A 55319-nucleotide genomic window follows, 5' to 3' on the forward strand; every position below is an offset into this window, starting at 1 on the left:
GCTCGCAATGGTCGCAACCATTCGAAAGCTCATGACAATCCTCAATGCAATCGCCCGATCACAGGCAGCCCTCTCTCAATGACTCCACGGTTGCTCGACCCGAGGATCCATCGCCCCCGAGGCAGGCCACGGCCGGAGCCGCGGCCCCGCCCATCAGCCCCCGAAACCGAACAGGTTGCCGAAGAAATCGACGCCGCGGTCGTTGTAGCTGACAGCGCCCTGCCTGTTGCCGGGACCGACGACGATGACCTTGGTGCCGACGCCGGCGCGGGCGTAGAGATGCTCCACGTCGTGGTTCATCATGCGGATGCAGCCGGACGACAGGTTGAGGCCGATCGACCAGGGCTGGTTCGTGCCATGGATGCGGAAGGCCGTGTCGTGGCCGCCCTTGTTGTAGAGATAGAGCGCGCGCGCGCCGAGCGGATTGTCCTCGCCGCCGGGCTGGAAGGTCGGCAGGATATGGCCCTTCTTGGCCTCGCGGCGGCGCATTTCGGCCGGCGGCGTCCAGCCGGGCCATTCGGCCTTGCGGCCGACCTTCACCACGCCCGACCAGCCGAAGCCCTCGCGCCCGACGCCGATGCCGTAGCGCGTCGCCCGGTTCTTGCCCTCGACGAAGTAGAGGAACTTGTTGTTGGTATCGACGATGATCGTACCCGGCGCCTGGTCGGTGACGAAGCGCACCTTGGTGCGCTTGAACTTGGCCGCGACCTGCTTCTTGCTCAGCGGCTGGGCGACGAGCGTCACGGCCGGGGCGGTCTCGATCCGCTCGCCCTGCCGCGCGGCGGGAAAGGCGTTCGCCGACGTCGCCGGCAAGGTCCCGGTGACGGCGACGGCCGCCGCCAGCAGGATCGGTGCGTATTTCCGCATTGGTATATCCCTCTCACTTCCTGAATGTGGCGAGGCTAGCCAAGTTTTGACCGATTTCAAGTCGCCTCGCGCAATCGATGACGCGCACGGGCGGGGTTTTCTTCGGAACGTTGCTTGCAAAAGCGCTGTAAAACGCAACCGTCCCCCCGCAGGCGGACTGCGGGGGACGGCCGCTATACCAGGCTGTGCGCAGTGCTTTGCGGCCTCAGATCACGATGACCCTCGTGCCGACATTCACGCGGTCGTAAAGGTCGATGACATCCTCGTTGCGCATGCGGATGCAGCCGGAGGAAACGGCATAGCCGATCGTCCATGGCGCATTGGTGCCGTGGATGCGGTAGAGCGTCGAGCCGAGATACATGGCGCGCGAGCCGAGCGGGTTGGCCGGCCCGCCGTCCATGGAGGCGGGCAGGTAGTGGCCTCTGGCGGCCTCGCGCTCGATCATCTCCTTCGGCGGCGTCCAGGTCGGCCATTCGGCCTTGCGGGTGATCTTGTGCGTGCCGGCCCACTCGAAGCCCGGCTTGCCGACGCCCACGCCGTAGCGCCGCGCCTTGCCGTCGCCGAGGACGAGGTAGAGGAAACGGTTGTTGGTGTCGATGACGATCGTGCCCGCCTTGTACTGGCTGTCATAGGCGACGGTCTGCGGCAGGTACATGGGATCGAACTTCGAGCGCACGGCGGTGCGTGCCTGGCCCGTCGCCGAGACCTGCTCGACGCGCGCCACGCCGTCGCGGCGGATGACGCGGCGCTGGACCGCCTGCTGGCGCTGGATGACGCGCCGGGTGGCGACGGCCGGCTGCACGCCTTCGCCGGTGAGCTGCATCACCCAGGGGGCGGTGAGGTCGGGGCTGACGATGACGGGCGGGCGGCTCATGTACCGGTCGCCCGCATGGGCAAGGCCGGGGGCGGCAAGAAGGGCCGCGGCAAGGAGAATGCGTATCGACATCGGACGTACTCGCTACTGATCGTCGCCGGGAATGCGCCGCGAAAAAATTGGAAGACGGCGCTGGTTCGCCTCGAATGCTTGCACCCTTCGATGAAGCGAAAGGTAAACGCCGGTTCATTCGATATGTGCGATGCGGATAAACCTTCGGGTAGGGTTATTGCCCGCTTTCCAAATGTGGTTGACGAGTGGTAAAGCGGAACAAACGGGAAACGGAGGCGGCAATGACGGAACGGGGACTTCTGCAGGGCACGGACGGAAACATGCGCTGCGCCTGGCACGGCAATCTGGACGACTACCGCCGCTACCATGACGAGGAATGGGGCTATCCCGTCACCAGCGACCATCGGCTCTTCGAGAAGATCTGCCTCGAAGGCTTCCAGTCGGGCCTTTCCTGGCTCACCATCCTGAGGAAGCGGGAAGCCTTCCGCGCCGCCTTCGCCGGCTTCGATTTCGACAGGGTGGCGGCCTTCGGCGACGAAGATATCGCCCGCTGCCTTGCCGATGCCGGCATCGTGCGCCACCGCGGCAAGATCGTCTCGACCGTCAACAACGCCCGCCGCGCGCAGGCGCTGCGCGACGAGTTCGGCTCGCTCGCCCGCTATTTCTGGAGCTTCGAGCCGAAGCCGGAGGAGCGGCCCGCCCGCGTCGACTGGGAGACCATCGCCGCCAATCCCACGACGCCCACCTCCGTGCGCCTGTCGAAGGACCTGAAGAAGCGCGGCTGGACCTTCGTCGGGCCCACAACCGTCTACGCCTTCATGCAGGCGATGGGCCTCGTCAACGACCATGTGGAGGGCTGCTTCTGCCGGCAGGCCGTCGAAGAGCGGCGCAAGGGGTTCGAACGGCCATAATTTGCGTCTTGTCAGGTAAATAAGGGTTTGTTTTTCAAGCGAATCATGTAGCCTAAGGTTGAGCGGCAAATTCATGTAATGCGAGTTTCGGGGTCAGCGTGCGCTTTGGCGCGCGTGCCGCTTTGTGCTGAATGATTTGGCATGTGGGGGAAACATGGCGCCAAACGCATCTGCAACCGTCGATATGCGTCTCGAACGCTGGGCCTGCGGCAAGGCCGAGGAAATCATGCTGCGCGAGGGCTTCCGCCTGATCCGCTCCGCCCGCAGCGGCACCCAATCCGAAATCCGCGAGACGAGCCTCTTGATGGCCCGCGCCATCGCCGCCTCGCTGCTCGAGGCCTCGTCTGCCCACCATACGCCGGCGGAGTAGGGGCGTCACAGTTGTGCCGTGGGGCGTGGATCCCCGGGTCAAGCCCCACGGCACGCCGCCCGATAAAAAGAGGCCCGCCGTCCGGCAGGCCCCTCCGCCATCACCTGGCGTTCGTCTCCAGCCATTCCTTCATCATGGCGATCTCGCCCTCCTGCGCGGTGACGATGTCCTTCGCCAGCTTGCGGATGGCCGGGTCCTTGCCGTGTTCGAGCTCGACCTTGGCCATGTCGATGGCGCCCTGGTGGTGGGCGATCATGCCGCGGACGAAATCCACGTCGGCATTGCCGGTGAACTCGATCTCCATGCCTTCGTGCATCCTGGCATTCGCGGCGAGAAAAGCCTTGGTCGAGGCACTCTGGTCGTCTGTGGAGGTTCCCATCTCCATGCCCTGATGGGCGGTGTTGCCGGCGTTTTCGGCGGCGGCGGGAAGGGCGAAGGCGAGCGCGAGGGCCGCGCCGAGAAGCATGTTCTTTGCGTTCATTGTCGTTTCCAGTTCTGAAAATACGGGTTGTCGGCCGGGCGCGGGGTGCCCGGATGGTCACGCGCTTTTCAGGACCGGGGAGGGGGATCGAGCGGGAAGGGGCCGAGGCCAGCAAGCCGCGGCGTTGCCGCCGGGACGCGGCCCGAAATGTCGAGGCGGCGGTAAAGCGGCGCCGGCCGCTCGGCCTCGATGGCGAAACAGGCCGAGCACGCGACCGGATGGGCGGCCGCCTTGCCCTTGTGCCCGGTCGCCGCGCCGTCGTCGCCGGCCATCGGGTGCATCGCATGCATGCCGGCCTTCGAGGCGGCATGGAGCGTCGCCGCGACCACCGGCACCCAGCCGGAGACCATGGCGCCCAGGATGGCGAGGACGAAGAGGACCTGTCTCATGCAGGCAGAGATAGGGGCTGCCTTCGCAAAAGAAAAGGACCGCTCAGTTCACCATGCCGTGACGGCCGGACGCGGTTTCGAGACAGAGGCGGGCGATGGCGAAGGTGCCGAAAAGCACGCCGCCCGCCATGCCCTCCAGGTCCGACCGGCCGAAGCAGAAGACGGGGCGGTAGAGCCCGGGGCCGGGGCGGATCGCGGTGGCGAAGCTGAAGGTGGTGGAAACGGTCGACGCCTCCTCCAGCGCCAGCAGCACCTTCTGCCAGTCGGCCGGCTCGTAGAACTGGATGAGGTCCATGATGCCGCAGCGCGTGCCGGAAAGATCGTGCAGGGCCGCGGTCTCCGGGCCGAGATGCACGAGCCCCGTCGCAAGCTCCGCCCGCCATTCCTCGCAGACGAAGGCCGTCTCCAGCTCGTCGGCGTCGATGCCGATGAGATCGGCCACGGAGGCGGGGCGCGGGGAGAGCATGATCGGTTTCGATGCCATTCGATCGGTCCGGAAGGTGGCGGCGCCCAGGAACGCCCGGCCATGTCGGCAGGGGACCCGGAGCGGTTTGCCGCCGCCCGCTGGGCAAAACGCCTTGCCAAACGGACGGGATGGACGTTTACCTTTTCTCAAGGGTAACCGACATCGCCCGCCGCCGGAAGCGGGGCAACTGGTCGTTTACTCGACTGGACGGCGCGTTTTCCAAAAATTCCCCGAAGGGTTGAATGCCCGATTTCGTTCTCCATACCGGCCACGACCTGGTCGATCAGTTGCAGGCCTATCGCCGCAAGACGGGGCTGACGCAGGACGATATCGCCTGGAAGCTCGGCTTCTCCGCCACCACCGTCTCGCGCTGGGAGCGCGGCATCGCCGTGCCGGACCTGCGGGCGACCGGCGCCATCGTCGATTTCCTGCGCCGGGCCGATGCGCAGACCGAGCGGCGCCTGCTCGCCTCGATCCTCGCCTCGCGGGAAAGCCGCAATCTCTGGGAGGGCCGCGACATCCGCTACCTCGGCGGCTCGCAGCAGGAATACCGCGAGAGCCCGCAAATGCGCGCCGTGGTGGGCACCAGCATCCGCCGCTATCTCACCGGCCATTACCGCGCCTGCGTCGAGGACCGGGCGCTGGTCGCAAGCCTTTATGCCCGCGAGATCGCCGGCATCGAGATCTATGGCGGCCCGGCGCTCTCGGTGACGTCCATCCCGGAAGGCTACGTGCAGTTGAAGCGCCTTTCCTTCCAGTCGGAGATGCGCGGCATCATCCGGGGCGACACCCATTCGACCCTCATTCCGAAGGCGCAGGCGCCCACCGCCTCTGCCGTCATCGTGCATAGCTGGGATACGCTCTCGCGCCGTCCGTGACCGGCGGGCTTTTGCGCCCTTGCCGCTGCCCGCCCAATCCGCTAGGGAAACCGGCAACGGAAATACGGAATTTCGGGTATCCCGATGAGCGAAAAGCAGAAAAAACCGCAGAAGCTGAAAGCCCGCCTGCCGCGCGGCTTCGTCGACCGGGACGCCGCGGATATCCGCGCCGTGAACGAGATGACCGCGAAGATCCGCGCGGTCTACGAGCATTACGGCTTCGATCCGGTGGAAACGCCGCTCTTCGAATATACCGACGCGCTCGGCAAGTTCCTGCCCGATGCCGACCGGCCGAACGAGGGCGTCTTCTCGCTGCAGGACGACGACGACCAGTGGATGTCGCTCCGCTACGACCTGACGGCGCCGCTCGCCCGCCATGTCGCGGAGAACTTCAACGAGATCCAGCTTCCCTACCGCACCTATCGCGCCGGCTACGTCTTCCGCAACGAGAAGCCGGGCCCGGGCCGCTTCCGCCAGTTCATGCAGTTCGACGCCGATACGGTCGGCGCGGCGGGCGTGCAGGCGGATGCCGAGATGTGCATGATGATGGCCGACACGATGGAAGCCCTCGGCATCGCCCGCGGCGACTACGTCATCCGCGTCAACAACCGCAAGGTCCTCGACGGCGTGCTGGAGGCGATCGGCCTCGGCGGCGACGACAAGGCAGGCGCCCGCCTCACCGTGCTGCGCGCCATCGACAAGCTCGACAAGTTCGGCCCCGAGGGTGTCAGGCTCCTGCTCGGTGCGGGCCGCAAGGACGAATCCGGCGACTTCACCAAGGGCGCGGGCCTCAATGAAGAGCAGATCGGCAAGGTGCTCTTCTTCGTCGGCATCAGGGATTATTTCGAGAGCGCCGCCGACCTCGCCAGGCTGGTCGAAGGCACGGCGAGGGGCGGCGAGGGCGTCGACGAGCTGAACCAGATCGGCCATCTCGTCACGTCGGCCGGCTACGGGCCGGACCGCATCAAGATCGACCCCTCCGTCGTGCGCGGCCTCGAATATTACACCGGCCCGGTCTTCGAGGCCGAGCTGCAGTTCGCCGTCACCAACGAGAAGGGCGAGAAGGTCGTCTTCGGCTCGGTCGGCGGCGGCGGGCGGTATGACGGGCTCGTCTCGCGCTTCATGGGCCAGCCGGTGCCGGCCACGGGCTTTTCCATCGGCGTCTCGCGCCTGATGACGGCGCTGAAGAACCTCGGCAAGCTCGGGCAGGAGGAGGTCGTCGCCCCCGTGCTCGTCACCGTCATGGACGGCGATATCGAGAGCATGGGCCGCTACCAGCGCTTCACGCAGGAGCTGCGCGCCGCCGGCATCCGCGCCGAGATGTACCAGGGCAACTGGAAGAAATTCGGCAACCAGCTCAAATATGCCGACCGCCGCGGCGCCCCCGTCGCCATCATCCAGGGCGGCGACGAGCGGGCCGAAGGCCTCGTGCAGATCAAGGACCTCATCGAGGGCAAGCGCCTTTCCGGCGAGATCGAGGACAACGCCTCCTGGCGCGAGGCCCGCGTGGCACAGGTCTCCGTGCCGGAGGCCGAGCTCGTCGCCAGGGTTCGCGAGATCCTCGACGCGCAGGCCGAAGACCGGGCGCGGGCTGGCTGACGGCAATGATGATCGCTTTGCCGGAACACCCCCCTCTGCCCTGCCGGGCATCTCCCCCACAAGGGGGGAGATCGGCAGGAAGCGAGAACCGCGCTCGGCGCGCGGCGTTGGAGACGGGCGAGACAGCGCGGCAATTCGATCTCCCCCCTTGTGGGGGAGATGCCCGGCAGGGCAGAGGGGGGTACTTCACGCCATGCCCCTGAGCAACCTCCCCGCCTTCGCCCCCGATCTCGTCGCCGATCTCGAACGCCTCGGCACCGAGCGCGTCGACACGCCGGTCATCCAGCCGGCCGAGCCCTTCCTCGACATGGCGGGCGAGGACCTTCGCCGGCGCATCTTCCTGACGGAGAGCGAGACGGGCAAGAGCCTGTGCCTGCGCCCGGAATTCACCATTCCCGTCTGCCTGCGCCATATCGAGACGGCGATGGGCACACCGCGGCGTTATGCCTATCTCGGCGAGGTCTTCCGCCAGCGCCGCGAGGGCGCCAACGAATTCTACCAGGCCGGCATCGAGGATCTGGGCGAGACCGACGTCGCCCGCGCCGATGCGCGCGCCGTGCGCGATGCCATGACCGTGCTGGAGAACCGCCTGCCGGGCGTGACGCTCTCCGTCGTCCTCGGCGACCAGTCGGTCTTCGAGGCGGTGGTGGCGGCCTGCGGCCTGCCGGCCGGCTGGCAGAAGCGGCTGGTCCATGCCTTCGGCAACCAGGCACAGCTCCAGAGGCTGATGGCCGACCTTTCCAGCCCCGCGCCCGCCGGCGTCTTCGGCCCCGAGGTCGAGCGCCTCGCCATCCTCGGCAAGCTCGACGACGAGGCGGCGCTGATCGCCCATATCGACGAGACGATGGAGGCGACCGGCTATTCCACCAATGCCAGCCGCAGCCCGGCCGACATCGCCCGGCGCCTGCGCGAGAAGATGGAGCTCGCCAACACGCGGCTCGACGCCCGCACGCTGGCGCTGCTCAGGGAATTCCTCGCGCTGGAACTCTCCCTTGCCGAGGCCCCCGCCGCGCTCGCCGCCTTCGCGGACAAGGCCGGCCTTGCGCTCGGCGAGGCGCTTGCCCGCTTCGAGCGGCGCGTTTCGGCGCTGCGCGAAGCCGGCGCCGATCCGGCGCGCATCGCCTACCGCGCCGCCTTCGGCCGCCCGCTCGACTACTATACCGGCCTCGTCTTCGAGATCGCGCCGGCCGGCTCGGCGCTGGTGCTGGCCGGCGGCGGGCGCTACGACCGGCTCCTGACGCTGCTCGGCGCGAGGGAGCGCATCCCGGCGGTCGGCTTCTCGCTCTGGCTCGACCGTATCCAGAGCCTGACGGAGGCCGCGGCATGACGATCACCATCGGCCTTCCCTCCAAGGGGCGCATGAAGGAAGACAGTTCCGCCGTGCTTGCCCGCGCCGGCTTCACCGTCACGGCAGTCGGCAACGACCGTTCCTATCGCGGCCGCGTCGAGGGGCGCGACGACATCGAGATCGCCTTCCTCTCCGCCTCGGAAATCTCCCGCGAGATCGCGGCCGGCACCGTCGATTTCGGCGTGACGGGCGAGGACCTCGTGCGCGAGGGGCTGGCGGAGGCCGACGCCCGCGTCGAATTCAGTGCCCGCCTCGGCTTCGGCCATGCGGACGTCGTCGTCGCAGCGCCGGAAATCTGGCTCGACGTCGACACCATGGCCGACCTCGGCGACGTCGCAGCCGATTTCCGCGCGCGCCACGGCCGCAGGCTGACCATCGCCACGAAATACTGGCGGCTGACCCAGCAGTTCTTCTCCGGCAACCACGGCATCCAGCTCTACCGCATCGTCGAAAGCCTCGGGGCCACGGAAGGCGCGCCGGCCTCCGGTTCCGCCGACATCATCGTCGATATCACCTCGACCGGCTCGACCCTCGTCGCCAACCACCTGAAAATCCTCGCCGACGGCGTGATCCTGAAATCCGAAGCCTGCCTCGTGCGCGCCCGCAAGCCGGAGCATGAGGGGGATGCGGTGGTGGCGGAAATCGTGGAGCGGGTGCGCGGGGTGGTTTGAGGAGCCAGTGCCGCGTGGCACCCCCCTCTGCCCTGCCGGGCATCTCCCCACAAGGGGGGAGATTGGATGGGGCCCGGTTTCGCCCATCTCTAACGCTGCAATTTGAGCAAGATTTTTCCGACTTGCCAATCTCCCCCCTTGTGGGGGAGATGGCCGGCAGGCCAGAGGGGGGTGTCCCCAGCCTCCATCGCAAATTTCTCAAGCCTCCACCCTGACATCCCCCACCGACCTGTCCTATCTATGGGCTCCCACCAAGGAGTCGTCCATGACCGATCTGTCGTCCTTCCCCGTCACCAAGAAATGGCCCGCGAAAAACCCTGACATCATCCAACTCTATTCGCTGCCGACGCCGAACGGCGTGAAGGTGTCGATCGCGCTGGAGGAGCTTGGCCTTGCCTATGAGGCGCACCGCATCGAGTTCGGCGCCGAGGGCGTGAAGTCGCCGGAATTCGTCTCGCTCAACCCGAACGGCCGCATTCCCGCGCTCATCGATCCGAACGGGCCGGACGGCAAGCCGATCGGCCTCTTCGAATCGGGCGCGATCCTCGTCTACCTCGCGGAGAAGACGGGCAAGCTGCTGCCGGCCGATGTGGCGGGCCGCTACGAGACGCTGTGCTGGGTGATGTTCCAGATGGGCGGCATCGGGCCGATGTTCGGCCAGTTCGGCCATTTCTTCAAATATGCCGCCGACAAGGTCGCCAACAATTCCTACCCCATGGAGCGCTATCGGGACGAATCGAAGCGCCTGCTTTCCGTGCTGGAAGAGCGCCTGAAGACCCGTAAGTGGCTGATGGGCGAGGACTACACCATCGCCGATATCGCGACCTTTCCGTGGGTGCGCGGCGCGGACGTCTTCTACGGCGGGCGCGAGGCGCTCGACTATGCGTCCTTCCCGGCCGTCATGGCCTGGCTGGAGCGCTGCCTTGCCCGCCCGGCCTCCGCAAAGGGCCTGGAGATTCCGGCATAGGGCTGACGCAAACGAAGAAACCGGCGGCGCGGCGGCCCGTTGACGCCGCCCGCCGCGGCACGCTACCTCTTGGGCAGGACGATAGAGGGATGGAGCCATCGTGACGGGAAGACTGGTTGTTGCGGGCGGCGGCCAGGCCGCGTTTGCCCTCGTTGCCAAATTGCGCGCGCTGAAGGACGAGCGGCCGATCACCATCATCGCCGCCGAGGCCTCCCATCCCTACCAGCGCCCGCCGCTTTCCAAGAAATACCTGCTCGGCGAGGCCGACCTTTCCCGCCTGATGTTCCGCCCGGAAAACTGGTATGCGGAAAACGGCGTCGAGATCCGCCTTGCCACGGAGGTGACCTCCATCGACCGGGCGGCAAAGCGCGTGGCGCTCAACGACGGCTCGACGCTCGACTACGAATTCCTGGCGCTCGCCACCGGCGCGACGCCGCGCCGCCTGCCGGCCGGGATCGGCGGCGACCTCGACGGCGTCTTCACCGTGCGCGACTACCGCGACGCCGACCGGCTCGGCCTCGAAATGCAGGAGGGCCGGCGCGCGCTGGTCGTCGGCGGCGGCTATATCGGGCTGGAGGCGGCGGCAGTCGCACGGGGGCGGGGGCTGCATGTCACGGTCATCGAGATGGCCGACCGCATCCTCGCGCGCGTCGCTTCTCCGGCCACCGCCACTATCCTCAAGGCGATCCACACCGCACGCGGCGTCGACGTGCGCGAGAAGACCGGCCTCGTGCGCCTTCTCGGCGAGAACGGCCGCGTCACCGGCGCGGAACTGACGGACGGCTTCGTTCTGCCCGTCGACGTGGTGATCGCCGGCATCGGCGTGGCGGCCAATGACGCGCTCGCCCGCGAGGCGGGGCTGGAGGTGGCGAACGGCATCGTCGTCGACGAACATGCGCGCACCTCCGACCCGTCGATCTTCGCCATGGGCGACTGCGCGGTCCTGCCCTTCGAGGGCAGCCGCGTGCGGCTCGAATCCGTGCAGAACGCGGTGGACCAGGCCGAGGCCGCCGCCGCCGTCATCGCCGGGGGCGATGCGCCCTATGAGCCCAAGCCCTGGTTCTGGTCCGACCAGTACGACGTCAAGCTGCAGATCGCCGGCTTCTGCATGGGCTTCGACGACACGTTCGTGCGCCCCGGCCAGCGCGAGGGCAGCGTCTCCGTCTGGTATTTCCGCGACGGGCGGCTGATCGCGGTCGATGCGGTCAACGACGCGAAGGCCTATGTCGTCGGCAAGAAGCTGATCGAGATGGGCCGCACGCCCGAGCGCGCGCTTCTCGAAGACCCGGCCACGGACCTCAAGGCGCTGACGCTTTGAGGTTGCGCCGCGCGGTCCCGACAGGGGCACGCGGTTGCATTCTTTTGATATTCGTTAAGTATGATATGTCCTCGGACCTGCGCCGGCTGGGCGATGCTTTCCCGGTTCACGCATTCTTTAGTGTTCTCGGGCTGATTGGGGCCATCCTGATCCCGCCCGGTGGCCGCTCATGTTTCGTATCCTCACCTGCATCGCCGTCGAGCACGACCTTCGCCTGGTCTTGCTTGCCGCGCTCATCTGCTTCCTGTCCAGCTATGTGGCGGTGACGCTGGCGCAACGGGCGGCGATATCGGAGGGGATGGCGCGCGCGCTCTGGCTGGGCGCGGCGGGCACGTCGAGCGGCTTCGGCATATGGGCGACGCACTTCATCGCCATGGTGGCCTACGATGCGGGCGTCGTCGTGGGCTACGACATGAAGCTGACGCTGGTTTCGCTGGCCGTCGCCATCGTCGTCACGAGCATCGGCCTTGCCATCGCCACCTACCGTTCCGGCCGCGGCGCGCTGGTCGCCGGCGGTATCGTGCTCGGCGCGGGCATCAGCTCCATGCACTATATCGGCATGTCGGCGGTGGAGCTTCCCGGCGCCATCCGCTGGGCGCCGGGCTATGTGGCCCTGTCGCTCGTCTTTGCCGGCGTCTTCGGCGCGCTCTCGCTCATCGCCTGCATGCGCCCGCAGCCGCGTGCGCGCGACCGGGCCCTTGCCACCGCGCTGATGGCGGTCGGCGTCGTATCGCTGCATTTCACGGGAATGACGGCGGTGACGATCGAGCCCGGCCTGATGCCGGTCAACGACGACACGCTGATCTCCACCGGCCTGATGGTGCCGCTGATCGCCGTCGTCGCCTTCTCGCTGCTCTTCACCGGCCTCACGGCGGCGATCTTCGCCCGACAGGCCGAGCTTGCGGCCAGCGAAAGCACGCGCCAGTTCGCCATGCTGGTGCAGGGCGTCAAGGACTACGCCATCTACATGCTCGATCCGCAGGGGCGCGTGGCCAACTGGAACGAGGGCGCCGAGCGCGCCAAGGGCTACAAGGCGCACGAGATCGTCGGCGTGCATTTCTCGCGGTTCTACAGTGCGCCGGACCGGGCCGCCGGCCTGCCCGAGCGGGCGCTTGAGGCCGCCCGGCAGGAGGGCAAGTTCGAGAGCGAGGGCTGGCGCTACCGCAAGGACGGCTCGCGCTTCTGGGCCAATGTCGTCCTCAATGCGATCCACGATGCGTCCGGCGTGCTGATCGGCTATGCAAAGATCACCAAGGACGTCACGGTGGAGAAGCTCAACGCCGACCGGCTGGCCGAAGTCACCAAGAACCTCGATCTCGCGCTGGAGAACATGTCGCAGGGCCTCTGCCTCTTCGACAAGGACGAGCGCCTGCTGCTCGCCAACAAGCGCTACAGCGAGATCTTCGGCTTCTCCGAAGGCAGCGTGCGGCCGGGCATGACCCTGCGCGAGATCGTCGATAGGGGCGTGGCCGACATCTATGCCGATCCGGAGGTCCGCCCGGCCATCGCGCGCGATGCCTATATCCGCCGCCGCGCGGCCATCCAGGGCGACAATGGCGGGGCGACCGTGGACAAGCTGCCGAACGGCGTCTCGGTCCAGTTGCGCTACCGCATGCTGCCGGACGGTGCGTGGGTCGCGACCTACGAGGACATTTCCGAGCGCCTGCGCTCGGAGGAGCAGATCTCCTTCCTCGCCCGCCATGACGGCCTGACGGGCCTGCCGAACCGGGCGAACTTCAACGGCCGCCTGGAAGCGGAGCTCGACAATGCCCGCCGCTCGGGCAGCAAGGTCGCGGCCATCGGCATCGACCTCGACAAGTTCAAGGAAATCAACGACACGCGCGGCCATGCCGCCGGCGACGAGGTGCTCGTCACGCTGTCGCGGCGCATGCAGGCCTGCCTTCAGGCCGACGAGACCGTCGCCCGCTTCGGCGGCGACGAGTTCGCGGCCGCAAAGCGCTTCGAAGACATGTCGGACCTTACCGATTTCATCCAGCGCATCGAGGCCTGCCTCAACGAGGAGATCCGCATCGACGGCTACGACATCAAGCCGGGCGCCAGCATCGGCGTCGCCATCTATCCGCAGGACGCCGACGAAATCGAGGCGCTGCTGAACAATGCCGACCTTGCCATGTACCGGGCGAAGGACGCGCTGACCGAGACGGTGTGCTTCTACGAGGTCTCGATGGACGAGGCCGCGCGCAGCCGCCGCCTCATCGCCAACGACCTCTGGCAGGCGGTCGACCGCAAGGAGCTGCAACTGCACTACCAGGTGCAGAAGGCTGTCCATTCCGGCGAGACGATCGGCTACGAGGTGCTGCTGCGCTGGCACCATCCTTCGCGCGGCACGATCCCGCCGAGCGAGTTCATCCCGATCGCCGAGGAATGCGGCGCCATCCTGCCGATCGGCGAATGGGTGCTGCGGGAAGCCTGCCGCGAGGCCGCGACCTGGGGCAACGAGCAGAAGATCGCCGTCAACCTGTCGCCGGTGCAGCTTGCCAATGCCGACGTCGCCGACCTCGTGCACCGCGTCCTCCTCGAGACGGGCCTCAGCCCGCGCCGCCTGGAGCTGGAGATCACCGAATCGACAATCATCGGCGACAAGGAGCGGGCGCTTGCCACGCTCCGCCGCATCAAGGCCTTCGGCGTCACCATCGCCATCGACGATTTCGGCACCGGCTACTCGTCGCTGGAAACCCTGCGCGCCTTCCCCTTCGACAAGATCAAGCTCGACCGCTCCTTCATGAGCGAGGTGGAGGCGAGCCCCGAGGCGAAGGCCATCATCCGCGCCATCCTGGCGCTCGGCCATACGCTGCGCGTGCCGGTTCTGGCCGAGGGCGTGGAGACCCGCAGCCAGCTCGACATCCTGCTCGACGAGGGCTGCGACGAGGCGCAGGGCTATTTCCTCGGCCGGCCCGTTCCCGTGGGGCATATCCGGCCCGCAATGGAGAAGACGGCGGCGGCTTGAGACCGGAAATGGGGCGGGTGGCGATCACCCCCTCTGCTACTGCCGCTTGAAGCGTCGACCCACGAGGTCGATCTGGAAGCGGGGGAAGATGAAGACGCCGATGATCGTGCCGGCGTATTTCTCCTCAAGCCCCGTGGATTCGCCCACGCAGAACACCGGCTGGCGCGGGGCGCCGTCGAGGTGGATCGTCGTGGAGAAGCAGAAGGACGAGGAGGAGGCCGCGGCCTGCTCGAAAAGCTCCAGCACGCGCGCGCGGTCGGCCGGCTCGTAGCAGCGGATCAGGTTGAGCAGCCCGCAGGGGCGCTGCGGCAGGCCGTGCGCCAGCGCTGCCTTTTCGCCGAGCGTGAAGAGCCCGCTGGAGAGATCGCCGGCCCAACGCTCCGTCACGCAGTATTGCGTCAGCAGTTCGTTGTCCGTCTCGTCGAATTCCATCGAACCCGGAAGGAAGGGCGAGGAGAGATCGGTCTTGATTATCTTGAACACCTACGACCCCAGCAGTTGCTCGAATTCAGCCGGCACGCCCGCCCGAAGCGGGCGCGACATGGTAAAAAGCAGCGCCGGCTGACTCCCCGAAGCCTGCCGAACCATGCCTTCATGTATTGAACTGCGTCCGGCTCCGTCTCGTGCATCGGATCGAACGTACGCATGAAAACCGCGGCGGATTTCCCATTCGAATCTGCCGGCGGGATATGAGACTTGAGGAATCCCGGAAACGGACCGGCTATACGCCGAAAACCAGTACCTGAACCCCTTGGTGAATCTTAAAGTTCACTTGGGGCGTCTTTATAGTTGGTTTTTTGATGCCAGCAACGGGTTTTTGATAATAATTATTCAAATGGAAAAATTCTTTCTCCGGAAACGATACAGTCGTTCCAAGCAGAAAAGGGCGGCCCGAAGACCGCCCTTTCCGAACTGAACCGGATGGCTCAGATGTGATGGCTTTCGCCTATCACATCATGTCCATGCCGCCAGTTCAGCGCGCTTGACGCGCTGAACCAACTTTAGTGCATGGGCGAAGCTTGATGGTCACGCTGCGATAGGCTTGCGCCTATCACATCATGTCCATGCCGCCCATGCCGCCCATGCCGCCCGGCATTGCCGGAGCGTCCTTCTTCGGCAGCTCGGCGATCATGGCTTCCGTCGTGATCAGCAGCGAGGCAACCGAAGCGGCGTTCTGCAGCGCCGTGCGGACAACCTTGACCGGGTCGACGATGCCGAGCTGGATCAGGTCGCCGTATTCGCCGGTCTGGGCGTTGTAGCCGTAGTTGTCTTCGTTCTTGTCGAGGATCTTGCCGACGACGATGGAAGCTTCGTCACCTGCGTTGTCCGCGATCTGGCGAACCAGCGACTGCAGCGCCTTGCGGACGATGTTGATGCCGGCTTCCTGGTCGTCGTTCTCGCCCTTGGCGGAGATCTTCGTGGAGGAACGCAGCAGGGCAACGCCGCCGCCCGGTACGATGCCTTCCTGAACGGCAGCGCGCGTCGCGTTGAGGGCGTCGTCGATGCGGTCCTTCTTTTCCTTCACTTCGACTTCCGTCGAGCCGCCGACGCGGATGACGGCAACGCCGCCGGCGAGCTTGGCAAGGCGTTCCTGCAGCTTCTCGCGGTCGTAGTCGGAGGTGGTTTCCTCGATCTGGGCCTTGATCTGCGCGACGCGGCCTTCGATTTCGGCCTTCTGGCCGGCACCGTCGACGATCGTCGTGTTTTCCTTGGAGATCGAGACCTTCTTGGCGCGGCCGAGCATTTCGAGCGTGACGCTCTCGAGCTTGATGCCGAGGTCTTCGGAGATGACCGTGCCGCCCGTCAGGATGGCGATGTCTTCGAGCATGGCCTTGCGGCGGTCGCCGAAGCCCGGAGCCTTGACGGCAGCGATCTTGAGGCCGCCACGCAGCTTGTTGACGACGAGCGTGGCGAGGGCTTCGCCTTCGACGTCTTCAGCGACGATGACCAGCGGCTTGCCGGTCTGGACGACGGCTTCGAGAACCGGGAGCATGGCCTGGAGGTTCGAGAGCTTCTTCTCGTGCAGGAGAATGTAGGCGTCTTCGAGGTCGGCGACCATCTTTTCCGGGTTGGTCACGAAGTAGGGCGACAGGTAGCCGCGGTCGAACTGCATGCCTTCGACGACTTCGAGTTCGGTTTCGGCGGTCTTGGCTTCTTCAACCGTGATGACGCCTTCGTTGCCGACCTTCTGCATGGCTTCGGCAATGTCGAGGCCGATCTGGCGCTCGCCGTTGGCCGAGATCGTGCCGACCTGTGCGACTTCTTCCGAGGTGTTGATCTTCTTGGCCTTGGCCTGGAGATCCTTGACGACTTCGGCGACGGCGAGATCGATGCCGCGCTTGAGGTCCATCGGGTTCATGCCGGCGGCAACGGCCTTGGCGCCTTCGCGGACGATGGCCTGGGCAAGGACGGTTGCGGTCGTGGTGCCGTCGCCGGCGATGTCGTTGGTCTTGGAAGCGACTTCACGGACGAGCTGGGCGCCCATGTTCTCGAACTTGTCTTCCAGTTCGATTTCCTTGGCGACGGAAACGCCGTCCTTGGTGATGCGCGGAGCGCCGAAGGACTTGTCGATGACGACGTTGCGGCCCTTCGGGCCGAGGGTTACCTTGACGGCGTCTGCGAGGACGTCGACGCCACGCAGCATCTTTTCGCGCGCGCTGCGGCCGAACTTTACTTCTTTGGCTGCCATTGTGAGAACTCCTGAAGAGGTGTCAGCAAAATTGGGAAGGGATGACCGGCGATCAGCCGATGATGCCCATGATGTCGGCTTCCTTCATGATCAGAAGGTCTTCGCCGTCGAGCTTGACTTCGGTGCCCGACCACTTGCCGAACAGGACGCGGTCGCCGACCTTGACGTCGAGAGCGACGACCTTGCCGCTTTCGTCACGGGCGCCGGAGCCGACGGCGACGATTTCGCCTTCCTGCGGCTTTTCCTTGGCGGTGTCGGGGATGATGATGCCACCCTTGGTCTTGGCTTCGGACTCGACGCGACGAACGACGACGCGGTCGTGAAGCGGGCGGAAGTTGGTGCTTGCCATTGTCTTTTCCCTCGATCAAATGACATTGCGGATCGCGAGCGGATCCGTTGGATTGGTGTTAGCACTCATCTATCGCGAGTGCTAGCGGAACCGAGATAGGCGGCAGGGCCCTTCGAGTCAAGAACGGCGCCTCGAAATTATTTCGGCCGGAATGGTTACCGCCCGTCCTCGTCCGCCTGGCGGCAGATGGGGGCACCTTCACAGCCCATCAAGGCAGTCCCGTGAATTTTCGGCCGTTTTCCGGCAGGCGGCGCAAAATTGCGGGAAGAGGCTTGTTTTCTTGGCCTCGCTTTGCAATGTCAGCCGGGCTCGATCTCGACACGGGAAACCCTGATGGCTCAACGCATCCAATCCTTCCGCGACATCGCCGCGCAATACGACGTGGTGCTCTGCGACGTCTGGGGCGTCCTTCATAACGGTGTCGAAGCCTTTTCCCATGCGAGCGAGGCGCTTGCCGCCGCGCGGGCCGCGGGCCTCACGGTCGTGCTCATCACCAATTCGCCGCGCCCCCATCCGGGCGTGCGCGTGCAGATCCGCGGCCTCGGTGTTGCCGACGAGGCCTATGACCGCATCGTCACCTCCGGCGACGTCACCCGCGCGCTGATCGCCGAGGGGCCGAAGAAGATCTGGTTCATCGGCGCGGAAAAGGACCTTCCGCTGCTCGACGGCCTCGGCGTTACCGAGGTGGGGATGGAAGAGGCCGAGGCCGTGGTCTGCGCCGGCCTTCGCGACGACGAGCGGGAGACGGCGGAGGACTATCGCGGCGAACTCGCCATCCTCGCCGCGCGAAAACTGCCCTTCATCTGCGCCAATCCGGACCTCGTCGTCGAGCGCGGCCACAGGCTCATTCCCTGTGCCGGGGCGCTTGCCGTGATCTACGAAACCCTCGGCGTTGCGACGCGCATCGCCGGCAAGCCGCACCGGCCGATCTACGAGCAGGCGCTCGCCGAGGCGCGGGAGGTCCACGGCGCCTTCGACCTGTCGCGCGTGATCGCCGTCGGCGACGGCATGCCGACGGACGTGCGCGGCGCCGAAGCCTTCGGCCTCGACGTGCTCTACATTTCCGGCGGCATCCACGCGCAGCACTATGTCGAGGGCGGGCGCACCGACGAGGAGAGGCTCGCCGCCTTCCTCGCCGCCGAGAACGCCCACCCGAAATGGTGGATGCCCCGGCTTCAGTGACGCAGAGGCGCATCATGACGGTATTTCACAGGAACGAGACGAAAGAGCCGCTGCCGCAGCATCTGCGCGGCGGCGTCATCGCCATCGGCAATTTCGACGGCGTGCACCGCGGCCACCAGGCCGTGCTGCTGCGGGCGCTGGATATCGCGCGCAGCCGCGGCGTCCCCGCGCTGGTGCTGACCTTCGAGCCGCATCCGCGCACCGTCTTCCGGCCGGACAAGCCGGTCTTCCGCCTGACGCCCGCCCCGCTCAAGGCCCGCATCCTCGAAGGCATGGGCTTTTCCGCCGTCATCGAATATCCCTTCGACCGTTCCTTCTCGGAAATCTCGGCGCAGGATTTCATCCGCGCGATCCTGATGGACTGGCTGCATGCTTCCGAGGTCGTCACCGGCTTCGATTTCCATTTCGGCAAGGGCAGGGAGGGCGGCCCCGCCTTCCTGATGGCCGCCGGCGAGGAGAACGGCTTCGGCGTCACGCTGGTCGATGCCTTCCGCGACGAGAACGCCTCGGTCATCTCCTCCAGCTTCATCCGCGCGCTGGTCGGCGAGGGCAAGGTGGCGGAAGCGGCCGGCCAGCTCGGCTACCGCTACACGGTCGAGGCGGAGATCGTCGGCGGCAAGCAGCTCGGCCGCACGCTCGGCTTTCCCACCGCCAACATGCAGCTTCCGCCGGAAGTGCAGCTACGCAACGGCATCTACGCGGTGCGCTTCCGCCGCCCGGACGGCTCCCTCCACGACGGCGTCGCCAGCTACGGCCGCCGCCCGACGGTGGACGCGGACGGTGCGCCCCTTCTCGAAACCTTCCTCTTCGACTTCTCCGGCAATCTCTACGGCGAAATCTCCGCCGTCTCCTTTTTCGGCCACCTGCGCGACGAACTGAAATTCGACGGCCTCGATCCGCTGGTCGTGCAGATGAAGCGCGACGAGGAGGAGGCAAGGGCGCTCCTTTCCGGCGTCAGGCCGCTCGGGCCGATCGATGCGCGTCTCTGTTTCTGACGTTCGTGTGAGCGCTTTGTAGCCAGGCTTTTGCTGGAAACCCTCGCACCGCTCTCCTTCGTCATCCTCGGGCTTGACCCGAGGATCCATTCTTTTCAACGGCTTATGGATCATCGGGTCAAGCCCGAGGATGACGGAAGAGAGGTTTGGCGGGCTTTGTCGGCTACCCATGGCGGCTTTGCCGCTCGTCACGTCTTTTCAAAACGCTGAAAAGGCCGTAAGACCGCGCGCATGATGCTCCACCGGCCGACCATCGCCCTGCGAATTAGTGGCCCGGCCTTCCGCGCGCTCTGAGCGAGGCCGGAAGGTCCGGGATTTCGGGCGTTTCCAGAAAAGCGCCCCCGCCGTCAGTGCCTGACACCATTCCGCGCGAAAAGACGATAGCCATACCCATGACCGATACGCCCGAAAAAGTCGATTATTCGTCCACCCTTTACCTGCCGCAGACGGATTTCCCGATGCGCGCCGGCCTGCCGCAGAAGGAGCCCGAGATGGTGGCCCGCTGGCAGAAGATGGACCTCTACAAAAAGCTGCGCGCCTCCGCCGCCGGCCGCCAGAAGTTCGTGCTGCACGACGGCCCGCCCTATGCCAACGGCCATATCCATATCGGCCATGCGCTGAACAAGATCCTGAAAGACGTCATCACCCGCTCGTTCCAGATGCGCGGGCGCGATGCCAACTACGTGCCCGGCTGGGACTGCCACGGCCTTCCGATCGAATGGAAGATCGAGGAGAAGTATCGCGAGAAGGGCAAGAACAAGGACGAGGTCCCGGTCAACGAATTCCGCCAGGAATGCCGTGACTTCGCGGCCGGCTGGATCCAGATCCAGACCGAGGAGTTCAAGCGCCTCGGCATCGAGGGCGATTTCGACAATCCCTACACGACGATGAACTTCCACGCCGAAGCCCGCATTGCCGGCGAGCTCCTGAAAATCGCGAAGTCCGGCCAGCTCTACCGCGGTTCCAAGCCGGTCATGTGGTCGGTCGTCGAGCGCACGGCGCTCGCCGAGGCCGAGGTCGAATATGCCGATGTCGAGAGCGACACGATCTGGGTGAAGTTCCCGGTCACGGAAGGTCCGGCCGACCTTCAGGGCAATTTCGTTGTCATCTGGACGACCACGCCCTGGACGATCCCCGGCAACCGCGCCATCGCCTTCTCCTCGCGCTATCCCTACGGCCTCTATGAGGTCGAGAGCGCCGAGAACGCCTTTGGCCCGCAGCCCGGCGAAAAGCTTATCTTCGCGACGCGCCTTGCCGACGAGGCCGCCGCCAAGGCGAAGCTTACCTTCAGGTTCGTCCGCGATGTCGCGCCGGAGGAGCTTGCCGCCATCACCTGCGCCCATCCGCTGAAGGACCTCGGCTACACGTTCAAGGTGCCGCTGCTCGATGGCGACCATGTCACCGACGATGCCGGCACGGGTTTCGTGCACACCGCCCCCGGTCACGGCCGCGAGGACTTCGACGCCTGGATGGCCGAGGCGCGCAATCTCGAAGCGCGCGGCATCTCTTCGAAGATCCCCTTCACCGTCGACGACGCCGGCTTCTATACGGCCGACGCCCCCGGCTTCGAGGGCGCGCGCGTCATGGACGACAACGGCAAGAAGGGCGATGCCAACGAGCGCGTCATCAAGGCGCTGATCGCGGCGAACAACCTCTTCGCCCGCGGGCGGCTGAAGCATTCCTATCCGCATTCCTGGCGCTCCAAGAAGCCGGTCATCTTCCGCAACACGCCGCAATGGTTCGTCTACATGGACAAGGAGCTCGGCGACGGCACCACGCTGCGCTCGCGCTCGCTTGCCGCCATCGACGACACGCGCTTCGTGCCCTCTGCCGGCCAGAACCGCCTGCGTGCCATGATCGAGGGCCGCCCGGACTGGGTGCTCTCGCGCCAGCGCGCCTGGGGCGTGCCGATCGCCGTCTTCGCCGACGAGAAGGGCGAGGTGCTGGTCGACGAGGCCGTCAATGCCCGCATCCTCGAGGCCTTCGAGAAGGAAGGCGCGGACGCCTGGTTCGCCGAAGGCGCGCGCGAGCGCTTCCTCGGCAACCGCGCCGGCGAGGGCTGGACGCAGGTCATGGATATCCTCGACGTCTGGTTCGACTCGGGCTCGACGCACACCTTCACGCTGGAAGACCGCCCGGACCTGAAATGGCCGGCCGACGTCTATCTGGAAGGCTCCGACCAGCACCGCGGCTGGTTCCATTCCTCGCTGCTCGAATCGGCCGCGACCCGCGGGCGCGCGCCCTACGACACCGTCATCACCCATGGCTTCACCATGGACGAGAAGGGCGAGAAGATGTCGAAGTCGAAGGGCAACGTCGTCTCGCCGCAGGACGTGATGAAGGAATCGGGCGCCGATATCCTGCGCCTGTGGGTCATGACCACCGACTACTGGGAAGACCAGCGCCTCGGCAAGACGATCATCCAGACCAACATCGACGCCTACCGCAAGCTGCGCAACACCATCCGCTGGATGCTGGGCACGCTCGCCCATGACACGGGCGAGGAGATCGCCCTTGCCGACATGCCGGAACTGGAGCGGCTGATGCTGCACCGGCTCTCCGAGCTGGACGCGCTGGTGCGCGAGGGCTACGACGCCTTCGACTTCAAGAAGATCGCCCGCGCGCTCATCGACTTCTCCAATGTCGAGCTCTCGGCCTTCTACTTCGATATCCGCAAGGATGCGCTCTACTGCGACGCCCCGTCCTCGCTGCGCCGACGTGCCGCGCTTGCCGTCATCCGCAAGCTGTTCGAATGCCTCGTGACGTGGCTTGCGCCCATGCTGCCCTTCACGACGGAGGAGGCATGGCTGTCGCTGAAGCCCGACGCCGTCTCGGTGCATCTCGAACAGTTCCCGGCGGTGCCGGCCGAATGGCGCGACGATGCGCTGGAAGCGAAGTGGGAGAAAATCCGCGAAGTGCGCTCGGTCGTCACCGGCGCGCTGGAGATCGAGCGCCGCGAGAAGCGCATCGGCGCCTCGCTGGAAGCGGCCCCGGTCGTCCATGTCGCCGATCCGGAGCTGCTGAAGGCGCTGGAAGGCGAGGATTTTGCGGAGATCTGCATCACCTCGGCCATCACCGTCGTTGCCGGCGAGGGGCCGGAAGGCGCCTTCCGCCTGCCGGAGGTCGCCAGGGTCTCCGTCGAGCCGAAGCTTGCCGAGGGCACGAAATGCGCCCGCTCCTGGCGCATCACCACGGATGTCGGCTCGGACCCGGATTATCCGGACGTCTCGGCGCGCGACGCCGCGGCGCTGCGCGAGATCGGCTTCCGCCGCGCGGCCTGACGGGCCCTTCTGTTGACGGCCGGTGCTTTCCGGCCGTCGATCTTGCCGGGTGAATTGCGCTTGAGGGCGTCATCCGGTATTGCTGCCTGAAAATGGTCGGATTGTTCCGCCATGGCACGGCAGACTATTGCCGTGGGTTTTCGGCGTGCCGGCTCTGCTGGAAGGGTGTTCATGGGAATGACGCGAAATATTCGGGTACGAACCGGCCTTCTCGGCCTCTTCGGCGCAAGCCTCCTGCTCACCGGCTGCATGGGCCCGACCTACGGCACCGACAAGACCGCCGGCGAACAGCTCGTCGATGATCTCGGCAACGCCATCATGATCCAGCCGGGCAATGACGAAGCCAAGAAGATCCGCTACCAGCCGCGCGGCAAGCTCGTCGTGCCGAAGGACCAGACGGCGCTCGTCACGCCGCAGGATTCCGTTGCCGGCAAGGACAACCCGCAATGGCTGGAAAGCCCGGAGGAGATGCGCGAGCGCCTGCGCACCGAGGCCGATGAGAACAGCGACGACCCGCACTACCGTTCGCCGCTCATCACGCAGAATGCGACGAGCCGCAAGCTTTCCACGGCCGAGCAGACGGAGGCTTATCGTGAGGCCCGCCGCCTGCAGATGGGCGCCTATTCCGACAAGCGCCGCTACCTGAGCGATCCGCCGGTCGAGTATCGCAAGATACCCGAAGAGGCGCAGGCCGACCTCGGCGAGCCGGAAAAACAGAAGGAGCGCCGCCGCAAGAAGGAGGCGAAGGCCGCCAAGCAGGGCTCCTCCTGGTGGCCGTTCTGACCTGACGCCGCAGGCGCTTTCCGTTCGCAAAGGGATGACCTCATGACGAGCTACCGCATCCGCCCGGCGAGCGTCGCCGATGCGGGCATCATCCTGCGCTTCATCCGCGAACTTGCCGATTACGAGAAGGCCCTGCACGAGGTCGCCGCGACGGAAGAGACCGTCGCCGCCTCGCTCTTCGGCGAGGGCTCGGTGAGCCGCGCGCTGATCTGCGAGACCGAGACGGGCGAGCCGGCCGGCTCCGCCGTCTTCTTCAACACCTATTCCACCTGGCAGGCGAAGAACGGCCTTTATCTCGAAGACCTCTATGTCACGCCCGATCATCGCGGCAGCGGCGTCGGCAAGATGCTGCTGCGTGCGCTCGCCCGCATCGCCCTCGATGAAGGTTGCGGCCGCTTCGAATGGAGCGTGCTCGACTGGAACACGCCTGCCATCCGCGTCTATGACGCGATCGGCGCCGAGCCCCACGGCGAATGGATCCGCTATCGCCTTTCCGGCGAGAAGCTGAAGCGCTTCGCGGAAACGGCCTAGCGCCGTTCGGCGAAGAAATCCTTGAGAATCCCGGCCGCCTCCGTGCCGCTCATGCCGGAATAGACGTCCGGCGCATGGTGGCAGGTCGGCTGCGCGAAGAAGCGCACGCCATTGTCCACCGCGCCGCCCTTCGGGTCTTCCGCGCCATAGTAGAGGCGGCGGATGCGGGCGAAGGAGATGGCGGCGGCGCAGAGCGTGCAGGGCTCCAGCGTCACGTAGAGATCGGCGCCCGCCAGCCGTTCCTGCCCGAGCTTTCCGGCGGCCTCGCGGATCACGGCGACCTCGGCATGGGCGGTGACGTCGTTCTCCGCCCGGGTGCGGTTGCCGGCGCGGGCGAGGATCTTCCCGTCGAGCACGAGGACGGCGCCGACGGGCACCTCGCCCCGCGCGCCGGCATCGCGGGCTTCGGCAAGCGCGATCTCCATGAAGCGATTTGTCATGACCGGCACGAATTCCTCTTAACCCCGGACGCCTGACCTGATAGGACACGGCAAAACGCAGGCAGCACAAATGACATCCAAAGACAAGCCAAAACGGCCGGGCACCAAGCCCTCGGGCCGCGATACCAAGCCGCGTGGCGCCGCATCGGCGGCCGCCGGCAAGAAATCCTTCCCGGCCGGAAAGCCGGCGGGCAAGAAGCCGTTCGGCGGAAAGCCCTCCGCCGGCAACGGCAAGCCCGTGCGCGAGGCAAGGCCGGCCCGGCCTGCAAGGCCCGAGCCGAGCACCGCCGGCGCGGAGCTTGCGCCCGAGCGCATCTCCAAGCTGCTTGCCCGGGCAGGCGTCGCCTCGCGCCGCGATGTCGAGCGCATGATCATGGAAGGTCGCGTCAGCGTGAACGGCAAGGTGCTGGACACGCCCGTCCTCAACGCCACCTTCGCCGACCATATCGAGGTGGACGGCGCGCCGATCCGCGGCATCGAGCGCACGCGCCTGTGGCTCTACCACAAGCCCGCCGGCCTCGTGACGACGAATGCCGACCCGGAAGGCCGCCCCACCGTCTTCGAGAACCTTCCCGAGGACCTGCCGCGCGTCATGTCCATCGGCCGCCTCGACATCAACACCGAGGGCCTGCTGCTGCTGACCAACGACGGCGGCCTTGCCCGCATGCTGGAGCTGCCGACGACGGGGTGGCTGCGCCGCTACCGCGTGCGCGCCCACGGCAAGATCGAGCAGGCCGACCTCGACAAGCTGAAAGAGGGCATCGCCGTCGACGGCGTGCTCTACGGCGCCATCGACGCGACGCTCGACAAGGTGCAGGGCTCCAACGTCTGGCTGACGCTCGGCCTTCGCGAGGGCAAGAACCGCGAGGTCAAGAACGTGCTCGGCGCGCTCGGCCTCGACGTGAACCGCCTGATCCGCATCTCCTACGGCCCCTTCCAGCTCGGCGAGCTGCCGGAAGGCCATGCGCAGGAGATCCGCGGCCGGACGCTGCGCGACCAGCTCGGCCCGCGCCTCATCGAGGAATCCGGGGCGAATTTCGACGCCCCGCTCTTCGACCGCAAGGCCGAGGAGGAAGAGGCGGAGGCGCCTGCGCGCAAGCCCCGCAGCGACGACCGGCCCGCCCGCAGCGAAAAGCCGGCCGACCGGCGCGAGAACGCCCGCGCGCGCCTCGATACGAAGCGCGACGACCGCTTCTCCGACAAGCCGCGCGGCGGCCCGCGCGACCGCGGCCATGACCGCGACGACGATCGTTTCGAGGCCCGGCCCAAGCGCGAGCCCGGCGGGCGCGCCCGCAAGTCCAATGTCTGGATGGCCCCGGGCGCCCGCCCGGTCGCCGAGAAGAAGGCCGAGGCCGCCGAAGGCGAAAAGCGCGCGCCGCGCGAGCGCCCGGACGGCGCGCCGAAGACCAAGCGCTACGGCCGCACCGCCGAGGGCGCGCTCACCCGCTCGGCCCAGAAGTTCGACCCGGACCGCAAGGCCGGCCCCCGCGGGCCCGCCGGCGGCAGGGACGACAAGCCGCGCATCCTGAAGACGCGCGACGAGGACGGCGAGTGGATCCGCGCCGCCGAGCCGGAAAAGCGCGACCGCGACGAGGGCGGCCGCGGCGGCTTCGCCCGCAAGCGCTCCGGCGCCGGCGACGAGCGCGCACCCCGCGATTTCGGCGACCGTCCGCCCCGCGGCGACCGCAAGCCGCGCGCGGAAGGCGAACGCTCCTTCGGCGACCGTCCGCCCCGCCGCGACGGCGGAAAACCCTTCGGCGGAAAGCCCGGCGGAAAATCCTTCGGCGGCAAGCCGGGGGGGCGTCCTTCCGGTGGCAAACCCGGCGGCGCAAGGCCCGGCGGTGGCCGGCCGGCCGGCGGCAGCCGTCCGCGCGGCAAGGGGAAATAACGCGCCGTGCGGATCGTCGGGGGTGAATTCCGCGGCCGCGCGCTCGCAACGCCGAAGTCGGACGCCATCCGTCCGACTTCGGACCGCACGCGCGAAAGCCTCTTCAACATCCTCTCCCACGCCTATCCCGGCGCGCTCGACGGCACGCGCGTGCTCGACCTTTTCGCCGGCACCGGCGCGGTCGGCCTCGAAGCCCTGTCGCGCGGCGCGCGCGCCGTGCTCTTCGTCGAGCAGGGCGTCGAGGGCAGGGGGCTTCTCCATTCCAATATCGAGGCGCTCGGCGTGATCGGCCGCGCCAAGATATTCCGGCGCGATGCGACGGCGCTCGGCGCGGTCGGCACCATGGAGCCGTTTCATGTCCTCTTCGCCGATCCGCCCTATGCCAAGGGTCTCGGCGAGAAGGCGCTGGATGCGGCGGCGCGCGGCGGCTTCCTCGTCGACGGCGCCCTTGCGATCCTCGAGGAGCGCGCCGATATTCAGCCTGCCGCCGTCGATGGCTTCGAGCCCCTCGAGGTCCGCACCTTCGGCGATACGCGCATGCATTTCTATCGCTACCGGGCCGGCTGAGTTCCCCCCGCCCGAGGAGGTCCGCGATGACCGACGCCCTCGTGTCCCCTGAACGCCGGCCCTCCGGCGGCCCGACGGTCGCCCTTGCGCTCGGCGGCGGTGGGGCGCGGGGCCTTGCCCATATCCATGTCATCGAGGTGCTGGATGAGCTCGGCATCCGCCCGGTGCTGATCGCCGGCGCCTCCATCGGCGCCATCCTCGGCGCGGCCATGGCGGCGGGCATGCCGGGCCGGGAAATCCGCGAGCATACTTTGGCGACAATCGGCCAGCCGCGCCACATCGCCAACCGGCTTTGGAGCCTGCGTCCGGCCGGCTTTTCCGAGATGGTGGCGGGCGGCTTCCGCCTCGGGCAGTTCAATCTGGAGCGGGTGCTGAAGGCCTTCCTGCCGGAGCGCCTGCCGGAGACCTTCGAGGGCCTTGAAATCCCGCTGAAGGTCATCGCCTCGGATTATTATGCCCAGTGCGAATGCGTCTGCGAGGCGGGGTCGCTCCTGCCGGCGCTTGCCGCCTCCGCGGCGCTGCCCGCGATCTTCCGCCCGGTGGTCCTCGACGGCCGGGTGATGATCGACGGCGGCCTGTGGAACCCCGTGCCCTTCGACCATCTCGCCGGCAAGGCGGATATCGCCATCGGCATCGACGTCATCGGCCAGCCGCCCGCCGGCACGGCGGAAGTGCCGAACGGCATCGACAGCCTCTACGGCGCCACCCAGCTCACCATGCGCTCCATCGTCGCGCTGAAGCTGGAGAAGGGCGCGCCGGATATCTACCTGCGCCCGGAGGTCGGCCGTTTCCGCGTGATGGATTTCATCAAGGCGGAAGAGGTGCTGGCGGCCTCCGCCGGTGTGCGCGAAGAGTTGAAGCGGGCGCTGGATGCGAGGTTTGCGGCGATAGGGTAGGCGCGGGAGATACCCCCCTCTGCCCTGCCGGGCATCTCCCCCTCAAGGGGGGAGATTGGATGGAGGGACCGTATCGCCTCTCTCCGACGTTGCAATTTGAGCGAGGTTCCGCGGCTTGCCGATCTCCCCCCTTGAGGGGATTGTTCATCTTGGACTCGCGAGGCGCTTTCTTGCGATGAAGATGTCGATTGTGATGTGAAGCATTTCGAGTGACTTGGAGGCCCGCTTTGTTTTTCGATTGAAGCGGGCCAGCATGTCGCGGAACGAGGCGTTCGAGGACTCGATGAGATGGGTCTGCGCCTTGGTCTGCCGATGCGGCTCGGTCGCCTTGATCCGCTCGAAGGCCAGATGATAGCAGGAATTGGCGTCGGTGAAGATGGCGCCGATCTGGCCGACGGCGGCCTTGGCCAGATCGTAGATGGCGATGGCGCTGCGCACGCCCTGGTCGCCGATATGGTATGCGACGACCTGGCGGTGGCGACGGCTATAGGCCGTCCAGATCACCGCCCGCCGCTGTTTTTTTGGACATAGGTGTAGATCTCGTCCATCTCGATGACATCGGGTATCCCGGTGTCGGTCGGCTCGGCCTGGGCCAGCTTGTGCTGCAGGACCGCATGCTCCTTGCGGATCCAGTTCAGCACCGTCGCGGGCGAAGCACGAAGCACCCGGCCGATCGCCCGAATGCCCATGCTGTTCATGTACATCTCGATCGCCATGGCCTTGGTCTGGGCGCTGAATTTGGGCGGGCTGTCGGTGCTATAGCGCCCGCAGGTGCGGCATCGGTAGCGTTGATGCCCGGCCTTGCTGCCGCGCTTGATCAGATCTGTGCCGCCACAGCTTGGGCAATCCATCGTGTGCCTCCCCGCAAATCACCTCTATAACAGAATCCAAAAAGCGGTCCGGGTAAACAGTCCCCCCCTTGAGGGGGAGATGGCCGGCAGGCCAGAGGGGGGTGAGCGGCGGGCTCTTTCGTTAGAAAGTGAGCGGCAGCGCTCAAACGCTCTCCTCTTCCTCCGCCTCGCTCTGCGTCTTCTTCTTCGGCTTCAGCAGCGGCTCGGGGCTTACCGGCTTGGAATGCAGCATGTGCCGTCCCGCGCTGATGCCCTCGACGGCCTGCAATTCCAGCCGGGCGAGGTCGCGGCGGCGGATGTCGTCGCTGATGGCCAGCGCGTCGTCGGGCTTCACGCCCAGCTCCTCCAGCGTCTCCCGGCCGAAGACGAGGGCGGATTCGAAGGTCTCGCGCACCTCGTGCTGCACCCCGCGGGCGCGCAGCGACAGCGTGTGCACCCGGTCGTAGGAGCGCACGAAGAGCGTGGCGTTCGGATATTCGGATTGCACGAGGTCGACGATGCGGTCCGTCGCGGCCTTGCCCTGCGTGCAGATGGCGACGATCTTGGCGCGCTCGATGCCGGCGGCGCGCAGCACGTCCTTGCGCGTGCCGTCGCCGAAATAGATGCGGAAGCCGAAATTCGCCGCCTGCCGCACGCGGTCCGTCGAATGGTCGATGATGGTCACCTCGCGCCCGCCGGCAAGCAGGATCTGCGCGGCGATCTGGCCGAAGCGCGAGAAGCCGATCATCAGCACGTCCGCCCCCGCGCCCTCGAAGTCCTCCTCCATCTCCTCCTCCGGGTCCTCGACCAGGAGGAAGCGCGAGAGCGCGGCGGCGATCGGCGTCAGCGCCATGGAGATGGTGACGACGGCGATCAGCAGCGAGGCGAGCCCGTTGGAGAAGATGCCGCCGGCCGCCGCCGCCGTGAAGAGCACGAAGCCGAATTCGCCGCCCTGCGGCAGGACGAGGGCGATGCGCACCGCATCGTTGTGCGGCGAGCCGGTGAGGCGGCAGAGCGCGTAGATGACGAAGCTCTTGATCAGCATGACGGCGGGCGTTGCGATCAGCACCGTCAGCCAGTGCGAGAAGATGACGTCGAGATGGAGCGACAGGCCCACGGCCATGAAGAAGAGGCCGAGCAGGATACCGCGGAAAGGCTCCACGTCCGCCTGCAATTCGTGGCGGTAGGAGGAATCGGCGAGCAGCACCCCGGCAAGGAAGGCGCCCATGGCCATGGAGAGGCCGGCAAGCTGCAGCAGCATGGCGGCGGCGAGCACGACGAAGAGCGCGGCGGCGATCATCGCCTCGCGCGCGCCGGTGCGGGCGATGACGCGAAAGAGCGGGTTGAGCAGGTAGCGGCCGGCGACGAGCAGCGCCGTGATGGCGGCAAGCGCGATGGCGAAATCCTCGAAGGCGCTGGTCGTGTCCTCCGGCTTCTGCTCGGCAAGGAGAGGGATCAGCGCGAGCAGCGGCACGATGGCGAGGTCCTGCAGCAGCAGCATGGAAAAGGCCCGCTGGCCGTAGCGCGTGTTGGTGTCGCCGCGCTCGTCGAGGATCTGCATGGCGAAGGCGGTGGAGGAGAGCGCAAGGCCGAAGCCGATGATCAGCGCCCCGTCCCATTCCTCCAGCCCGAAGGAGAGCGTGAGACCGGCAAGGATGAGGCCGGTGACCGTCACCTGCGCGATGCCGAGGCCGAAGATGTCGCGCCGCATGGCCCAGAGGCGCGATGGCTTCAGCTCCAGCCCGATGAGGAAGAGCAGGAAGACGACACCGAGTTCGGCGACGCCCAGCAGTTCCTCGCCGTCGCGGATCTGGTGGAGGATCGGGCCGATCACCACGCCCGCGGCGAGGTAGCCGAGAATGGTGCCGAGCCCCAGCCGCTTGAAGATCGGGGCGGCAAGAAGCGCGCCGCCGAGCATCAGGAGCACTTCGTTGTAGGAGCTGTGGGTATAGGTCATCGGGAAGGCTTACCATGCTTCGGGCCGGTGGCAGGGCAAAAAAGGCGCGTGGCCCTTGATGCCCGTCACGGTGCACAATAAATGGGGCAGCAAAGAAAGGCCAAGTCATGTCTGAGACGATCGAAACCGCAAGCCTTCTCGCGCGCGCCGGCGAGCTCATCGACCGGGCGAGGGAGGCCGGGGCCGACGCGGCCGATGCGGTGGTCGTTCGGGGCCGCTCCTCCTCCGTCAGCGTGCGGCTCGGCAAGGTCGAGGGCACGGAAGCCTCCGAGAGCGACGACTTCTCGCTGCGCGTCTTCGTCGGCAGGCGCGTCGCCAGCGTCTCGGCCAATCCCGGCTTCGACCTCAAGGTGCTCGCCGAGCGCGCCGTCGCCATGGCCAAGGCCTCGCCGGAGGACCCCTATGCGACGCTCGCCGCCGAAGCCGACCTTGCGAAGGACTGGCCGGACCTTCAGCTTTATGACCCGACCGAAGTCTCCGCCGACCAGTTGACGGAAGCCGCGCTTGCCGCGGAGGCCGCCGCGCTTGCCGTTTCCGGCGTCACCAATTCCGGCGGGGCGGGCGCCTCGGCCGGCATGGGCGGGCTGGTGCTCGCCACCTCGCACGGCTTTTCCGGCGCCTACAGCGCCAGCCGCTTCGGCCGCTCCGTCAGCGTGATCGCCGGCGAGGGCACGAAGATGGAGCGCGACTACGACTTCGATTCGGCGCTCTATTTCGCGGACCTGCGCGCAAGCGAGGAGATCGGCCGCGAGGCCGCCGCCCGTGCCGTGCGCCGCCTCAACCCGCGCCAGGTGCCGACGGCGAAGAACGTTACCGTCGTCTTCGACCCGCGCGTGGCGCGCGGCATTGCCGGCCATATCGCCGGCGCCATCAACGGCGCGGCCGTCGCGCGCAAGACCAGCTTCCTGCGCGACAGGATGGGCAAGCAGGTGCTGAAGGCCGGCCTTTCCGTCACCGACGATCCGCTGATCGTGCGCGGCCCCTCCTCGCGCCCCTTCGACGGCGAGGGCGTCACCGGCCGGCGCCTCGCGATGATCGAGGACGGCGTGCTGCAGCACTGGTTCCTCTCCACCTCCACCGCCAACGAGCTCGGCCTGAAAACGAACGGCCGCGGCGTGCGCGGCGGCACGTCCGTGACGCCCGCCTCGACCAACCTCGCGCTGGAGCCGGGCGACATCCCGCCGGAAGAGCTGATCCGCTCCGTCGGTAACGGTTTCTACGTCACCGAGCTGATCGGCCAGGGCGTCAACATGGTGACGGGCGAATACAGCCGCGGCGCGTCGGGCTACTGGATCGAGAACGGCGAGCTGACCTTCCCCGTCTCGGAGGTCACCGTCGCCTCCAACCTTGCCGACATGTTCCTGCGCATCACGCCGGCGAACGACATCGACCGTTCCTTCGGCGTGGCCGCCCCGACGCTCGCCGTCGAAGGCATGACACTGGCCGGGAAGTAAGACCATGCCCGATGCCGCTGCCGCCTGGACCGCCGATCTCGATCTTCTCACCGGCGCCGCGCGGCTCGCCGGCGCAAGGGCGCTCGATTTCTTCCGCAAGGGGCCGGAAGTCTGGTGGAAGAACGAAGGCCGCTCGCCGGTGAGCGCGGCCGATTTCGCCGCCAACGACATCCTCAAGAAGGAACTGCTCTCCGCAAGGCCCAACTACGGCTGGCTCTCGGAGGAGACGGACGACGACGCGGCGCGGCTCGACTGCGAGACCGTCTTCGTCATCGACCCCATCGACGGCACGCGCGCCTTCATCGCCGGCAAGGACATCTGGTGCGTCAGCGCGGCGGTCGTCCATCGCGGCCGGCCGGTGGCGGGCGTGCTCTTCGCCCCCTCGCTCGACGAGCTTTTCACCGCCGCCGCGGAGGGGCCCGCCCTCAAGAACGGCAGGCCCGTTTCGGCAAGCGAGCCGGATGCCGGCCGGCCGATCCGCATCGCCGCGGCCGAGGACATGGCGCACGGCCTCGAACCGAACATGGCGGGCGGCGTCCAGCGCATCTCCCATGTGCCCTCGCTCGCCTACCGCCTCGCCATGGTGGCGGACGGGCGGATCGACGCCACGCTCGTCAAGCGCAATTCGCACGACTGGGACCTGGCGGCGGCCGACCTCATCCTTTCGCGCGCCGGCGGGGGGCTCGTGACGCTCGACGGCGCCCCGCTTTCCTACAACCGGCCGACCGTCAGCCACGAGACGCTGTGCGCGGCGGGCAGCGCCCGGCTTTCCGGGCTTGTCGAGGCCGCGCGGCACCTTTCCGGCCATTGACCTTTCCCGCGGAATACCGCAAACCGTCTGCCGAAATCGGCATAACAGGCAATTCCCGGGAAAGTGGGACCCGGTTTCCCCTCCGGAATTGCGGAAGAACAAAAGAGAGAAACATGACCGAATCGATCGAACCGAAACAGCTTCTCCATCTCGTTTTCGGCGGCGAGTTGAAGACCCTCACGGACGTCCAGTTCCGCGACCTCGACAAGCTCGACATCGTCGGCATCTACCCGGATTACGCCAGCGCCCTCGTCGCCTGGAAGGGCAAGGCGCAGCAGACCGTGGACAATGCGCACATGCGCTATTTCATCGTCCACATGCACCGTCTCCTGGACCCGAAGAACGGCTGACCGTCCGTCCCGCGCGGCCTTTCCGCGCCGGACAGAAAGACCGGACCCCATGATCCTCGACCGCCCGAGCGCCAAGACGAAGGTGCCCTGCCCATGAGCAGCCGGCTCGCCCGTTTCGCGCTGTCGCTTTACCGCTGGGGCGGCGTCGCGCTCTATCCGGTCGTCGGCCCCTACATCGCGCTGCGCGCGGCCAAGGGCAAGGAAGACCGCGCCCGCCGCCGCGAACGCTATGGCGTGGCCGGCGTCGAGCGGCCGGCCGGTCCGCTCGTCTGGTTCCATGCCGCAAGCGTCGGCGAGACCAATTCCATCGTGCCGCTCGTCAAGGAAGTGCGCCGGCGCGGCATCGCCGTGCTGCTCACCACCGGCACCGTCACCTCGGCCAAGGTCGTGCGCGACCGGCTCGGCTCCGACGTCATCCACCAGTTCGTGCCGCTCGACCTGAAGCCGGCGATCAGCCGCTTCCTCGAATACTGGCACCCGGACCTCGCGATCATGGCGGAGTCCGAGATCTGGCCGATGACCATCCTGGAGCTCGGCAAGCGCCATATCCCGCAGGTTCTGGTGAACGGCCGCATCTCCGACCGTTCCTTCCCGCGCTGGAAGCGGCGCCACGCCTTCGCCGACGCGCTCTTCGAGAATTTCGCGCTGGTCATCGCCCAGTCGGAGATCGATGCGGACCGTTTCCGCACGCTCGGCGCCTTGCCCGTCATGGTCTCCGGCAACCTCAAGGTCGATACGGACGCCCCGCCCGCCGATCCTGTGGTGCTGAAAACCTATCTCGACCAGATCGCCGGCCGGCGCACCTGGGCGGCCATCTCCACCTTCGAGGGCGAGGAGGCGGCCGCCGGCAACGTGCACCGCGCCCTCAAGGAGCGCACGCCCGGCCTCCTCACCATCATCGTGCCGCGCCATCCCGAGCGCAGCGATGCCCTCGCCGACATGCTCGCCGCGCGCGGGCTCAAGGTCGTGCGCCGCACCTCCGGCGAGCCGCTGACGCCCGAGACGGACATCTTCCTCGGCGATACGATCGGCGAGATGGGGCTTTACCTGCGCATGACGGAGATCGCCTTCGTCGGCCGCTCGCTCTTCGCCGAAGGCGGGCAGAACCCGCTGGAGCCGGCCATGCTCGGCTGCGCCATCCTTTCGGGCGGCAACGTGCAGAATTTCCGCGAGGCCTACCAGCAGCTCGCCCGCAACGGCAGCGCCAAGATGGTGCGCGACGTCGAGATGCTGGCCAAGGGCGTGCACTATCTCCTCAACCACGACGAGATGCGCCGCCAGATGATCGACGCGGGGCAGGAGACCGTGCAGGAGATGCGCGGGGCTCTGCGCGCGACCGTCAAGGGGCTGGAGCCCTATATCAACCCGCTTACCGTGAAGGCGCGGCTCCACCCGCGCCAGACCTCCTGAAGGAGCAGCCATGACCGAGGCAGCGACGATCTCCGGCATCCTCTTCGACAAGGACGGAACGCTCCTCGACTATGCCAGGAGCTGGGTGCCGGTGAACTACGAGCTCGCCCGCATCGCCGCCGGCGGCGACGAAGACCTGTCGCGCCGCCTGCTGGTCGCAGGCGGCATGGACCCGGACACCGGCTATGTCACGCCGGACAGCCTGCTGGCCGCCGGCAACACGGTGGAGATCGCCGAGGGGCTGGTCGCCGCCGGTGCACCCTTTTCGGTCGAGGCGCTGGCCGAACTCTTCGACGGGCTTTTCGCCAATTCCGCAGCGCTTGCCGTCGCCGTCACCGACCTTGCCGGTTTCTTCGCCACCATGCATGCGCGCGGCTATCGCCTCGGCGTCGCCTCCAGCGACAACGAAGCCTCGATCCGCGCGACGGCGCAGCGCTTCGGCTTTGCCGATTACCTGCACTATGTCGCCGGCTACGACAGCGGCTTCGGCTTCAAGCCGGAGCCCGGCATGGTGCTCGGCTTCTGCGCGGCGACGGGCCTTGAGCCGCACCAGGTCGCCGTCGTCGGCGACAACAACCACGACCTGCACATGGGCCGCGCCGCCGGCGCCGGCCTCACCGTCGCCGTCCTGACCGGCACCGGCTCGCGCGAATCCCTCTCCGCCGCCTCGGACTATTGCCTCAACGACATCACCGAGCTCGTGCCGCTCTTCACCGGGGCGGGCGTGCCGGCGGAGTGAGGCCGGGATTGCCCCTCATCCGCCTGCCGGCACCTTCTCCCCGCAAGCGGGGAGAAGGAGGCAGGAGGCGGGCGCCTTCCACAATCGAGATGCGGGAAACCCGTACGGCATTCCCCTTCGCCCCGCTTGCGGGGAGAAGGTCGCGGCAGCGGGATGAGGGGCAGGCCCCAGGCTTTGTCCTCGCCTCAGTTGATTTTCCCCGCCGTCTCGCGTTTCTTGTGGCCCACATGGCCGATGGCAGGGGACAGCAATGGTAAGTGAAGCGCCGCCCTTCTGGTGGACGGAGCCGGACTGGCGGGCCTATGCGCTCTGGCCGCTCTCGCGCCTTTATGGCCTCGTCGCCGGCCGGCGCATGCGTCGCGGGCGCCGCGCCGAGGTGCCGGTGCCGGTGATCTGCGTCGGCAATTTCACGGTCGGCGGGGCCGGCAAGACGCCGACCGCCATCGCCATCGCCCGCGCCGCCAAGGCCCGCGGGCTGAAGCCGGGGTTCCTGTCGCGCGGCTATGGCGGCTCGCTCGACGTCACCACCGTGGTCGACCCGCACCATCACCGCGCCCGGGCGGTCGGCGACGAGCCGCTGCTGCTTGCCCGCGAGGCGCTGACCGTCATCTCGCGCCGGCGCGTCAAGGGGGCGCAGAAGCTGGTGGAGGAGGGCGCCGATCTCATCATCATGGACGACGGTTTCCAGAGCGCACAGCTCGCCTTCGACTATGCGCTCGTCGTCATCGACACCCGCCGCGGCATCGGCAACGGCCATCTCGTGCCGGGGGGGCCGGTGCGCGCGCCGCTCGTCGAGCAGATGCGGCAGGCAAGCGCGCTTCTGGCCATCGGCGACGGCGAGGCGGCCGACCGGCTGATCCGCCAGGCCGCGCGCGCCGGTAAGGCGATCCACTCCGCCACCCTCGTCACCGTCGGGGCGGAGGACCTGAAGGGCGAGGTCGTCATGGCCTGGTCGGGCATCGCCGACAACGCAAAGTTCCACCGCACCGTCCGCGAGACGGGCGCGGAGCTCGCCGAGACGCGGGGCTTCCCGGACCACCACTATCTCGGCGACGACGAGGTGGCCGACCTCCTCGACGACGCGGCGGCCCGCGGCCACCGGCTCGTCACCACCGCCAAGGACAGCGTGCGCCTTGCCGGCGGCCACGGCCGCTCGGAGGAACTGCGGGAAAAGAGCCGGGTGATCGAGGTGGAGATCCGCTTCGACGATCCGAAGGGCCCGGATGCGATCATCGATGCCGCGATCGCCAATGCCCGCCGGCGGAAATTGCAGCGGCCGGCCGGGAAGTGATTTTCAAGGCATGTCCGGCCCTTGCCCTTCTCCCCTTGGGGAGAAGGTGGCCCGAAGGGTCGGATGAGGGGCTGTCACGAAGAGGAAACGGGCGGGATTACCGCTTCTGCGTCGGCAACGCGCCGGCGCGCTTTTCCGCGTCCAGCGAGGCGGCGCAGCTCACATAGGCTTCCTGGCGGGCGACGCTCCAGTAGCGCAGCTCGTCGACGGGGATCGTCTCGCCGGTCATGGCGCAGATGACGTGGGAGCCGGGCATCAGGATCTGGAAATCGCCGTCGAGGTAACGGATCTTCGCTTCCCGGCTGCCGCCGCGGCCTTCAAAACGGTTCATCATCGACTTCAATATCCGCATGATTTCTTCGCCATGCCATAGCGTGGCGACCGGAAAATAGCCAGCCCTTTCGCCGCGCCTAGCTGCGGCCGAACAGCCGCTCGATGTCGGAAAGCTTCAGTTCGATATAGGTCGGGCGCCCGTGGTTGCACTGGCCGGAGCCGGGCGTCGCCTCCATCTGCCGCAGGAGCGCGTTCATCTCCTCCGGCCGCATGCGCCGGCCCGAGCGCACCGAGCCGTGGCAGGCCATGGTGGCGGCGAGGTATTCGAGCCTGGCCTTGAGGCCGCCCGCCGTGTCCCATTCGGCAAGCTCGTCGGCAAGCTGGCGGATGAGGCCTGCCGCGTCCATTTCCCCGAGCATGGCGGGCGTCTCGCGCACGGCGACCGCCCCGGGGCCGAAGCGCTCGATGCCGAGGCCGAGCTTCGAAAACTCCTCCGCATGGGCGACGAGCCGGTCGCAATCGTCCTCGGGAAGATCGACGATCTCGGGGATCAGCAGCGCCTGCGCCGGCACGGCGCGCGCATGCAGCGCGTTGCGCATCGCCTCGAAGACGAGGCGCTCGTGCGCGGCGTGCTGGTCGACGATGACGAGCCCGTCCTCGGTTTGCGCGACGATGTAGTTCTCGTGGAGCTGCGCGCGCGCCGCGCCGAGCGGATGGCGCTGCGGCGGCTCCTCGGCGGGCGAGGGGGCGAAGGCCGGCTCGCTGCGCGCCGAGGGCGCCTCGAACTCGGCAAAGCCCGCCTGCCGGCCGGCGGCCGGGCTGGAAGGGGTTGCCTCGAAGGGCCGGTAGGGCGAGGCGGCGGGCGTCCAGGGCGCGGCGGGGCGCGGCGCCTCGGGCCGGAAGGCGCGCATCAGGCCGGAGGCGCCCGTGGTCGACGCCCGGTCGCCCTCGCGCGCCAGTGCCTCGCGGATCGCCCCGACGATGAGGCCGCGCACGAGGCCGGGATCGCGGAAGCGCACGTCGGATTTCGCCGGATGCACGTTGACGTCGACCAGCGCCGGGTCGATCTCGATGGAAAGCACGGCGACGGGATAGCGCCCGTGCGGGATCGTCTCGGCATAGGCGCCGCGCAGCGCCGACCAGACCAGCTTGTCCTGCACCGGCCTGCCGTTGACGAAGGCGAACTGGTTGAGGCTGTTGCCGCGGTTGAAGGTCGGAACGCCGGCAAAGCCCGTCAGGCGTACGCCCTCGCGCTCCGCATCGATCTCGATGGCGTTGTCGCGGAAATCGCGGCCGAGCACCTGCGCGATGCGGGCGAGCCGGTCCGTGCCGGTTGCGGGAAATTCCAGCGTCGTGCGGTCGGAGCCGGAGAGAACGAAGCGCACATGCGGGAAGGCGATGGCCATGCGGCGCACGACGTCGGAGATCGCCGAGGCCTCGGCCTTCTCGCTCTTGAGGAATTTGAGGCGCGCGGGCGTGGCGAAGAAGAGGTCGCGCACTTCCACCACCGTGCCGCGGTTGGCGGCGGCCGGGCGCACGGGCACCACCTTTCCGCCCGTCACGCTGATCTCCGCGCCCTCGTTCGCTTCCGCCGTCCGGCTGAGGAGCGAGAGTTTCGCCACCGAGCCGATGGAGGGCAGCGCCTCGCCGCGAAAGCCGAGGGTGCGGATGTCGAGGAGGTCGCTTTCGAGCTTGGAGGTGCAGTGCCGGCGGATCGCCATTTCAAGGTCGGCGGGCGTCATGCCGGAGCCGTTGTCGGACACGCGCAGAAGCGTCTTGCCGCCGCCGGCCGTGGCGATCTCGATGCGCGTCGCGCCCGCGTCCAGCGCGTTCTCGATCAGCTCCTTGGCGGCGCTCGCCGGCCGCTCGATGACTTCGCCGGCGGCGATCTGGTTGATGAGGGTTTCGGAAAGCTGCCTGATGCTCATGGCGCCATTTTCGCGGATTCGCCCGCCGCCCGCCAGTGGCCGCTGCGGCTTATCCCGTCCTGCCTTTGGCGATCCGGCTAAATCGTTTAATCAGGCTTTAATAAAATGCTGCCAACGTGCGCAGGCGCTTGTATGAGCACAAGCCGGCCGGTCTCCGGCGGACAATTTCAGCGTCGCTGGCCGCTGTCATTCCCATGTCCAAGGGTGCGGAAAGCACCGATCAGCATGTCTTCGGGAATGCCAGACAGGCGAGGTCTGCCACGATGAATGATGTAGCGTCCTCCGACGCGCACATCCGGCTGGGAATGTTCGAAGCGGCGTGCGATATCCTCGCCGCGGCCGTGATCGTCTATGACAAGAACGACAGCCTCGTCTTCGCCAGCCGCCAGGTCCTGCGCTATTTTCCCATTCCAGCCGATGCGCTGAAGCCGGGAGCGCGCCTGCGCGACGTGCTCGGCGCCATCTTCGACAGCGGCATGCGCTACGGCCTCGCCCCGGACCAGCGCCATCGCGCGGTCAACCGCGAGGAATGGATCTCCGCCCAGATCTCCGCCCATTGGCGCGAGCAGTACGACGCCATCGAGCGGCTGAGCCGCGACCGCTGGATCCATTTCCGCAAACGCCGCTTGCCGAACGGCTACAACGTGACGACGCTCGTCGACGTCTCCGAGCAGAAGAAGCAGGAAGAGCAATGGCGCCTCGACCTGGAGCGCATCGCGCTCACCGAGGAGATCCTGGAGACGCTGCCGTCACCCATCGTCATCAAGGACCGCAACCTCACCTATATCGCCGCCAACGCCGCCTTCTGCGCGATCTATGACGTCGATGCCGACAGCATCGTCGGCCGCTCGATCTGGAGCCTTGCCGACGCCGAGAGCGCCGAGCGCATCGAAACCACCGACCGCTCCGTGCTGGAGACGGGCGAGCCGCATGTCCTTGCCGAGCATATCGTGCGCGCCGACGGCTCGGACCTCTATGTCATCACCCGCAAGTACCGCATCGGCGCGTCGGGGCACTACGCGCTCGTCACGGTGATGGAGGACGTCTCCGCGCTGGTTTCGGGCGAGCAGCCGATGACGGATGCCGACGATGCGCTGCTGCGCGTGCCGGGCGGCTTCGTGGAGGCGCAGAACTGCTTCGATCCGGTGCGCGACGCCGAGCGCCGCCTGCTGCTCGACCAGCTCAATCCCGACGAGCTGCACGCCCTCGCCGGCCGCCGCGTGCTGCTGGTGACGCCCAATCCGCATATCGAGGATATCCTTCTCGCCGAGTTCAAGGCCCGCGGCGCCGATTGCTGCGCCGTCACCAGCGTGCGCGAGCACGACGCCTTCCTCGCCCTTGCGGCGGAGGAGGGGCTTGCGATCGACCTGGTCATCGTCGACGACAACCTTTCCGGCCACGAGGCGATCCTGGAGAACGGCCAGGGCATTGCCGTGCGGCCGATCGCGCCGGACGGCATCGGCCCGGATTTCATGCGCACCCTCGTGGAAGAGCACGAATTGCTGTCGGACGAGGGCTCGCCGCTCGGCGACATCGTCACGCCCGTCGGCTTTTCCGACGACTGGTACATCGCCACCGACATCTCGACCATGCTGCCGGCCGCCGTCGGCGACGTGGAGGTGCTGGTGGCCGAGGACAACCAGATCAACCAGTTCGTCTTCTCGCAGATTCTCGAGGGCATGGGCGTCTCGCACCGCATCGCCGAGAATGGCGAGGAGGCCGTCATGCTCTGGCGCAAGCACCAGCCGCGCCTCGTCCTGATGGACATCTCCATGCCCGTGATGAACGGCATCGACGCCGCTCTGGAGATCCGCGAGGCGGAAAAAGGCACCGGAACCCGCACGCCCATCGTCGCCGTCACGGCGCAGGCGCTCAACGTCGACATGCAGAACTGCATGGATGCCGGCATGGACGACTACATCACCAAGCCGGTCAGCCCCGACATGATCGAGGCCATCTACCGGCGCTATGCGGCCGAGAAGCCCCAGAAATCTGTCGCCTAGGTTGAGCAGGGCCGGTCAACTCCCCAGATTTGGGGAGGCAGGTGGGCAGGACTGACGATCGCTTGCTATGCTTTTGTTAACAGTCATGCCTCATCGTGGGAAAATAATCGGAAGGCCAGGTGCAAGTACGGGAAATCATTGATGAAGTCTGCTGACCATGCGGCGCTGGACGTTTCCCAGACTGACCTCCATGCCATGGCCTATACCGATCCGCTGACGGGGCTGGGCAATCTCTACCGCCTGCGCGACAAGGTCCGCCAGATCGCGCGCGAGCGCGAGGAGGATCCCGCGCCCTTCGCCATCGGCATCGCCAATCTCGACGGCTTCAAGCCCATCAACGATCTTTTCGGCCCGCGCGCGGGCGACGAGATCCTCTGCCAGGTCGCCCATCGCCTGAAAGCCTGCATCCCGGACGGGGCGACCGTCACGCGCCACGGCGGCGACGAGTTCGCCTTCGTGCTGCCGCTCGTCTTCGAGCGCAAGGGCGCGGAGAAGATCGGCCAGATGCTGCGCGAGGTGCTGTCGGCCCCCTTCGACCTCGGCGACCGCAATGTGCGGCTTTCCGCCTCCTTCGGCTTTGCCATCTTCCCCTTCGCCGGCGAGGACTTCGCCGAGCTCCTGAAGAGCGCCGACACCGCGCTCTACCGCTCCAAGCGCCGCGGGCGCGGGCAGATCACCGTCTATTCGCAGGAGATCGCCCAGGAGATGAAGCGGGCGACGCAGCTCGAGCAGGCGCTGCGCAACGCCATCATCGCCAACGAGGTGGACGTGCATTTCCAGCCGATCGTCAGCCTGCGCGACGATGCGGTCGTCGGCTTCGAGGCGCTCGCCCGCTGGTGCGATGCCGATCTCGGCTATGTCTCGCCGGCGGCCTTCGTGCCGCTCGCGGAAGAGCGCGGCTTCATCGACGCGCTCTCCGACACGCTGCTGCGCAAGGCGGCGGAGGCCGCGCTCTCCTGGCCGCGCGAGCTCTTCCTGTCCTTCAATCTCTCCTCCGCCCAGTTGATGGATCCGAAGACGGCCTTCAACACGCTGGCGATCCTCAACCGCGTCGGGCTCGATCCGCGCCGGCTGGAGCTGGAGATCACCGAGACCGCCGTGATGACGGATGCCGACACGGCGCAGAAGATCGTCGGCGAACTGCGCGCGGCGGGCGTGCGCATCTCGCTCGACGATTTCGGCACCGGCCAGTCGAGCCTCGGGCGCCTGCGCGACTTCACCTTCGACAAGGTCAAGATCGACCGCGCCTTCGTCTCGCGCATCTCCAACGACAAGGCGTCGGAACACATCATCAAGGCCATCGTCGCCATGTGCGAGGGACTGGACCTTTCGGTCGTCGCCGAGGGCATCGAGGATTTCTCCGAGGCGCTGAAATTGAAGGCGCTCGGCTGCGGCATGGGGCAGGGCTATTTCTACGGCAAGCCGGCCGACGCCGTCGCCACCATGCGCTACCTCTCCGACCGCTATGTCAGCGTCGAAAGCCGTGCCGTCTCCTGAGGCGAACCTGTCCCCGAACGGGCCAGTTCGCTAAAATTGCATCCTTTTCCTTAGCGGCAAGGCAATCGGTGCCGGGTATGCTTCCCCCCACGACAACAATGGGGAAGAGGGATGGCGACGATCAAGGACATGCCCACCCGGACGAACGATCGTTCCAGGGTCCGCATTTTCGCAACGGTCAAGGTGATGCATCAGTCGACGCGCGCGCGCGTCGTCGACCTTTCGCCGACCGGAATGGCCTTCGACGTGGAAAAGCCGATCCAGGCGCTGGCCGGCCAGATGGTGACGGTGGAGAGCGAGGAGCTCGGCCGCCTCACCGGAACGGTGCGCTGGTATTCCAACGGCCGCCTCGGCATCCAGTACAAGCTGTCGACCAATGCGCTGGCGCAGATCACCTCCTATTTCCGCTTCTTCCACGAGGAAGTGCGGCCGGTGCTGCGGCGCTGAAGACTTCCTGTCGCATCCGGAGCTGCCCCTCACCCTAACCCTCTCCCCGCAAGCGGGGAGAGGGGACTTGCCTTGCGGGCGGGCATTGCTTGAGGAAACCGGCACCTCCTGTTTCCTTCGCCCCGCTTGCGGGGAGAAGGTGGCCGGCAGGCCGGATGAGGGGCAGGCTTCAAACATTGAAGGGAAAAGCCCGCATCCTCAACCCGTTTCCCTCCGGCTCAGCCGTCCTTCCTCCACCAGCCAGTCGCGCACGCGGCGGGCGGGGCCGTTGAGCTCGCGCGAGCGGGGCCAGACGACGTAGAAGCCGGCGTCCTGCATGGTGAGGGCATGGCCGCCGACGGGAACGAGCGCGCCGGAGCGCACCTGGCCCTCGATGAGGTGCTGCCAGCCGAGCGCCACGCCTTCGCCCGAAAGCACCGCCTGGATGACCAGCACATAATCGTTGATGGCGAGCCGGCGCGCCTGCGGCGGGTAGCGCACGCCGGCGCTGGCGAACCAGTGAGGCCAGTCGCAGGCCGACCGGACCGGCTCTTCCAGATGGATGAGCGGCAGTTTCAGCAGCGCTTCCGGCGTCTGCGGGTTCCCGTGGCTTTCCACGAAGGCGGGGCTCGCCACGGCGGTGATGACCTCCGGCGCCAGCAGCGCGGCATGGTAGCGCGGCCATTTGCCGGGATCCCCGCCGCGGATGGCGAGCGGGATCGGCTCCTCGTCGAGATCGAGGTCGCGCACGCTGGTCTGGATGCGAAGGTCGATGTCCGGCAGGTCGGCGCGCAGCTTGGCGAGCCGCGGCAGCATCCACATCGAGGCGAAGGCGGTGGAGGCGGCGAGCGTCACGTTCGCCTCGCGCCCCTTGGCGCGGATGTCCTCGGCCGATTTCTGGATGCGCGAGAGGCCGAGCGTCACGTCCGCATGGAAGCGCTCGCCGGCATCCGTCAGTTCCACGGCGCGGTGGACGCGGTGGAAGAGCGCGACGCCGAGCTGTTCCTCCAGGTTGCGCACCGCATAGGAAACGGCCGCCTGCGTCATGCCGAGCTCGTGAGCGGCGCGGGTGAAATTCTGGTGCCGCCCGGCCGCCTCGAAGATGATGAGGCTGGAGGCGGAGGGAAGGAGACGGCGCAGAGTTTCCATAAACTGAGCTTATAGTATCGAAAACTTTTTTCCAGCGTTACAACGTGCGCATTCGCGCCTAGCCTCATCCTGAATTATGGAGGACTTCATGGGTGAGGCAGCAGTGAGCGAAGCGCCGGCAAGGCGGAGCAGGGGCACGCGGCGGGACAATGCGGCAAAGCCTCTGGGCGTGCCCTATATCGTGCGGGGCATCCCGACCTACGACGTGCTGTCGGAGGAGAACCTGCAGAAGGTCGAGCGGACGGCGGACCGCATCCTCGCCGAGGTCGGCATCGAGTTCCGCGACGATCCCGCCGTGCTCGACCACTGGAAGCGGGCCGGTGCGAAGGTCGAGGGCGTCCTGGTGCGCTTCGAGCCCGGCATGCTGCGCGAGATCGTCTCCTCCGCGCCCGCCGAGTTCACCCAATACGCCCGCAATCCGGTAAACAACGTGCAGATCGGCGGGAAGAACGTCGTCTTCTCGCCCGCCTACGGCTCGCCCTTCGTCATGGACCTCGACAAAGGCCGGCGCTACGGCACGCTGGAGGATTTCCGCAACTTCATCAAGCTCGCCCAGTCGAGCCCCTGGCTGCACCATTCCGGCGGCACGATCTGCGAGCCGGTCGACATCCCGGTGAACAAGCGCCACCTCGACATGGTCTACAGCCATATCAGGTATTCCGACCGGCCCTTCATGGGCTCGATCACGGCGGAGGAGCGCGCCGAGGATTCCATCGACATGGCGCGTATCCTGTTCGGCGCCGATTTCGTCGATCGGAACTGCGTCATCCTCGGCAATGTCAACGTCAACTCGCCGCTCGTCTGGGACGGCACGATGACGAAGTCGCTGCGCGCCTATGCCCGCGCCAACCAGGCCGCCGTCATCGTGCCCTTCATCCTCGGTGGCGCGATGGGGCCGGTGACGAATGCCGGCGCCATCGCCCAGTCCTTCGCCGAAACGCTTGCCGGCTGCGCGCTGACGCAGCTCGAAAGGAAGGGCGCGCCGGTCATCTTCGGCAACTTCCTCTCCTCCATGTCGCTGCGCTCGGGCTCGCCCACCTTCGGCACGCCGGAGCCGGCCATCGGCTCCATGGTCGTCGGCCAGCTCGCTCGCCGGCTGAACCTGCCGCTGCGCTGCGCCGGCAACTTCTCCAATTCCAAGCTGCCGGACGGGCAGGCCATGCAGGAGGGGCTGATGTCCATGCTGTCGGCCGTCCATTGCGGGGCCAACTTCATCCTGCATTCGGCCGGCTTCCTCGACGGCCTTCTCTCCATGTCCTACGAGAAGTTCGTGATGGATGCGGATGTCTGCGGCGCGCTGCATTCCTATCTTGCCGGCGTCACGGTGGACGACAATGCGCTGGCGCTCGATGCGTTCCTGGAAGTGGGCCCCGGCCACCATTTCCTCGGCTGCGACCACACGATGCGCAACTACCAGACGGCCTTCTGGGATTCGACGCTCTCCGACAACGAGCCCTTCGAGAAATGGAGCGAGGAGGGCGGCTCGACCGACATGGCCACCCGCGCCAACCGCCAGTGGAAGAAGACGCTCGCCGAATACAAGGCCCCGCCGCTGGACGAGGGCATCGACGAGGCACTTTGCGACTACATGGAGCGTAAGAAGCGGTCGATGGCGGACGCCTGGTATTGACGATGCGTGGGGGTGGACTCACCCCCCTCTGCCCTGCCGGGCATCTCCCCCACAAGGGGGGAGATCGGCCAGAAGCGTGCCCTATGCTTAAACTGCTACGTCAACGATGGGCGAAACATAGCTCCATCCAATCTCCCCCCTTGTGGGGGAGATGTCCGGCAGGACAGAGGGGGGTATCTCGCCCGCGAGCGCACGAAAAACCCGGCAGCGCAGGGGACGCTGCCGGGCGGAGGTCAGAGGGGTTGGCCGGGTTATTCGGCCGGCTGGGTCGTGGCCGGGGCCGTGCCCGTGGTCGTCGACGAGGTGGTCGCGTTGTCGACCGGGGCGTTGGCCTGGCGTTCGGCGACCTGCTGCGCCTTGGTCTTGAATTCCGGCGCTGCCTGCAGGCTTTCGGCGGTCTCGGTCGTCGTCAGCTTGACGTCGTCGGAGTCCGGGACCTGCGTGATCGAGATCGTGTCGAACGGCACGGCCACCCACTTTTCGCCGATGCCCAGGAAGCCGCCGACACCGATGACGGCTGCGGTGATGCCGCCATCCTTCTCCATGATCAGGTCGGAGATCTTGCCGATGCTTTCGTCGGCGCTGTTGTAGACCGCCTGGCCGATATAGGTGTTGGCGCTGATCTGGTCGTCGGTCTGGGCCGTCAGATAGCTTTCACCGGCGGCCGGAGCCTGCGCGGTATCCTCGCTCGGCGTTGCGGGGGTCTGCGCCGTGTCCGTATTGTCGGTGCCGGTTGCCGGCGTCTGGGCCGTATCCGTGTTGTCCGTGCCGGTGGCCGGGGTCTGCGCGGTGTCTTCGCTCGGCGTTGCCGCATCGGGGTTTGCGGCGGTATCGCCCGGCGTGGTGCCGGTGGCGGCGTCACCGTTCATCGGCTGCTGGTCCATGGTCTGGGTCTGGGCCGGCTGGGTATTGTCCTGCGCATAAGCTGCCGGAGCAATGGCCGCGCCCAGGAAAAGTGCACCAGCGGCAACGGAAGTGAGAAATTTATTGGTCATCGTGAACCTGCCTTTCGTCTCGTTGGCATCAAGGCGCGGCGCGGTTTCGAATACCTGTTCCGCGCCGGCTGATGGACAAGGAACGATGTCCCCCCGGTTTGGTTCCGATGAAAATTGCCCTCTTTTTGATGACAGCCATGCAGGAGAGGCGGTTCAGAGCGCGAATTTCGGCTCGAACCGCCCCTTGACCGCAATGCCGAGCTCGAAGGTCTTGCCGGCATCCGGGTCGGCGCGGCGGGCCGCCGCGTCCATGTCCTGCCAGGCGGAGGTGACGAGCAGCCGGTCGGCCTTCGGCCCGATGAAGGCCGGGCAGCTCGATTGCGTGGCCGGCACGGCGTAGCGGGCGATCTTCGTGCCGTCCGGCCGGTAGACCTCGACGGCGCCGATGCCCCAGCGGGCGTTCCAGATGAGCCCGTCCGCATCGCAGACCGCCCCGTCCACGTCTCCCGGCGTGCCGCTCTCGTCGCTGAGCACCTGCGGGTCCCCGGTCGGAAGGCCGGTCGCAGGATCGAGCGCCACGCGCATCAGCAGGTTGAGGGCCGAATCGGTGAAGTAGCCCGTGCCGCCGTCCGGCGAGAAGCAGATGGCGTTCGGGATGGTGATGCCGGAATAGAGCTCCGTCACCCGCTCGCCTGCGACATGGTAGATCGCGCCGGCATTCTTTTCCGCCCCGCGGCCCATCGTGCTCGCCCAGAGCGCGCCGGAGGGGTGCACGCGCCCGTCGTTGGAGCGGTTCTGCGGCTTGTCCTCGAGCTTGGCGAAGGGCGTCAGCCGGCCGTCCGCGACATGCCGGACGAAGAGCCCCTGGTCGGAGACGATCAACTGGCGCTCCGCGTCGATGACGGCGAGCACGCTGCCGAGGAAGGGCAGGTCGTGCACGGCTTTGGTCATGGTCGCAAGGTGAAGCTCATGCAGCTTCTGCCCGCGGATGTCGAACCAGAAGGCCTTGCCGCTTGCGGGGTCGTAGCTCGGGCCTTCGCCGAGCTGGCAGTCGGTCTCGCAGAGGATGCGGCCGGTAAAGGCGTGGGTTTCGATCATCGGGAAACTCCATAGACGGCATCGTAGGCTTCGATCGTGGCCTTGGCGCGGGCGCGCACGTCCGCCCCGCTCATGCCCGGCTTGTAGAGGCTGGAGCCGAGGCCGAAGCTGCGCAGGCCGATGGCGGCATAGTCGGCGAAGTTCCTGTCGGAAACGCCGCCGACGGCGGCGATCTCCAGCTCGGCCGGCAGCACGGCGCGGATCGCCTGGATGCCGGACGGGCCGAGCACGCTCGCCGGGAAGAATTTGAGGCCCGTCGCGCCGGCCTTCGCGGCGGCAAGCGCCTCGGTGGGCGTGAAGACGCCGGGCATCGTCACCATGCCCTTGGCCGCGGCCGTGGAAATCACGTCCGGCTCGACATTCGGGCTCACCATCAGCCGGCCGCCGACATCGGCAAGGCGGTTGACATGGTCCACCGTCAGCACGGTGCCCGCGCCGATCAGGCAGTTCTCCGGCGCCATCTTCACCGCGATCTCGATGGACCTGAACGGTTCGGGCGAATTCAGCGGGATCTCGATGGCGGTGAAGCCGGTCTCGATCAGCGCGCCGACGACCTCCTCGGTCTCGCCCGGCTTGAGGCCGCGCAGGATGGCGATCAGCGGATAGGTCATGGGGGGGAAGGGAATGCGGCTCATGTTCGTTTCCTTAGAGGGACCAGAGCGCCCTGGCGCCCGCGGCAAGGCCGTTGCGAACGGCGGTATCGGCATCGATGACGGTGGCGGAAAGGCCGGCGGCGGAAAGCGCCTCCTTATAGAGTGCGCCGAGCCCGCCGGAAACGACGAGCGCGACCGGCGTGCCTTCGGCGACGAGCGAGAGGGCGCCGGCGATCTCCAGCCCGATCAGCGTGCCGGAAAGGCGGGCCTTGGCGTCTTCCGGCGAGAGCCCGGCGATCAGCGCACCTGCGCGCACGGAAAAGAGCTGGCTGGTGGCGAGCGCCGGATTTTCGACCATGCGCGCGACCGCCGCGCGGAAGGCGGCATTGTCGCCGGAGATCGCCCCGGCATCTGCGATGGAATGGCTGAGGATCGTGTGCCTGGCGATCGCCTCGAAGAGCTCGCCCGTCATGAAGGTGGAAAAGCCCGCGACCCGGCTGCCGGAAAGGCGCACCCATTTGCTGTGCGTGCCGGGCATGCAGACGAGGTGGTCTCCGCCGCCGAGCGCGGATGCGGCGCCGAGAAGCTGCGTTTCCTCGCCGCGCATGACGTCGGGGGCGGCGGCGTCCCGCTGGGCAAGGCCGGGCAGGATGCGGATATCCGCCTTGCTGCCGGGAACGCGCACGGCGGCGGCGGGAATGTCGGCGAGCGCTGCGGGCGTATCGAGATAGCCGGCCTCGACCCAGCCCTGCTTGGCCCCGGCCATGCCGCAGATGAGGACCGGCAGGCCGGCGGGCGCGGCGACGGCGGCAAGGTGGCTTTCCAGCACGGCGGCAAAGCCGGTACGGGCGGCGGTCGTCATGCCTTCGCCGCTGCGGCGCTCGGCGACGACATTGCCGTCCCGGCCGATCAGCCAGAGGCGGAAGCTGGAGGTTCCCCAGTCGACAGCCACATAGGCGGCTTCGCGGGCGGTATCGGTCATCAGAGCATGCCTCCATCGACGATGAGCGTTTGTGCGGTGATGGCGGCGGAAGCCTCCGACGCCAGGAAAAGGCAGGGGCCGGCCATGTCCTCGGCGACGAGCGAGCGCTTGAGGCATTGCCGGGCGATGCCGCCGGCCATCGCCGCCTCGTCGATCCACAGGCGCTTCTGCCGCTCGGTCAGCACCATGCCGGGCAGGATGGCGTTGACGCGGATATTGTCCGGCCCGAGCCTGCCGGCGAGCGACTTGGTGAGGCCGATGATGCCGGCCTTGGCTGCCGCATAGCCCGGAAGCTCGCCCATGTTGAGAAGATAGGCGATGGAGGAGAAGTTGACGATCGCGCCGCCCCCGCCTTCGCGCATGTGCGGCACGACGGCCTGCGCGGCGAAGAAATGGTGGCGGAGATTGACCGCCTGGTTCTCGTCCCAATAGTCCGGCTGGACGGTTTCGAGATCGTGCCGGTCGTCGCGCGCCGCATTGTTGACGAGGACGCGAATGCCGCCGAGCAGGCCTGCCGCTTCCTCCACGGCCGCGCGCAGGGTGGCGATGTCGCGCAGATCGACCCTTCTATAATGGGGAAGGTGCTCGACCTTGCCTTCCAGCTCCGAGACCAGCGTGCGGCTTTCCGCCTCGGCGATGTCGAGGAAGGCGACGCGCGCGCCCTCGGCGGCAAAGGCGCGCACCAGCGCCGCGCCGATGCCCGAGCCGCCGCCGGTGACGAGCACGCCCTGTCCTGCAAGGTCCGGATACCGGCCGGCCATCGCAATCCTCCCAGAATGTTCCAATATGTGGAACCGAGTTTGATTATTCGGAATTATTCCGCTAGGATGCGAGCCCTGTCAAGCAAAAGGGGCCTGCGGTGACGATACGGCAGCGGGAAGACGAGGATGGCGGCACCGGCACGCTCGGCAAGGCGATGGCCGTGCTGGAGGCGGTGGCGCTCGCCGAAGGGCCGATGCGCTTCACCGACGTGCTTTCCCTCAGCGGCCAGCCGCGCGGCACGCTGCACCGCCAGCTCTCCCATCTCGTGCAGGAAGGGCTCCTGGAACTCAACGCCGACCATGCCTATGTGCCGGGCCTTCGCCTCCTCAAGCTCGCCTCGGCGAGCTGGGCCCGCAACGAATTTCGCATGGTCGCCGCGCCCTTCCTGGAGGCGCTGCACCGGGAGACGGGCGAGACCGTGCATCTCGGCGTCCTGCGCGGGCGCGAGATCATCTATCTCGACAAGGTGGAAAGCCGGCAGGCCGTGCGCATGAACTCGCAGATCGGCAATGCCTCGCCCGTCTATTGCACCGGCGTCGGCAAGGCCGCGCTCTCCGCGCTGTCCGGCCCCGCGCTCGATACGATCCTGGCGGGCATCGAATATCGCCGCTTCACGCCGGCGACGATCACCGACCGGGCCGGGCTCCTCGCCGAGCTCGAGGCGATCCGCCGGTCGGGCGTCGCTTTCGACCGGGAGGAGCACGAGCCCGGCATCCGCTGCGTGGCCGCGCCCGTCTTCGATGCGGAACGCGCGCTCGCCGCAGGCGTTTCCGTCACGGGGCCCGCCTACCGGGTCGGCGAGGAGAGGCTGGACGGATGGGCGCCGCTGGTGCGCGATACCGCCCGCGCCATCACCGCGGAACTCTCGGCAAGGCTCGGCCCGCAACGATAAGTCGAGCTTACTTATGCATTCATGATCGCGAGGTTGTCTTATGAGGGCAATTTACGGTAAATTAGAAAATCGCGCTGGACGTGGGAAAGGGGCGTCATTAGCTTCCCTTTCGACCGGCCTGGAGCTGCGTCGCCGCCCGCGACTTGAGGCGCGGTACTTCGAACATACTTGCATTGGGATACGGGGGTTCCTGAGGCAAGCAGTGCATTGCGCCGGCAGGGGCTGCCGCGTCTTGCGTGCGTGCTGAAGGAAGATGGATATGGCGGATCGATTCTATACGGCGTCTGCACAGTCCCGCGGCTGGGGCGCGAGCCCGGTCGTCCCGGGTACCGAGGACGACATTGCCGAAACGCTGGGCGGTCTTGCCGCCCGCTTCGGGTTCCGCGGCTATCTGCTGATCACCGTCCCCTCCGAGACCTCGACCGATTTCTCCTCCAACGTCCTGCTCACCTCCTGGCCGGACGATATGCTCAAGACCTACGACCATGCCGGCCTCATCTTCGGCAGTCCGGTCATCGAGCGGCTGCGCCAGAGCACCAATCCCTTCGTCTACGACGCCGAGCGCACGAACCGCCGCCGCGCCGACGGCAAGGCGACGATCGCCGCCGATCTCTTCGAGCGGCACGGCCTGTCGCGCGGGGCCTATTTCCCGGCGCACAACTCGGCCGGCCAGCGCGGCGCGCTCGCCTTCGGCGGCATGCGCGAGGCGCTGAACCCGCGCGAGATGGCCGAGCTCAACGCCGTTGCCAACCGCGCCTTCACCGAGATCCTGGAGCACCGCGCCGGGCGCCGGCAGCACGTCTCGCTGTCGCGCCGCGAGATCGAGTGCCTGTCCTGGGCCTCGGCCGGCAAGACCAGCGTGGAGATGTCGGAAATCCTCGGCCTTTCGGAATATACGGTCAATCATTACCTCAACCGCGCCACGCGCAAGCTCGACGCGGTCAACCGGGTTCAGGCGGTCGCCAAGGCGATCCGCGCCGGACTTTTGAACTAATGCATATTCACCGCGTTGTTTTTCAGGAATTCATATGGCTCTGCTCCGATTGCACGAGGCGAAGACGACGGAAGGCGGGATATGATGACGCCTGACGAGACCAGCAGCGGCGAAAACCAGCTTCAGGACGAAGGCGCGGAGATCGCCGCCCTCGAAACGCAGTTCGATATCGTGCGCTACATGCGGCGCAAGTGCGAGGAATACGGCCTCAAATACTTCATCGTCTTCACGCTGCCTGGCTTCGAGGCGGAAAAGCTGTCGGCCTATTCCGTCGTCAGCAACTGGCCGCAGGAGATCCTTGCCAAGTACGACGCGCTGCGCATGGTGCGCCACAGCGCCGGCATCCGCAAATTGCGCCTGACCACGGTGCCCTTCTCCTACGACATGCGCGAATGGATCGGCGAATCCTCCGAGCAGGCGGATTTCAGCGAAGTGCTCGACCTGATGAACAGCCACGGCATGCTCATCGGCCATTTCTTCCCGGTGCACGACGCCCTCGGCAACCGCGGCGCGGTCGTCTGGGGCGGGGAAAGCCCGACGCTCGGCCGCGACGACCGGCTGATGCTGCAGATGATCTCCGTCCATCTCTTCAACCGGCTGGCCGAGATCGGCGCGGCCTGGAAGTCGGGCCAGGTGGTGCTGACCGACCGCGAGATCCAGTGCCTGAGCTGGACGGCCGCGGGCAAGACCAGCCTGGAGATCGCCGAAATCCTCGGCCTCTCCGAGCACACGGTCAACCACTACCTCAACCAGGTCACCCGCAAGCTGGAGGCGGTCAACCGCACCCAGGCCGTCGTCAAGGCCATCCGCCGCGGGCTCATCGCCTGATCGAAGTTCCATGCTCTGCCGCAAAGCCGCTGCCTCTCGTCGCAGGTAAATTCGTTTGGCGGCGGCTTCGCCGTGCACTATCTACGGGAAGAAGCGGCCGGCATGGCCGCTATAGGGTTTCGAGGGTTTCATGACGGACGTAAGCAAGGAACAGGTGCTGGAACGGCTGCGCACGGTGCGCGGGCCGGACATGGACGGCAACATCGTCGATCTGGGGCTGGTCTCCGACGTCTTCATCTCAGACGGCAAGGCCTATTTCTCCATCACCGTGCCGGCCGAGCGCGCCCGTGAGCTCGATCCGATGCGCGCCGCCGCCGAGCGCGTCGTCAAGGAAATCCCCGGCATCACGGCGGCCATGGTGGCGCTGACGGCGGACAAGCGCTCCGCCTCCGGCCCCGCCGCCGCCCGCGCGCCCGCGCCCCCGCCGCCCGGCCGTAGCGCCCCGCAGGGCCATGCCGGCCATGCCCACGGCGCACCGGGCGGAGCGCCGCAGCGCGCCAAGGCCGGCATTCCGGGCGTCGGCGCCATCATCGCGGTCGCCTCCGGCAAGGGCGGCGTCGGCAAGTCCACCACGGCGGTGAACCTCGCGCTGGCGCTCAAGGCGAACGGCCTTCGCGTCGGCGTGCTCGATGCGGATATCTACGGCCCCTCCATGCCGCGGCTCCTCAAGATCTCCGGCCGGCCGCAGCAGCTCGAGGGCCGCACGATCAAGCCGATGGAGAACTACGGCATCAAGGTCATGTCCATGGGCTTCCTCGTCGACGAGGAGGTGGCGATGATCTGGCGCGGGCCGATGATCCAGTCGGCGCTCCTGCAGATGCTGCGCGAGGTCGCCTGGGGCGATCTCGACGTGCTCGTCGTCGACATGCCGCCGGGCACGGGCGACGCCCAGCTCACCATGGCCCAGCAGGTGCCGCTTGCCGGCGCCGTCATCGTCTCCACCCCGCAGGACCTTGCCCTCATCGACGCGCGCAAGGGCCTCAACATGTTCTCGAAGGTCGAGGTGCCGGTGCTCGGCATCGTCGAGAACATGAGCTATTTCATCGCTCCGGATACCGGCAACCGCTACGACATCTTCGGCCATGGCGGCGCACGCAAGGAAGCCGAGCGCATCGGCGTGCCCTTCCTCGGCGAGGTGCCGCTGACCATGGACATCCGCGAGACCTCGGACGCCGGCACCCCCGTCGTCGTCTCCAACCCGGACGGTGCGGCCGCCAAGGTCTACCGCGAGATCGCCACCCGCGTCTGGCAGGAGCTGGAAACGCTGAAGGGCAAGGGCGAGCGCGGCGCGCCGGCGATCGTGTTCGAGTAGGCGTTCTTCCTCCGAACACCCCCCTCTGCCCTGCCGGGCATCTCCCCCACAAGGGGGGAGATCGGCTTGGGGCGAGGCGGTGCCACGATTCAATCTCCCCACCTGTGGGGGAGATGGCCGGCAGGCCAGAGGGGGGTAAGCCACCCGGCACGCCGTCAACACCCCAAAAACAAGAGGCCCTTGATTTTTATAGTGCGTTGCGCAATATCGCGCGCCTGCCGCCCGGCGGTGTTTAACCAGGAGTAAGCGCGATGGTCCGTTGCGGAGCCATTCGCCGGTGATCACGGTTTTCCGTCCCAACGGCGAGGCGCGCAGCCTGCCGACGAACGACGATTCCGCCGCCGCCGAGGCGCTGGCCGGGGCCGTGTGGGTCGATCTCCTGGAGCCGACCGAGGAGGACGAGGCGCTGATCGAGCGCGTGCTTTCCCTCGACGTGCCGACCCGCGACGAGCTCAAGGACATCGAGCCGTCGAGCCGCCTCTATACCGACGAGAAAGCCGCCTACATGACGGCCTCGCTGATGGTGAAGGCCGAAAGCGACCTGCCGCACCTCACCGACATCGCCTTCATCCTCACCGACGGCAAGCTCCTGACCGTGCGCTATGCCGAGCCGCGCTCCTTTGCGCTCTTCAAGGCCGGCATGCACCGCATCCCCGGCGGCTGTTCCTCGCCGACCGTGATGATCACGCGGCTTCTGGAGACCATCGCCGACCGCACCGCCGAGATCCTCGAAATCGCCGTGGCGCGCGCCGACCGGCTCTCCCTCGAAGTGTTCGGCGAGAACCGCCACCTGTCCCGCCGCCCGCCGCGCTATCTGGAAGACCGCGTCGTGCAGGTCTCGGCCCTTCACCGCCTGCTCGCCAAGACGCGCGACAGCCTCATGTCGCTGTCGCGGCTCCTGACCTTCCTGCACGGCCTGCCGGCGCTCCAGTCCGACCGCGAGAGCCTGGAGCTCTGCCGTGCGGTGACGCGCGACGTGCAGTCGCTGTCCGAGCACGCGAACTTCGTCGCCGGCAACATCACCTTCCTGCTCGACGCCTCGCTCGGCCTCATCAACCTCGAGCAGAACGCCATCATCAAGATCTTCTCGATCGCCTCCGTCGTGCTGCTTCCGCCGACGCTGATCGCCTCCATCTACGGCATGAACTTCGAGTTCATGCCCGAGCTGCACGTCCCCTTCGCCTATCCGGTGACGCTCGGCGCGATGGTCCTGTCGGCGGTTCTTCCCTTCTATTTCTTCCGCTGGAAAGGCTGGCTCTAGGCCGGATCGCTCCCATGCAAGCACCGCAGGCCCATAGCCGGGCGCGTACGCTGTTCCTTCTCGCCCTCGGTTCCGTCGGCGTCGTCTATGGCGACATCGGCACGAGCCCGCTCTATGCCTTCCGCGAGGCGCTGCGGCCCGTGGCCGGCGACGGCCTCCAGCGCACCGAGGTGGTCGGCCTCATCTCGCTGATG

General features: G+C 67.1%; 53 protein-coding genes (1 of these 53 running past the window's edge). 33 read left to right on the forward strand and 20 right to left on the reverse strand.

Annotated elements, in window-relative coordinates; genetic code table 11:
• Positions 1-153: 153 nt before the first annotated feature.
• Both HNQ66_RS21120 and HNQ66_RS21125 read right to left on the reverse strand, forming a co-directional pair.
• Positions 154-867 (reverse strand): L,D-transpeptidase, encoded by a 714-nt coding sequence (locus tag HNQ66_RS21120; RefSeq protein WP_184146477.1) that lies wholly within the window; start codon positions 865-867, stop codon positions 154-156.
• A gap of 205 nt (positions 868-1072) precedes the next feature.
• The gene (locus HNQ66_RS21125) at positions 1073-1813 is read right to left on the reverse strand and encodes a L,D-transpeptidase (RefSeq protein WP_184146479.1); all 741 of its coding nucleotides are present in this window, start codon (positions 1811-1813) and stop codon (positions 1073-1075) included.
• Positions 1814-2034: 221 nt separating this feature from the next.
• On the opposite strand from HNQ66_RS21125, the gene HNQ66_RS21130 reads away from it, so the two are divergent.
• Entirely contained in the window at positions 2035-2664 is a 630-nt protein-coding gene (locus tag HNQ66_RS21130) for a DNA-3-methyladenine glycosylase I (RefSeq protein ID WP_184146481.1), read from the forward strand.
• Between the two features lie 154 nt (positions 2665-2818).
• Positions 2819-3034, forward strand: coding sequence for a hypothetical protein (locus HNQ66_RS21135; RefSeq protein ID WP_184146483.1), 216 nt, complete (start codon positions 2819-2821; stop codon positions 3032-3034).
• A gap of 100 nt (positions 3035-3134) precedes the next feature.
• On the opposite strand, the gene copM is transcribed toward HNQ66_RS21135, so the two are convergent.
• From copM to HNQ66_RS21150, 3 genes are all read right to left on the reverse strand, one after another.
• Complete coding sequence (gene copM / locus HNQ66_RS21140) at positions 3135-3515, reverse strand: CopM family metallochaperone (RefSeq protein WP_184146485.1); 381 nt, start codon at positions 3513-3515, stop codon at positions 3135-3137.
• Positions 3516-3583: 68 nt separating this feature from the next.
• Entirely contained in the window at positions 3584-3904 is a 321-nt protein-coding gene (locus HNQ66_RS21145; protein ID WP_184146487.1) for a hypothetical protein, read from the reverse strand.
• A 43-nt stretch (positions 3905-3947) separates the two neighbouring features.
• Positions 3948-4388: a hypothetical protein gene (locus tag HNQ66_RS21150; RefSeq protein ID WP_184146489.1), complete on the reverse strand. Its 441-nt coding sequence runs from the start codon at positions 4386-4388 to the stop codon at positions 3948-3950.
• A gap of 224 nt (positions 4389-4612) precedes the next feature.
• On the opposite strand from HNQ66_RS21150, the gene HNQ66_RS23430 reads away from it, so the two are divergent.
• The 7 genes from HNQ66_RS23430 to HNQ66_RS21185 all read left to right on the forward strand — a co-directional run bounded on the left by HNQ66_RS23430 (position 4613) and on the right by HNQ66_RS21185 (position 14119).
• Positions 4613-5248: a helix-turn-helix domain-containing protein gene (locus tag HNQ66_RS23430; protein ID WP_210308849.1), complete on the forward strand. Its 636-nt coding sequence runs from the start codon at positions 4613-4615 to the stop codon at positions 5246-5248.
• An 84-nt stretch (positions 5249-5332) separates the two neighbouring features.
• Positions 5333-6847, forward strand: a complete 1515-nt coding sequence (gene hisS / locus HNQ66_RS21160) for a histidine--tRNA ligase (protein WP_184146491.1) — start codon at positions 5333-5335, stop codon at positions 6845-6847.
• Positions 6848-7040: 193 nt separating this feature from the next.
• On the forward strand, positions 7041-8174 hold the full coding sequence (locus HNQ66_RS21165; protein ID WP_184146493.1) for an ATP phosphoribosyltransferase regulatory subunit: 1134 nt from the start codon (positions 7041-7043) through the stop codon (positions 8172-8174).
• On the forward strand, positions 8171-8866 hold the full coding sequence (gene hisG / locus HNQ66_RS21170) for an ATP phosphoribosyltransferase (RefSeq protein ID WP_184146495.1): 696 nt from the start codon (positions 8171-8173) through the stop codon (positions 8864-8866). The genes HNQ66_RS21165 and hisG overlap by 4 nt, the downstream gene beginning before the upstream one ends.
• A gap of 265 nt (positions 8867-9131) precedes the next feature.
• Positions 9132-9833 carry a glutathione binding-like protein gene (locus tag HNQ66_RS21175; RefSeq protein WP_184146497.1) on the forward strand — a complete coding sequence of 234 codons (702 nt, stop codon included), beginning with the start codon at positions 9132-9134 and terminating at the stop codon, positions 9831-9833.
• Positions 9834-9933: 100 nt separating this feature from the next.
• Positions 9934-11151 (forward strand): FAD-dependent oxidoreductase, encoded by a 1218-nt coding sequence (locus tag HNQ66_RS21180; RefSeq protein WP_184146499.1) that lies wholly within the window; start codon positions 9934-9936, stop codon positions 11149-11151.
• 169 nt (positions 11152-11320) lie between these two features.
• Entirely contained in the window at positions 11321-14119 is a 2799-nt protein-coding gene (locus tag HNQ66_RS21185; RefSeq protein WP_184146501.1) for a bifunctional diguanylate cyclase/phosphodiesterase, read from the forward strand.
• 36 nt (positions 14120-14155) lie between these two features.
• Here HNQ66_RS21185 and HNQ66_RS21190 read toward each other — a convergent pair whose 3' ends face one another.
• The 3 genes from HNQ66_RS21190 to groES form a co-directional block, all read right to left on the reverse strand.
• Positions 14156-14602, reverse strand: a complete 447-nt coding sequence (locus HNQ66_RS21190; protein ID WP_184146503.1) for a hypothetical protein — start codon at positions 14600-14602, stop codon at positions 14156-14158.
• A 568-nt stretch (positions 14603-15170) separates the two neighbouring features.
• Entirely contained in the window at positions 15171-16808 is a 1638-nt protein-coding gene (gene groL / locus HNQ66_RS21195; RefSeq protein WP_184146505.1) for a chaperonin GroEL, read from the reverse strand.
• A 52-nt stretch (positions 16809-16860) separates the two neighbouring features.
• The gene (gene groES / locus HNQ66_RS21200) at positions 16861-17157 is read right to left on the reverse strand and encodes a co-chaperone GroES (RefSeq protein ID WP_184146507.1); all 297 of its coding nucleotides are present in this window, start codon (positions 17155-17157) and stop codon (positions 16861-16863) included.
• A gap of 333 nt (positions 17158-17490) precedes the next feature.
• On the opposite strand from groES, the gene HNQ66_RS21205 reads away from it, so the two are divergent.
• From HNQ66_RS21205 to HNQ66_RS21225, 5 genes are all read left to right on the forward strand, one after another.
• Positions 17491-18339 (forward strand): TIGR01459 family HAD-type hydrolase, encoded by an 849-nt coding sequence (locus tag HNQ66_RS21205; RefSeq protein ID WP_184146509.1) that lies wholly within the window; start codon positions 17491-17493, stop codon positions 18337-18339.
• Positions 18340-18353: 14 nt separating this feature from the next.
• On the forward strand, positions 18354-19334 hold the full coding sequence (locus HNQ66_RS21210; RefSeq protein ID WP_184146511.1) for a bifunctional riboflavin kinase/FAD synthetase: 981 nt from the start codon (positions 18354-18356) through the stop codon (positions 19332-19334).
• Positions 19335-19726: 392 nt separating this feature from the next.
• Positions 19727-22615: an isoleucine--tRNA ligase gene (ileS, locus tag HNQ66_RS21215; RefSeq protein ID WP_184146513.1), complete on the forward strand. Its 2889-nt coding sequence runs from the start codon at positions 19727-19729 to the stop codon at positions 22613-22615.
• Between the two features lie 171 nt (positions 22616-22786).
• Entirely contained in the window at positions 22787-23398 is a 612-nt protein-coding gene (locus HNQ66_RS21220; protein WP_184146515.1) for a hypothetical protein, read from the forward strand.
• Positions 23399-23440: 42 nt separating this feature from the next.
• A complete protein-coding gene (locus tag HNQ66_RS21225; RefSeq protein ID WP_184146517.1) occupies positions 23441-23929 on the forward strand; it encodes a GNAT family N-acetyltransferase in 489 nt (162 codons plus the stop codon).
• Here HNQ66_RS21225 and HNQ66_RS21230 read toward each other — a convergent pair.
• Positions 23926-24369 carry a nucleoside deaminase gene (locus tag HNQ66_RS21230; protein ID WP_246434370.1) on the reverse strand — a complete coding sequence of 148 codons (444 nt, stop codon included), beginning with the start codon at positions 24367-24369 and terminating at the stop codon, positions 23926-23928. The genes HNQ66_RS21225 and HNQ66_RS21230 overlap by 4 nt on opposite strands.
• Before the next feature lie 70 nt (positions 24370-24439).
• Here HNQ66_RS21230 and HNQ66_RS21235 point away from each other — a divergent pair, with 70 nt between their 5' ends.
• Genes HNQ66_RS21235 through HNQ66_RS21245 form a run of 3 tightly spaced genes read left to right on the forward strand, consistent with a single transcriptional unit; the run spans position 24440 to position 27720 of the window.
• Positions 24440-26257, forward strand: a complete 1818-nt coding sequence (locus tag HNQ66_RS21235; protein WP_184146519.1) for a pseudouridine synthase — start codon at positions 24440-24442, stop codon at positions 26255-26257.
• Positions 26258-26263: 6 nt separating this feature from the next.
• A complete protein-coding gene (gene rsmD, locus HNQ66_RS21240; protein ID WP_184146521.1) occupies positions 26264-26824 on the forward strand; it encodes a 16S rRNA (guanine(966)-N(2))-methyltransferase RsmD in 561 nt (186 codons plus the stop codon).
• Between the two features lie 26 nt (positions 26825-26850).
• The gene (locus HNQ66_RS21245; protein ID WP_184146523.1) at positions 26851-27720 is read left to right on the forward strand and encodes a patatin-like phospholipase family protein; all 870 of its coding nucleotides are present in this window, start codon (positions 26851-26853) and stop codon (positions 27718-27720) included.
• 144 nt (positions 27721-27864) lie between these two features.
• Here the strand turns inward: HNQ66_RS21245 and HNQ66_RS21250 are convergent, their stop codons facing one another.
• The 3 genes from HNQ66_RS21250 to HNQ66_RS21260 form a co-directional block, all read right to left on the reverse strand.
• The gene (locus tag HNQ66_RS21250) at positions 27865-28224 is read right to left on the reverse strand and encodes an IS1 family transposase (protein WP_184146525.1); all 360 of its coding nucleotides are present in this window, start codon (positions 28222-28224) and stop codon (positions 27865-27867) included.
• Positions 28221-28571 carry an IS1 family transposase gene (locus HNQ66_RS21255; RefSeq protein WP_184146527.1) on the reverse strand — a complete coding sequence of 117 codons (351 nt, stop codon included), beginning with the start codon at positions 28569-28571 and terminating at the stop codon, positions 28221-28223. Before HNQ66_RS21255 ends, HNQ66_RS21250 begins: the two co-directional genes overlap by 4 nt.
• 142 nt (positions 28572-28713) lie before the next feature.
• Positions 28714-30507 carry a monovalent cation:proton antiporter-2 (CPA2) family protein gene (locus tag HNQ66_RS21260; RefSeq protein WP_184146529.1) on the reverse strand — a complete coding sequence of 598 codons (1794 nt, stop codon included), beginning with the start codon at positions 30505-30507 and terminating at the stop codon, positions 28714-28716.
• Positions 30508-30614: 107 nt separating this feature from the next.
• On the opposite strand from HNQ66_RS21260, the gene HNQ66_RS21265 reads away from it, so the two are divergent.
• The 6 genes from HNQ66_RS21265 to lpxK all read left to right on the forward strand — a co-directional run bounded on the left by HNQ66_RS21265 (position 30615) and on the right by lpxK (position 36562).
• The gene (locus HNQ66_RS21265; RefSeq protein ID WP_184146531.1) at positions 30615-31961 is read left to right on the forward strand and encodes a TldD/PmbA family protein; all 1347 of its coding nucleotides are present in this window, start codon (positions 30615-30617) and stop codon (positions 31959-31961) included.
• A 4-nt stretch (positions 31962-31965) separates the two neighbouring features.
• Entirely contained in the window at positions 31966-32772 is an 807-nt protein-coding gene (locus tag HNQ66_RS21270; RefSeq protein ID WP_184146533.1) for a 3'(2'),5'-bisphosphate nucleotidase CysQ, read from the forward strand.
• Between the two features lie 113 nt (positions 32773-32885).
• Positions 32886-33122 (forward strand): DUF4170 domain-containing protein, encoded by a 237-nt coding sequence (locus tag HNQ66_RS21275; RefSeq protein ID WP_184146535.1) that lies wholly within the window; start codon positions 32886-32888, stop codon positions 33120-33122.
• A 93-nt stretch (positions 33123-33215) separates the two neighbouring features.
• On the forward strand, positions 33216-34532 hold the full coding sequence (waaA, locus tag HNQ66_RS21280) for a lipid IV(A) 3-deoxy-D-manno-octulosonic acid transferase (RefSeq protein WP_184146537.1): 1317 nt from the start codon (positions 33216-33218) through the stop codon (positions 34530-34532).
• Positions 34533-34542: 10 nt separating this feature from the next.
• Complete coding sequence (locus HNQ66_RS21285) at positions 34543-35271, forward strand: HAD family hydrolase (RefSeq protein ID WP_184146539.1); 729 nt, start codon at positions 34543-34545, stop codon at positions 35269-35271.
• A 250-nt stretch (positions 35272-35521) separates the two neighbouring features.
• The gene (gene lpxK / locus HNQ66_RS21290; protein WP_184146541.1) at positions 35522-36562 is read left to right on the forward strand and encodes a tetraacyldisaccharide 4'-kinase; all 1041 of its coding nucleotides are present in this window, start codon (positions 35522-35524) and stop codon (positions 36560-36562) included.
• Between the two features lie 97 nt (positions 36563-36659).
• On the opposite strand, the gene HNQ66_RS21295 is transcribed toward lpxK, so the two are convergent.
• A complete protein-coding gene (locus tag HNQ66_RS21295) occupies positions 36660-36896 on the reverse strand; it encodes a DUF2093 domain-containing protein (RefSeq protein WP_184146589.1) in 237 nt (78 codons plus the stop codon).
• 76 nt (positions 36897-36972) lie between these two features.
• On the reverse strand, positions 36973-38763 hold the full coding sequence (mutL, locus tag HNQ66_RS21300) for a DNA mismatch repair endonuclease MutL (RefSeq protein ID WP_184146543.1): 1791 nt from the start codon (positions 38761-38763) through the stop codon (positions 36973-36975).
• 263 nt (positions 38764-39026) lie between these two features.
• Between mutL and HNQ66_RS21305 the strand changes: the two genes are divergently transcribed.
• The 3 genes from HNQ66_RS21305 to HNQ66_RS21315 all read left to right on the forward strand — a co-directional run bounded on the left by HNQ66_RS21305 (position 39027) and on the right by HNQ66_RS21315 (position 42710).
• Positions 39027-40766, forward strand: coding sequence for a response regulator (locus HNQ66_RS21305; RefSeq protein WP_184146545.1), 1740 nt, complete (start codon positions 39027-39029; stop codon positions 40764-40766).
• 141 nt (positions 40767-40907) lie between these two features.
• Positions 40908-42263, forward strand: a complete 1356-nt coding sequence (locus tag HNQ66_RS21310; RefSeq protein WP_184146547.1) for a putative bifunctional diguanylate cyclase/phosphodiesterase — start codon at positions 40908-40910, stop codon at positions 42261-42263.
• A gap of 111 nt (positions 42264-42374) precedes the next feature.
• Positions 42375-42710, forward strand: a complete 336-nt coding sequence (locus HNQ66_RS21315) for a PilZ domain-containing protein (RefSeq protein WP_184146549.1) — start codon at positions 42375-42377, stop codon at positions 42708-42710.
• 198 nt (positions 42711-42908) lie between these two features.
• Here HNQ66_RS21315 and HNQ66_RS21320 read toward each other — a convergent pair whose 3' ends face one another.
• Positions 42909-43838: a LysR substrate-binding domain-containing protein gene (locus HNQ66_RS21320; RefSeq protein WP_184146551.1), complete on the reverse strand. Its 930-nt coding sequence runs from the start codon at positions 43836-43838 to the stop codon at positions 42909-42911.
• A gap of 88 nt (positions 43839-43926) precedes the next feature.
• Between HNQ66_RS21320 and HNQ66_RS21325 the strand changes: the two genes are divergently transcribed.
• Positions 43927-45468, forward strand: a complete 1542-nt coding sequence (locus HNQ66_RS21325) for a trimethylamine methyltransferase family protein (RefSeq protein ID WP_380780849.1) — start codon at positions 43927-43929, stop codon at positions 45466-45468.
• Between the two features lie 251 nt (positions 45469-45719).
• On the opposite strand, the gene HNQ66_RS21330 is transcribed toward HNQ66_RS21325, so the two are convergent.
• The 5 genes from HNQ66_RS21330 to HNQ66_RS21350 form a co-directional block, all read right to left on the reverse strand.
• Positions 45720-46463, reverse strand: coding sequence for a PRC-barrel domain-containing protein (locus tag HNQ66_RS21330; RefSeq protein ID WP_184146555.1), 744 nt, complete (start codon positions 46461-46463; stop codon positions 45720-45722).
• A 153-nt stretch (positions 46464-46616) separates the two neighbouring features.
• Positions 46617-47501 (reverse strand): SMP-30/gluconolactonase/LRE family protein, encoded by an 885-nt coding sequence (locus tag HNQ66_RS21335; RefSeq protein ID WP_184146557.1) that lies wholly within the window; start codon positions 47499-47501, stop codon positions 46617-46619.
• Positions 47498-48136 (reverse strand): 2-dehydro-3-deoxy-6-phosphogalactonate aldolase, encoded by a 639-nt coding sequence (locus HNQ66_RS21340; protein WP_184146559.1) that lies wholly within the window; start codon positions 48134-48136, stop codon positions 47498-47500. The genes HNQ66_RS21335 and HNQ66_RS21340 overlap by 4 nt, the downstream gene beginning before the upstream one ends.
• Positions 48137-48146: 10 nt before the next feature.
• Entirely contained in the window at positions 48147-49076 is a 930-nt protein-coding gene (locus tag HNQ66_RS21345) for a 2-dehydro-3-deoxygalactonokinase (protein WP_184146561.1), read from the reverse strand.
• On the reverse strand, positions 49076-49837 hold the full coding sequence (locus tag HNQ66_RS21350; protein ID WP_184146563.1) for an SDR family NAD(P)-dependent oxidoreductase: 762 nt from the start codon (positions 49835-49837) through the stop codon (positions 49076-49078). Before HNQ66_RS21350 ends, HNQ66_RS21345 begins: the two co-directional genes overlap by 1 nt.
• Positions 49838-49992: 155 nt before the next feature.
• On the opposite strand from HNQ66_RS21350, the gene HNQ66_RS21355 reads away from it, so the two are divergent.
• The 6 genes from HNQ66_RS21355 to HNQ66_RS21380 form a co-directional block, all read left to right on the forward strand.
• On the forward strand, positions 49993-50730 hold the full coding sequence (locus HNQ66_RS21355) for an IclR family transcriptional regulator (protein ID WP_184146591.1): 738 nt from the start codon (positions 49993-49995) through the stop codon (positions 50728-50730).
• A 259-nt stretch (positions 50731-50989) separates the two neighbouring features.
• Entirely contained in the window at positions 50990-51724 is a 735-nt protein-coding gene (locus HNQ66_RS21360) for a helix-turn-helix transcriptional regulator (RefSeq protein ID WP_184146565.1), read from the forward strand.
• Positions 51725-51805: 81 nt separating this feature from the next.
• A complete protein-coding gene (locus HNQ66_RS21365) occupies positions 51806-52552 on the forward strand; it encodes a helix-turn-helix transcriptional regulator (RefSeq protein ID WP_184146567.1) in 747 nt (248 codons plus the stop codon).
• Positions 52553-52682: 130 nt separating this feature from the next.
• Positions 52683-53864: an iron-sulfur cluster carrier protein ApbC gene (gene apbC, locus HNQ66_RS21370; RefSeq protein WP_184146569.1), complete on the forward strand. Its 1182-nt coding sequence runs from the start codon at positions 52683-52685 to the stop codon at positions 53862-53864.
• 277 nt (positions 53865-54141) lie between these two features.
• A complete protein-coding gene (locus HNQ66_RS21375) occupies positions 54142-55125 on the forward strand; it encodes a CorA family divalent cation transporter (protein ID WP_184146571.1) in 984 nt (327 codons plus the stop codon).
• 14 nt (positions 55126-55139) lie between these two features.
• Positions 55140-55319, forward strand: partial view of a potassium transporter Kup gene (locus tag HNQ66_RS21380; protein ID WP_184146573.1) — the 5' end (the start) only. The gene runs 1707 nt beyond the window's last position; the window shows 180 of its 1887 coding nt (coding positions 1-180); its start codon is at positions 55140-55142; its stop codon lies off the right edge, out of view.

It is taken from the genome of Shinella fusca (genome assembly GCF_014203155.1).
Taxonomy (GTDB): Bacteria; Pseudomonadota; Alphaproteobacteria; order Rhizobiales; family Rhizobiaceae; genus Shinella; species Shinella fusca.

Excerpts from the sequence above, each read along its gene's own strand:
- HNQ66_RS21120 (WP_184146477.1), bottom strand. The coding sequence starts at position 867 with ATGCGGAAATACGCACCGATCCTGCTGGCGGCGGCCGTCGCCGTCACC.
- HNQ66_RS21125 (WP_184146479.1), bottom strand. The coding sequence starts at position 1,813 with ATGTCGATACGCATTCTCCTTGCCGCGGCCCTTCTTGCCGCCCCCGGC.
- HNQ66_RS21130 (WP_184146481.1), top strand. The coding sequence starts at position 2,035 with ATGACGGAACGGGGACTTCTGCAGGGCACGGACGGAAACATGCGCTGC.
- HNQ66_RS21135 (WP_184146483.1), top strand. The coding sequence starts at position 2,819 with ATGGCGCCAAACGCATCTGCAACCGTCGATATGCGTCTCGAACGCTGG.
- copM (WP_184146485.1), bottom strand. The coding sequence starts at position 3,515 with ATGAACGCAAAGAACATGCTTCTCGGCGCGGCCCTCGCGCTCGCCTTC.
- HNQ66_RS21145 (WP_184146487.1), bottom strand. The coding sequence starts at position 3,904 with ATGAGACAGGTCCTCTTCGTCCTCGCCATCCTGGGCGCCATGGTCTCC.
- HNQ66_RS21150 (WP_184146489.1), bottom strand. The coding sequence starts at position 4,388 with ATGGCATCGAAACCGATCATGCTCTCCCCGCGCCCCGCCTCCGTGGCC.
- HNQ66_RS23430 (WP_210308849.1), top strand. The coding sequence starts at position 4,613 with ATGCCCGATTTCGTTCTCCATACCGGCCACGACCTGGTCGATCAGTTG.
- hisS (WP_184146491.1), top strand. The coding sequence starts at position 5,333 with ATGAGCGAAAAGCAGAAAAAACCGCAGAAGCTGAAAGCCCGCCTGCCG.
- HNQ66_RS21165 (WP_184146493.1), top strand. The coding sequence starts at position 7,041 with ATGCCCCTGAGCAACCTCCCCGCCTTCGCCCCCGATCTCGTCGCCGAT.
- hisG (WP_184146495.1), top strand. The coding sequence starts at position 8,171 with ATGACGATCACCATCGGCCTTCCCTCCAAGGGGCGCATGAAGGAAGAC.
- HNQ66_RS21175 (WP_184146497.1), top strand. The coding sequence starts at position 9,132 with ATGACCGATCTGTCGTCCTTCCCCGTCACCAAGAAATGGCCCGCGAAA.
- HNQ66_RS21185 (WP_184146501.1), top strand. The coding sequence starts at position 11,321 with ATGTTTCGTATCCTCACCTGCATCGCCGTCGAGCACGACCTTCGCCTG.
- groL (WP_184146505.1), bottom strand. The coding sequence starts at position 16,808 with ATGGCAGCCAAAGAAGTAAAGTTCGGCCGCAGCGCGCGCGAAAAGATG.
- groES (WP_184146507.1), bottom strand. The coding sequence starts at position 17,157 with ATGGCAAGCACCAACTTCCGCCCGCTTCACGACCGCGTCGTCGTTCGT.
- HNQ66_RS21205 (WP_184146509.1), top strand. The coding sequence starts at position 17,491 with ATGGCTCAACGCATCCAATCCTTCCGCGACATCGCCGCGCAATACGAC.
- HNQ66_RS21210 (WP_184146511.1), top strand. The coding sequence starts at position 18,354 with ATGACGGTATTTCACAGGAACGAGACGAAAGAGCCGCTGCCGCAGCAT.
- ileS (WP_184146513.1), top strand. The coding sequence starts at position 19,727 with ATGACCGATACGCCCGAAAAAGTCGATTATTCGTCCACCCTTTACCTG.
- HNQ66_RS21220 (WP_184146515.1), top strand. The coding sequence starts at position 22,787 with ATGGGAATGACGCGAAATATTCGGGTACGAACCGGCCTTCTCGGCCTC.
- HNQ66_RS21225 (WP_184146517.1), top strand. The coding sequence starts at position 23,441 with ATGACGAGCTACCGCATCCGCCCGGCGAGCGTCGCCGATGCGGGCATC.
- HNQ66_RS21230 (WP_246434370.1), bottom strand. The coding sequence starts at position 24,369 with ATGACAAATCGCTTCATGGAGATCGCGCTTGCCGAAGCCCGCGATGCC.
- HNQ66_RS21235 (WP_184146519.1), top strand. The coding sequence starts at position 24,440 with ATGACATCCAAAGACAAGCCAAAACGGCCGGGCACCAAGCCCTCGGGC.
- HNQ66_RS21245 (WP_184146523.1), top strand. The coding sequence starts at position 26,851 with ATGACCGACGCCCTCGTGTCCCCTGAACGCCGGCCCTCCGGCGGCCCG.
- HNQ66_RS21255 (WP_184146527.1), bottom strand. The coding sequence starts at position 28,571 with ATGGATTGCCCAAGCTGTGGCGGCACAGATCTGATCAAGCGCGGCAGC.
- HNQ66_RS21260 (WP_184146529.1), bottom strand. The coding sequence starts at position 30,507 with ATGACCTATACCCACAGCTCCTACAACGAAGTGCTCCTGATGCTCGGC.
- HNQ66_RS21265 (WP_184146531.1), top strand. The coding sequence starts at position 30,615 with ATGTCTGAGACGATCGAAACCGCAAGCCTTCTCGCGCGCGCCGGCGAG.
- HNQ66_RS21270 (WP_184146533.1), top strand. The coding sequence starts at position 31,966 with ATGCCCGATGCCGCTGCCGCCTGGACCGCCGATCTCGATCTTCTCACC.
- HNQ66_RS21275 (WP_184146535.1), top strand. The coding sequence starts at position 32,886 with ATGACCGAATCGATCGAACCGAAACAGCTTCTCCATCTCGTTTTCGGC.
- waaA (WP_184146537.1), top strand. The coding sequence starts at position 33,216 with ATGAGCAGCCGGCTCGCCCGTTTCGCGCTGTCGCTTTACCGCTGGGGC.
- HNQ66_RS21285 (WP_184146539.1), top strand. The coding sequence starts at position 34,543 with ATGACCGAGGCAGCGACGATCTCCGGCATCCTCTTCGACAAGGACGGA.
- lpxK (WP_184146541.1), top strand. The coding sequence starts at position 35,522 with ATGGTAAGTGAAGCGCCGCCCTTCTGGTGGACGGAGCCGGACTGGCGG.
- HNQ66_RS21295 (WP_184146589.1), bottom strand. The coding sequence starts at position 36,896 with ATGATGAACCGTTTTGAAGGCCGCGGCGGCAGCCGGGAAGCGAAGATC.
- mutL (WP_184146543.1), bottom strand. The coding sequence starts at position 38,763 with ATGAGCATCAGGCAGCTTTCCGAAACCCTCATCAACCAGATCGCCGCC.
- HNQ66_RS21305 (WP_184146545.1), top strand. The coding sequence starts at position 39,027 with ATGAATGATGTAGCGTCCTCCGACGCGCACATCCGGCTGGGAATGTTC.
- HNQ66_RS21310 (WP_184146547.1), top strand. The coding sequence starts at position 40,908 with ATGAAGTCTGCTGACCATGCGGCGCTGGACGTTTCCCAGACTGACCTC.
- HNQ66_RS21315 (WP_184146549.1), top strand. The coding sequence starts at position 42,375 with ATGGCGACGATCAAGGACATGCCCACCCGGACGAACGATCGTTCCAGG.
- HNQ66_RS21320 (WP_184146551.1), bottom strand. The coding sequence starts at position 43,838 with ATGGAAACTCTGCGCCGTCTCCTTCCCTCCGCCTCCAGCCTCATCATC.
- HNQ66_RS21325 (WP_380780849.1), top strand. The coding sequence starts at position 43,927 with ATGGGTGAGGCAGCAGTGAGCGAAGCGCCGGCAAGGCGGAGCAGGGGC.
- HNQ66_RS21330 (WP_184146555.1), bottom strand. The coding sequence starts at position 46,463 with ATGACCAATAAATTTCTCACTTCCGTTGCCGCTGGTGCACTTTTCCTG.
- HNQ66_RS21335 (WP_184146557.1), bottom strand. The coding sequence starts at position 47,501 with ATGATCGAAACCCACGCCTTTACCGGCCGCATCCTCTGCGAGACCGAC.
- HNQ66_RS21340 (WP_184146559.1), bottom strand. The coding sequence starts at position 48,136 with ATGAGCCGCATTCCCTTCCCCCCCATGACCTATCCGCTGATCGCCATC.
- HNQ66_RS21345 (WP_184146561.1), bottom strand. The coding sequence starts at position 49,076 with ATGACCGATACCGCCCGCGAAGCCGCCTATGTGGCTGTCGACTGGGGA.
- HNQ66_RS21350 (WP_184146563.1), bottom strand. The coding sequence starts at position 49,837 with ATGGCCGGCCGGTATCCGGACCTTGCAGGACAGGGCGTGCTCGTCACC.
- HNQ66_RS21355 (WP_184146591.1), top strand. The coding sequence starts at position 49,993 with ATGGCCGTGCTGGAGGCGGTGGCGCTCGCCGAAGGGCCGATGCGCTTC.
- HNQ66_RS21360 (WP_184146565.1), top strand. The coding sequence starts at position 50,990 with ATGGCGGATCGATTCTATACGGCGTCTGCACAGTCCCGCGGCTGGGGC.
- HNQ66_RS21365 (WP_184146567.1), top strand. The coding sequence starts at position 51,806 with ATGATGACGCCTGACGAGACCAGCAGCGGCGAAAACCAGCTTCAGGAC.
- apbC (WP_184146569.1), top strand. The coding sequence starts at position 52,683 with ATGACGGACGTAAGCAAGGAACAGGTGCTGGAACGGCTGCGCACGGTG.